The following is a 49,812-nucleotide window of genomic DNA, read 5'->3' as shown; positions in this document are numbered from 1 at the left end:
AGGCTTCCGGCTCGAGCAAACGGAACACGCGACTGAAAGTGTCGTGGCTGGGAATCCCATGTTCCAGGCGCAGAAACAGCCGAAGCAGGTCTGCCTTGGCCTGTCCGAACTCCGCCATGTCCGAGCAGGTCTCTGCTCCGCACAGGACCGCCGCCAAGGCGATAACCAGTACCTCCAGAAGGTCGTGTCGTGCATTCGCTGCACGTGGGTCCGACAACCGCCGAAAAGCCTTCTTGAACTTCCCCATACGACTCCCTCCGCCTTGTGGGAGCCGCTCTCAGAATCCATCCTGCAAAACAACGCAATAGAGGCCGCAAATCCATATGCGATTCCCCTGGTTCTTACGGGGAGAGGGTCGGGGTGAGGGGCTTTCTCCGCGATCACGGTGACAGTTGTACTCGTGGAGGCTCCCCCTCACCCGAAATTCAAGCGCTGCTTGAATTTCGACCTCTGCCCGCAAGCGGGGCGAGGTAAAGCCAATGCCAAGCGTCTACGATTTCACGGCCCGCTCGCTGGTCGGAGATGAAGTGCCCCTGAAGCGGTTCGAGGGGCAGGTGCTGCTCATCGTCAACACCGCCAGCGCGTGCGGCTTCACGCCGCAATACAAGGGCCTGCAGGAGCTCTATCTGGGGCTCTCGCCGCGCGGCTTTTCCGTGCTCGGCTTTCCCTGTAACCAGTTCGGCGCGCAGGAACCGGGCGATGAAAGACAGATCGCGGAGTTCTGCGAAACCAACTACGCGGTGACGTTCCCGATGTTTGCCAAGATCGAGGTGAATGGCGCGAATGCGCATCCGTTGTACAACTACTTGAAGAACGAGAAATCGGGCCTGCTCGGCCCGTCGATCAAATGGAATTTCACCAAATTCCTGGTCGACCGATCGGGCGGGGTGGTGGCGCGCCATGCGCCCACCGCGCGGCCCGAAGGACTGAAGACTGCAATCGAGGCCCTGCTATGAGCGAGAACAACGAAACCACCCACGACGAGCTGCCGGACCGCCTGTCGGTCGATCCGAACAGCCCATACTACAACGCGGATATCCTGGCGCGCGACGTCGGCATCCGCTTCAAGGGCGTCGAAAAGACCAATGTCGAGGAGTATTGCGTCAGCGAAGGCTGGGTGCGCGTCACCGCCGGCAACGCCAAGGACCGCTATGGAAATCCGCTGACCATCAAGGTCCACGGCCCGGTCGAGCCGTATTTCCGCGATAAGCCGAAGTCGTAACATCTGAAGCGCAAGTAGTTCACTCCGTCATGGCCGGGCTTGTCCCGGCCATCCACGTCTTTTCCGCCGCGAGCAAAAACGTGGATGCCCGGGACAAGCCCGGGCATGACGAGAAACCCAAAGGCCAAACACACATGTCCGTCCGCATCATCGACGTTCGCGAAGTGACAAAGCCGATCGCCTCGCCGATCCGCAACGCCTATATCGATTTCAGCAAGATGACGACGAGCCTGGTTGCCGTCGTCACCGACGTCGTGCGCGACGGCAAGCGCGTGGTTGGTTATGGCTTCAACTCGAACGGCCGCTACGGGCAGGGCGGCCTGATCCGCGAGCGCTTTGCGCCGCGGCTGCTCGAGGCCGATCCGAAGACGCTGCTTGATGCGAGCGGCGACAATCTCGATCCGGACAAGGTCTGGTCGACCATGATGTCGAACGAGAAGCCCGGCGGCCACGGCGAGCGCTCGGTGGCGGTCGGCACCATCGACATGGCGGTGTGGGACGCGGTTGCGAAGATAGCGAACGAGCCGCTGTTCCGCCTGCTCGCCGAGCGGCATGGCCTCAAGGCCAATCCGCGCGTCTTCGTCTATGCCGCCGGCGGCTACTATTATCCCGGCAAGGATCTCTCCGCGCTGCGTGCGGAGATGCGTGGCTATCTCGACCGCGGCTACAATGTCGTGAAGATGAAGATCGGCGGCGCGCCTTTAACCGAAGACAGCGAGCGGATCGAGGCCGTGCTGAAGGAGATCGGCAAGGACGCGCAGCTCGCGGTCGATGCCAACGGCCGTTTCGATCTGGAGACCGCGATCGCGTATGCAAAAATGCTGCGGGACTACCCGCTGTTCTGGTACGAGGAAGCCGGCGATCCCCTCGACTTCGCGCTGCAGGCCGCGCTCGCGGAATTCTATCCGGCGCCGATGGCGACCGGCGAGAACCTGTTCAGCCATCAGGATGCGCGCAATCTCGTCCGCTATGGCGGCATGCGGCCGGACCGTGACTGGCTGCAGTTCGACTGCGCGCTGTCCTACGGCCTCTGCGAATATCAGCGCACGCTGCAAGTGCTGAAGACCCACGGCTGGTCGCCAAGCCGCTGCATCCCGCATGGCGGCCACCAGATGTCGCTGAACATCGCCGCCGGCCTCGGCCTCGGCGGCAATGAGAGCTACCCCGATCTGTTCCAGCCCTATGGCGGCTTCCCCGACGGCGTGCGCGTCGAGAATGGCCACATCACCATGCCTGATCTTCCCGGCATCGGATTCGAGGGCAAGAGCGATCTCTACAAGGAGATGAAGGCGCTGGCGGAGTAAGCCACGCTCGCGCCATTGAATCTCCGCCGTCATTCCGGGGCGTCCGAAGGACGAACCCGGAATCCATTGGGCCGCATGCGCAAGCAGTGAAATGGATTCCGGGCTCGATGCTTCGCATCGCCCCGGAATGACAAGGGTAGTTGTCGCGACTTGAGTGCGACAAATCAACCCGACGGGCAAATCACCTAAAGTCTGTCCAGCCCTCGCGCAAAAAACATTCCGCTTCCGTCGTCGGGCAAATCAGTGATTTAACTCCGCGCGTCTCACCCGAATGAGGGGCGGCTCGCGATCGTCACGAACGTTGCGGTGAGATGCGGTGGACGCGGGTGCTGTGAACGACGAGCGCAGCTATCCGTGGACGGCGAAGTCGTGTGGTTCTGGCGCCCCGACGCTGGCGCTAAGCTCGCGAGCAGCAAGAGCTGCCGCGGACGACGGTGGCAAGAAAGCCCGGTCACCGGGAAGAGCACGAAGTAAGCCGTAACACCATCGCGCAGGGAAAGCCGGAATGCTTCGGTTGAACCTGTGGCCCTACCCCCGTGCTTTTTGTTGCACGGGACCCACGGGTGCAACCAGCCCCCGGCTTTCCCTGCGCCCTCTGTTCAATGAGAGGGTGGAACGAGACGCAAAGCTCGGGCGCAATGCGCCGCGAGAATGCGAGCGCATGTCCTCATCGCTGTTTGAAATTTGAATCAGGACTCTCCCCACGTCGTCCCGGGCTTGCGCGCCGCGGCGAAGCCCTTGGGCGTAGCCGGGACCCGGGACCCATAACCACAGGGAGATGTGATGTGCTCCGCTACCACCGCTTGCTCGCGCCACAACACCTCCCTGTGGTTATGGGTCCCCGCTCCCGGGCGCAATTGCGCCCTAGGCGGGGACGACAACGGTGCGAGGCGTGAGAGAATCGTAGGATGGGTAGAGCGAAGCGAAACCCATCATTCGCGCGGCTTGCTCGATCGCGATGGGTTTCGCTGCGCTCTACCCATCCTACGGCGCTAATGCTTCGCCCGTCACGACAGCCGCATCTCGAGCAGCCGGCGGCCTTCGCCCTTGAGCAGCTTCTTCACGGCGCTGGAAGCGATCACCTCGCCGTTGTTGGCGTAGGCTTCGTGGTTCTTCTCGATATCGTCGAGGCGATAGAGATAATTGACCATGATGCCGGCGGATTCGCGCAAGCCTTTCGGCGAGAGGTCGCCGAGCCAATTGATGCGCTCCAGCCGCGCGCCGTTGCCGAGGTGGAAGCGCGCCACCGAATCGATCAGGCGTCCCTTCGGCGTTCGCGCTTTCAGGAAATAATAGGCGGCGAGCGGCTCCAGCACGGTCCGGAGCTGCGCGGCCAGTTCGGCAATGTCGAACCAGTCGGGCTTGCCGAGCCCTTCGAGCAGCAGCCGATCCTCGTCGGAGAGCGGCGCGTCGCTCGCCTGCCTCAGCCATTGCATGAAGCCCGGCACCGGCGACAGCGTCACGAAGGTGTCGAGCTTCGGCAATTCGCGGCGCAATTCCTCGACCACCTGCTTGATCAGGAAACTGCCGAAGGAGATGCCGCCGAGCCCGCGCTGGGTGTTCGAGATCGAATAGAACACGGCGGTGCGGGCGCGCTCGATCGGCACCGGCTCGCGCTGCTCGGCGAGCAGAGGTGCGATCGCGCCGGGGATCGTCTCGGTCAGCGCGACCTCGACGAAGATCAGCGGCTCGTCGTTCAGCGCCGGATGGAAGAACGCGTAGCAACGGCGATCGATGGGATCGATGCGGCGGCGCAAGTCGTTCCAGTCGCGGATCTCATGCACCGCCTCGTAGCGAATGATCTTCTCCAGAATATTGGCCGGTGTCGACCAGTCTATCCTGCGCAGCACGAGAAATCCCCTGTTGAACCAAGAAGAGAGCAGATGGGTGACGTCGCGGTCGAGCGACTCCAGGTCCTTGTTGCCCTTCATCAAGTTGAGCAGATCGGCGCGCATCGACACCAGTTCGCTGGTGCCGCCCGGAGCGCGGTTGAGCCGGCGGATCAGTTCCTGCCGGCGCGGCTCGGAGGCGAAATGCAAATCGCTGGCTTCACCGTCGTCGGAACCCTTGCGCCAGGCCTCGATCGCCTGCATCAGCTTGGCGCGGTCAGGGCCGAAATCCCTGGACAGCGTCTGAAAGAACGCCAGCCGCCCCGCGGCGTCGAGATGGTGATAGCGGTCGAGCACCTCGCGCGCCATCGCAGTGCCGGAGGCTTCGCCGCGGCCCGAGAGCAGCGCCTCGCACAATTCAAGAAGCTCGGAGGCGTCCTGCTTCGTTTCCAACGAATTGCCTCGCCGGAGCAGCGTACGGCCGCGCTCGGAAATCGTTGCCAGCAGGTCGGAGAAAAAGGCATTGGCCATGGGAGGGATCGAATCCGATTACACCGAACCTTACATAGGATTTAGGTTCCTGCCGACTATACTCAAGAACACCATTTTGTCATGACTTGCCAATGAAGTCTCGCGTTCATTCCTTGCCCGCAAACTCCGTCGGCGTCTTGCCGGTCACCTGGCGGAACGCATGGGAGAACGCCGGAACGCTGGCGTAGCCGAGGTCTGAGGCGATCTGCTTGATCGACACATTAGATTCTGTCGACAGTCGTTCAATCGCGGCCGCGATGCGGGCGCGCTGGCACCAGCTCTTGAAACTGAGCTGCGTCTCCGACGAGAACAGGCGCGACAAGGTTCGCGCCGACGTGCCGACCTCGCGTGCCAGCGTCTCGATTTCATATTGGGCGGTTGGATTGGCGAGGACGATGCTGGCGGCGCGCCGGCAGCGCGGTTCCTGCGGCAGCGGAATGAAGGTCGCGGAATCCTCGGCCTGGTCCAGTTCCAGCATGACCAGTTGCAGCAGAAGCGCAGTCCGCTCGTGATCGTCCCGTCTGTCGAACAGCGCCAGGATGGTCTGATGCAAGAGCGGCGATATCCGCACCACGAATTCGGCACCGAGGCTGTTGCCGCGCGCGTTGCGCTTCAGCCACGGCAATTCGAAATACAGCGTCCGCATCTGGATGTCGGCGAGCACGTCGATCGAATGCTCCATCAAGGCCGGCACCCACACCGCGCGATCCGGCGGCACCAGCCAGCGACCCTTCGGCGTCGTCACCTGCATCGTGCCTTCGGCGGCGTAGACCAGTTGCGACTCGCGGTGGATGTGGGTGTCGAGCCGCACGCCGCGCCGGTAGTGACGCGCGACCAGATGCACGCCGTCGCCGGTGGCGCGTTGGCCCCGCAAGATCGCGGCAATTGGCGTTTCGGCGACAGTCATTGGCGACATCCCGTCAGGACAACTCCCTATAACCTAGTTCCGGAAGCAAGAGGATTCCCCAAAGGGACATCTAAGGGGACATCTCAAAAGGACTTCTAAAGGGATCGAAACAGGATCAACGCATGAACAGCCCCAGCCGGGTGATCACCTACGTCAACGCCGCCCATTTCATTGACCATTATTCGATGCTGATCTTCGCCGCCGCCGTCATCGTGATGGGTCCGGCGCTCGGCATGGCCTATTCGGAATTGCTGCCATACGCCACCCCGGGCTTCATCGCCTTCGGCGCCGGCTCGCTGCTGACAGGCTGGCTCGGCGACCGCTGGAGCCGCCGCCATATGATGGTGATCTTCTTCATCGGCATCGGGCTGTCCATGATTTCGGTCGGCTTCGTGCAGACCCCGCTGCAGCTTGGTGCGGCGCTGCTGGCGATCGGCGTGTTCGCCTCGATCTACCATCCGGTCGGCACTGCCATGATCGTGTCCTATGCCGACAAGCTCGGCCGCGAGATGGGGCTGAACGGGGTCTGGGGTAATCTCGGCGTCGCCTCCTCGGCGCTGGTCACCGGCGTGATCGGCCAGTATCTCGGTTGGCGCTTTGCCTTCATCATTCCCGGCATCGTCACCGTGCTGCTTGGCATCGCCTTCGCGCTGACCGTGGTGCATGAGGATCGCAAGGGCAGCAGGCAGGCCGCAGCCCAGGCGCGCGTCGCGAAGAAGGACATGTGGCGCGTGATCCTGTCGCTCCTGATCGTGGTGATCGCGATCTCCACCACCTTCAACGCGGTGACGGTGGCGCTGCCGAAACTGTTCGCCGAACGGCTCGCCGACCTGACCAGGAGCCCGGCGCTGCTCGGCGTGATCGCAGCCTGCGTCTATGTGTTCGGCGCGATGACGCAGTACACGATCGGCAAATTGCTCGACCACCATTCGCTCAAGACGGTGGCGCTGCCGCTGTCCTTCATGCTGGCGCCGTTCCTCTATCTGGCAGCGACGCTGTCGGACCTGCCGCTGATCCTGGTGTCGATCGGCATCGTGATGGGCGCGTTCGGCCAGGTCACGGTCAACGATGCCATGGTCGGCAAATACACCAGCGAGGAATGGCGGTCGCGCGCCTATGCGGTGCGCTATTTCGTCGGCTTTACCGCGGCCGGCGCCTCGGTCGGACTGGTCGCCTGGCTTTATGAGCAGGGCGGGTTCGTCACCATGTTGCGCGCGTTCGCCGCGCTCTGTCTATTGGCGATCGCAGCGGCTATTATCCTGCCCAATGAGATCAGGACGCCGGCGCCGCAGGCGAACTGAGGCCGGGGATATTTCGTCGCGGACACGCAAGGTTGATCGTTATGTGAACTGCATCACTTCATGCGTCGCACAATATCTGGCAAACTTGTTCGGGGTAAGGAGTGTGATAGGCTCTTTATGGGTAGACCTTTAGGTTTCGGGGGCTGAGGCTAATTGCGCCTCAACGCTGTATTTGCGGTTTTTGGAGCCCAACCGATCCATGGGTGAGATTCGCGACTTCAAGTCGGGCAGGCACGAGCGGCCGCCGGGTGATCCGACGCCGCGGCGCCTTGCCGCGATCGTCGCAGGCGACATCGCCGGCTACAGCCGTCTGATGCAGCTCGATGAGGAGGGCACGCACAACCGCGTCAAGCGGATCGAGCGCGACCTGATCGAGCCGACCATCGTCGAGCATCACGGCAAGCTGGTGAAGACGACCGGCGACGGCTTCATTGCGATGTTCGACAGTCCGGTCGAAGCCGTCAGGTGCAGCATCGTGATCCAGCAGAACCTGGTCGGCCGCAACGCGGCGGTACCGAGGGACTACTGGATCGAGTACCGGATCGGCGTCAATCTCGGCGACGTCATCATCGAGCCCGACGACATCTATGGCGACGGCGTCAACGTTGCCTCGCGCCTTGAAGGGATCGCCGAGCCGGGGCAGGTCTTCATTTCCGGCGGCATCTACGAGCAGATCAAGCACAAGCTGGTGTGCGGTTACGAGTCGCTCGGCGACCGCAAGGTCAAGAACATCACCGACCCGGTGCGGGTCTATCGCGTGCTGCCGGATGCCGCGGCCTTCCAGCGGACGCGCCGGCGGCGCGAGAACGTCCTGATCTTCCTGCTCAGCATCACGCTCGCGATCATCGCCGGCGGCATCCTCTGGTCCTTGCTGATACCGCGGAGCGAAAAGCTGGCGGTGCGAACCCCGGCGCCAGCGGCATCACCGTCGCCCGCGGCATCGCCGAAGGCGGCCGAGCCGGCGCCCGCCACGAAACAGGCGGCAGCTCCCGCTACCAGTCCCACGGCGCAACCGCAGCCGCCGCAGCCCTCCGCGAGCCCGGCGGTGACGGCGGTCGCGCCCCCGACGCCGCCCACGCCGTCCGTGCGGGAGCCCGAGATGGTCGCGCTTCAGGGCGGCAGCTTCTCGATGGGCAGCAATGACGACGCGTCGGAGCGGCCGATCCGAAGGGTGACGGTCAAGCCATTCGCCATCGCCAAATATCCGGTCACGGTCCGCGAATGGAACGCGTGCGCCGCCGCCAAGGTGTGCGGCTTCACGGCGACCGGAAAGGACGAGGCGCCGGTCACGAATGTGAGCTGGAGCGATGCCAAGCAATACGTCACCTGGCTCGCGGACGTCACGAAGAAGGCCTATCGGCTTCCGAGCGAAGCCGAATGGGAGTTTGCCGCCCGCGGCGGAACGCAGACCAGATATTGGTGGGGCGAGCAGATGCAGCCGGGCATGGCCAGTTGCAAGGATTGCGGCGACAGCGCCGCCGCCGAGCAGCCGACCAAGGTCGGCAACTTCAAGTCCAATCCGTTCGGCCTGCATGACATGGGCGGCGGGGTCGACCAGTGGGTCGAGGATTGCTGGCACAAGAATTATCAGGGTGCCCCGGCCGATGGTTCTCCCTGGCTTGGCGGAGACTGCACATCCCATGTGCTCCGCTCCGGCTCCTGGAAGAATGACACGCGTTATGTGCGACCGGCCAATCGGGATAACTACGACACCAACGTTCGATATCCGACCCATGGCTTCCGGGTCGCGCTGTCGCCTTAAAGTATTTGGATCGGGGAGGGGGGCAATGAGAGTTGCGCGTACACTTCTGATTTCTGCGGTCCTGTCGTCGCTTACGAACGTTGCGCACGCGCAGGATAAACCTGCACCGAAGGATGCGGTCCTGTATTTTGTCTGGCCGCAGAATGGCGCGACCATCAAGGGCGCATTCTGGGCCCGCTTCGGCCTCCGCAACATGGGCGTGACCCATGCCGGCGACGACTATGCGAACGCCGGTCATCACCATCTGCTGATCGACGTCAACGAGCCGCTCAATCCCAACGAACCGATCCCATCGGACAAGTCCCACCTGCATTTCGGTGCCGGCCAGACCGAGGCGCGTATCGAGTTGCCCCCCGGTAAACATACCTTGCAGCTCGTGCTCGGCGACGCCAAGCACTATCCGTTCAAGCCGCCGGTCGTGTCGGAGAAGATCACGATCCGCGTCAGATGAATTTGTAGTGTCGGCCGGCTTCCGAAAACTGGCGGTTGCCTGTTTCCCCATCATGCGGTTTGTTGCTGCAACAGCCGGGCAACAGCCTCGGCGTGGAGGAAGCCGATGGCCAGTCAATTGCCCCTTATCACAGGCCTTGTTGTCGCGGTTGCCATGATGGCCGTACCCGCCAGTGCCGACGCGCTGAAGGACGAGATCGCGCCGACCGGCAAGCTCCGCGTCGCGATTGCGATCAGTCCGGCGGGCGGTGCGTTCTGGTGCACCAAGGCCGAAACCGGCTATGCCGGCGTGCCGGTCGATCTCGGCAAGGCAATGGCCACGCAGCTCGGCGTACCCGTTGAATATGTCGTGCACCAGAATTCTGGACAGATCACCGATGCGGCATCGAAGGGCACCTGGGACGTCACCTTCCTGCCCAAGGATCCAGAGCGCGAAACCAAGATGATGTTCGGCCCGATTTATGAGGTCGCGGACGCCACCTACATCGTCAGGCCGGGCTCGGCGGTGACGAATTTCGCCAGCCTCGACCAGCCGGGCGTCAAGGTCGCCGCCGTCAACAACACCACCATGCGGGGTGCGATCGCGCACCTGAAGAACGCCAAGGTGACGGGCTATCAGACCTATGACGAGATCTTCAATCTCCTGAAGAGCGGCGAGGTCGACGCGTTCGCACTCTCGCGCGACCAGCTCAATGCGATGGCGAAGAAGATTCCGGGCACCCGGGTGCTGGACGAAACCTTCAAGCAGACGGTGACTGCGGTCGCGGTCCCGCTGAATCATCCGCTGTCGGCGACTTTTGCGACCAAGTTCATGACGGAAGCGACTGCCAACGGCACGCTCCGCAAAGCCTATGACAATAACGGGCTGAAGGACGCGCCGATCCGGGCGCAGGCCAAATAGGCGCCCAGTCCTCAGTGTGCGTGCCGTATAGGCAGCGTGCCCAAATCAGCGGCATGGCTTCACCAGGCGGCGCAGCGACAACTGCCTAAAGCCCCTGCAATTCCCGGCCATTCTCCACCGATCGGCGAGCACCACTGTTGGCACATCGATTGCTTTTCGATGTACCAGTCAATGACGACTGCCGTCCTTCGGATTGCCTAGGCCAGCGTTGGCTGAAGGTGCAGGGATCAAAGCGACCTTATTCGGACGCGCCGAGCAGTCGTTAAAGACGCCACCCCATATCCCTGTTCCAACCGGGCTCCGCCAACCGCAGCGTCGCAGCAGGAATTATCTCATTCCTGTCGCGCCGTAGATCCGGCGCGCGTCCAGGACGGCCACTCGTCCTTCATATCCGCGCTGCGGCCGAGCCGTGGTGTTGTTGGTTTTGCGAACAAGGGGAACTGGAATGGCCTATCTCGTGCCTTCGGAATTTGTCACCAAGATGGTGGACGCGGGTGAGTCGAAGATCTTCATGTCGACGCGCGACACGGTGATCCGTGCTTATATGGCAGGCGCGATCCTGGCGCTCGCCGCGGCCTTTGCGGTGAGCGTCAACGTATCGACCGGTGTGCCGATCGTCGGCGCGGCGCTGTTTCCGGTCGGTTTCTGCATGCTCTATCTGTTCGGCTTCGATCTTCTGACCGGCGTGTTCGTGCTGTCGCCGCTGGCCTGGATCGACAGGCGGCCGGGCGTGACGCTCGGCGGCGTGCTGCGCAACTGGGGCTTGGTGTTCATCGGGAATTTTGCCGGCGCCTTCACCGTGGCTGTGATGATGGCGATCGTCTCGACCTTCGGCTTCTCTTCGCCGCCCGACAAGGTCGGTCAGATCATCGGCACCATCGGCGAAAGCCGCACGGTCGGTTATGCCGCGCACGGCGCGGCGGGCATGCTGACGCTGTTCGTCCGCGGCATGCTCTGCAACTGGATGGTCTCTGCCGGCGTCGTCGGCGCAATGATCTCGACCACCGTCAGCGGCAAAGTGATCGCGATGTGGATGCCGATCATGCTGTTCTTCTTCATGACCTTCGAGCATTCGGTCGTGAACATGTTCCTGTTCCCTTCGGGGCTGCTGCTCGGCGGCAAGTTCACGATCATGGATTATCTGATCTGGAATGAGATTCCGACCGTGCTCGGCAACCTCGTCGGCGGTCTCGCCTTCACCGGGCTGACGCTCTACGCCACCCATGTGAAGACAGCGCCGAAGCGCGAGCGCCAGCGCCTCGCGGCTTGATCTGATCGCGCATATGGGTCTCTCCTTTGCGGAGAGACCCATTGCCTCTTCACCTCGCGATGTCGCGCCATTTGAAAATATCGGTCGGGCAATGTTCCGATAAAGGCCGCAAGGAAACCAATCAGGATTTCCATGGCATCCTGATTCCGAGCGAGCCGCTGCTCGGCCTGAAGGGCATCGCGATCGTGCTCGCCGATGGGATCAGCTCGAGCAGCGTCAGCCGTATTGCAAGCGAGTCGGCCGTCAAGGGGTTCCTGACCGACTATTACTGCACCTCGGAATCCTGGTCGGTGAAGACCTCGGCGCAGCGCGTGCTGGAAGCCACCAATTCGTGGCTGCATGCTCAGACCCGGCGCAGCCAAAACCCTTACGAAAAGGACAAGGGCTATGTCTGCACGCTGAGCGCCATGGTGATCAAGTCGACCACCGCGCATATCTTCCACGTCGGCGACTGCCGGATCTATCGTCTCGCCGGCAACAGCCTTGAGCAACTGACCACCGACCACCGCGTGGTCTTGTCCTCGGTGCAGAGCTATCTCGGCCGTGCCTTGGGCGTTAATCCACAGGTCGAGATCGACTACCAGTCGTTCACGGTCGAGCCGGGCGACATGTTCCTGTTGGCGACCGACGGCATCTATGAGCATGTCGCACCGCGCCAGTTGGCAAAGATGATCGTCGACGGCGCCGATGACCTCGACAAAGCGGCGAAGGCCATTGTCGAGCAGGCCTATGAGCGCGGTAGTCAGGACAATCTCACCGCCCAGATCGTGCGTATCGATGAACTGCCGGCGAGCAGCGCCAGCGAGGCCTTCGGCCAATCGAGCGAGTTGCCGTTGCCGCCGCTCCTGGAGGCCAGGATGGCGTTCGACGGTTACACCATCGTGCGCGAGCTGCATGGCAGCAGCCGTAGCCACATCTATCTCGCCGTCGATAACGACAGCGGCACCACGGTGACAATCAAGATTCCGTCGATCGATCTGCGCGACGATCCCGCCTATCTGAGGCGGTTCATGATGGAGGAATGGGTCGCCAAGCGCATCGACAGCCCGCATGTGCTGAAGCCCTGGACGCCACCGCGCAAGCGCAATTGTCTCTACGTCGTGACCGAATTCATCGACGGGCAGACGCTTCGGCAATGGATGATCGACAATCCGAGCCCGCAGCTTGAGACGGTCCGCGGCATTGTCGAGCAAATCGCCAAGGGCATCCGCGCCTTCCACCGCAAGGAGATGCTGCACCAAGACATCAGGCCCGACAACATCATGATCGAAAAGACCGGCACGGTGAAGATCATCGATTTCGGATCGACCAGGATCACCGGCGTAGTCGAGGCGGCGCCCTTGGACGGCCGCAACGAGATTCTCGGCACCCAGCAATACACTGCCCCGGAATATTTCCTGGGCGACCCTGGCACGCCGCGCTCGGATCTGTACTCGCTCGGGGTCATCACCTATCACATGCTGACGGGACGGCTGCCTTATGGCGCCCGGGTCGCCCGCGCGAGGACCCGATCGGACTTCAACAAGCTCATCTACGGCCCGGCCACGCACATCCGTCCGGACATCCCGATCTGGGTCGATCGAGCAATGGAGCGGGCCGTGCATCCCAATCCATATAAGCGATATGACAGTCTGTCGGAGTTCTTGTTCGACCTCCGCAATCCCAACGCAAAATATCTCACGACGTCATCAACCCCGCTGATTGAGCGCAACCCACTATTGTTCTGGAAATGTACGACGCTCGTGCTGGCGCTCGCCCTGGTTCTCCTCTTGGCCTACGGGGCGCATCGCTTTCATTAGTGTGTGGTGCCGGAGGGGATCGGGTCCAGTCCGCTCTTGATCAGCTCAGCGCGGGCGTCGGGCGATGCGAGGAAGTGGATCAACGCGCGTCCTGCGTCGGGCTCCTTGGAGGCGCTGGCGATCCCGGCGGAAAACACCGTGATCTTCTGCAGCTCATCCGGCAGCGGCCCGACGATATCGATGCCGGCAACGGGCTTCAGCTCGCTGATCTGCTGCAAGCCGATCTCGGCTTCGCCCTTGGCCACGATCTCGCCGACGGGCGTGGCCGGAATCTTTCTTGCTTTGTCCTTCATCGCTTCGGCAATGCCGAGCTTCTGGAACATGTCGGTCGATACGTAGACGCCGCTGGCGCTGTCGGAATAGGCGATCGACTTTGCCGCGAGCAGCGCGCGCTTCACGGCATCCGCCGAGCTGATGTCCGGCTTTGGCGCGCCTGATTTCACCGCGATTCCGATCGGCGATTTGACGAGTTCGACGCGGCTGTCGGCTATAACCTTGCCTTGCGCGGCGAGGTCATTGAGGGCGTAGCCGACCATGATGAGCACATCGGCGGGCTCGCCGCGCTCGAGCCGCACCGGAATTGCGTTGACGGTGGTTCCCATCGACGGTCCATAGGCGGTCGACACCTTGTGGCCGGTCCTGCGCTCGAATTCCGGCACCAAGGCTTTGTAGGCGGCAGTTAGCCCGCCCGAGATCATTACGTGGATTTCGGCGGCGGATGCGGAGGCGGTGAGGAAGAGGGCGGCGGCGAGGGCAAGTGCGAGCGCGCGAAAAGTCGCGAAGGGCCGCATGGTCGTTTTTCTCCCGGGACAATTTTCTAGGTGCTCGTCGCGTTGGGCAGACTATTGCGTGCGGGGGCGAGTGGCTAGGGCCTCCACCCGTCATTGCGAGCCGAGCGAAGCAATCCATGTCGCCGCTTGCGGAAGCATGGATTGCTTTGTCGCTATGCTCCTCGCAACGACGGAAAGAGAAGCGCTCGCCTTGTCACGAATTCACGTGCACGAAGTCGCGCAATAGCGGATAGATCTCGTTGTTCCAGCGCTTGCCGCTGAACACGCCGTAATGGCCGACGCCGGCCTGCATGTGATGCACCTTGCGATAGCCGCGCACGCCGGTGCAGAGGTCCTGCGCGGCGAGCGTCTGGCCGATCGAGCAGATGTCGTCGCGCTCGCCTTCGACCGTCATCAGGCCCATGCGCCTGATCGCAGCGGGATTCACCGGCCGGCCCCGGTGCATCAGCTTGCCCTGGGGTAGCAGATGCTCCTGGAACACGTCGCGCACGGTCTCGATGTAGAATTCCGCCGGCAGATCCATCACCGCGAAATATTCATCGTAGAAAGTCTTGATGACGTTTGCCTTGTCCTTCTCGCCCTTGGCAAGATGATTGGCGAGGTCCATGTGCTGCTTGATATGGCGCTCGAGGTTCATGGAGACGAAGGCGGTGAGCTGCACAAAGCCCGGATAGACCTTTCGGAACGCGCCCCGGCACTGGATCGGGACATAGTTGATGAGGTTGTCCTCGAACCACTTTATCGGCTTGCTCTTGGCAAATTCGTTGACCTTGGTCGGCTGGATGCGCGTGTCGATCGGCCCGGCCATCAAGGTCAGCGATGCAGGGCGCGCGGGGTGATTGTCCTCCGACATGATCGCCGCCGCCGCCAGCGCCGACACTGAAGGCTGGCAGATCGCGACCATGTGCGCGCGCGGGCCGAGCTTGTCGAGGAAGGTGATGAGATGGTCCGTGTAATCCTCGAGCCCGAAACGACCTTGGTCGAGCGGAATGTCGCGCGGATTGTGCCAGTCGGTGATGTAGACGTCGTGATCCTGCAGCAGCGTCATGACCGTGCTGCGCAATAGCGTCGCGAAGTGACCGGACATCGGCGCTACCAAGAGCAGGCGCGGGTGCTCGGGTCCATCGATCTTCTTGAAGTGCAGGAGCGATCCGAACGGCGTGGCGTAGGCAACTTCCTCCCGCACCTCCAATTCGCGATTGCCCACCCTCACGCTGCCGATGCCATAGTCGGGGCGGGTGTAGGTCAGGGTGGAGCGCGAGATCAGTTCGAGTGCGGCGGCAAGCCGGCCAAACAGCCGGTCCGAGGCCCCCTGCGGCACCAGATTAAGATATCTAAGTGCCGCCGCCGCCCCCGTGCGCCATGGTGCCGTCAGGTCCATGTGATTCTGGTAGGCTTGGTACATCATTGACATTGACATCATACGCGACCGCCCCTTGCCCCGCGTTGCTATGCAATATCGAAGCCAAAGCGGAGTCGAACCGCCCTCGAAATTGGCACGTGGCTTGCTGCTTGGGATATTCGGCGCCCAGGCGATGAGCAGGGGCGATATCCGCAAGATAGGCTGGAGGCTTTGGGTCCCTGCGGTCGAGGTTGAGGCGTGAAGGAAGGCTCTATGGCAACGACACTGACCATCAGCAGCAAGAACTATTCATCATGGTCGCTGCGTGGCTGGCTGCTGGCGAAATTCGCGAGGCTGGAATTCGAGGAGGTGATCACAGCTCCGGACGACGCCTCGGCCCGCGCGGAACTCCTGCTGCTCTCGTCGTCGATCCTGGTGCCCTGCCTGCGCCACGAGGGCGCGACCGTCTGGGACACGCTGGCGATCGCCGAGTATCTCAACGAGGTCATGCCGAATGCCGGTCTGTTGCCGGAAGACCGCATAAAGCGGGCACATTGCCGCTCGATCTGCGGTGAAATCCACTCCGGCTTCACGACGCTGCGGGCATCGCTGCCGGTCAATCTGAAAGGCCATTTCCCGGGCTTCAAGATCTGGTCGCGCGCGCAGGCCGATATCGACCGGATCTGCAGCATCTGGCGCGACTGCCTCGCGGAGTCAGGCGGACCGTTCCTGTTCGGTGAGCGCCGCACCATGGCGGACGCGATGTATGCGCCGGTCGTCACCCGCTTCATCACCTATGACGTCAAGCTCGAGCCGATGCTCGCAGCCTATGCCGCGACCATCATGTCGATGCCGGAGATGCGGGAGTGGGTCGAGGCAGCCAAGGCTGAGCCCGCCGACGTCGAGGAGCTGGAGGTCGAATATTAGGCAGTGCTGCCTGCCGGCTGCGCGTTCAGCGGGCTCAAGCACGGTGCAAGTACTGCCTAAAGCTCGTGCCACGGCAGCCGCGCGCGAGTAGCGGCAGGCGAGCGGTGGTTGCGCCGCGAAAAATCGCTCGACTTAAATTCAGGCTTGGTTCCAAGCGCTTCGTCCGCTTGGCGACAGCGATCTGCAGGAATCGCTGCGCCGCAGCGCAACTGGCGCGGATTTCGCATGGCACGAACCAAGCTGTGAACGCGACGATGCGACGCTGCCGAAAATTTGGACGCCTTGCGTAGCCGCGGGTCTCGCGATCGAGAACGTTGGAGGCTTCAAATGAACCAGCATGCCGTTGTCAGCAAGTTCTCTCATGTCAAGCCAGGCGATACCGAATTCAAGGGCGGCGGCCTGCGCGACTTCTTCCTCTACCGCGATCTCGGCATAGCCGATGCCACCGGCGGCCAGGTGATCTGCCATCTGGTCAAGGCGAATCCCGATTGCCCGCCCGAGGATGGCACCGGCTGGCATCGCCATGATTGCGATTTCCAGATCGTGATCATGATGAAGGGCTGGGCGCGCTTCATGTACGAGGACAAGCCGACGTTGGTGCAGGCCGGAGACGTCGTGCACCAGCGGCCCGGTATCGTGCACTACCTCTTCGACTACTCACCGGACATGGAATATCTGGAGATCGTGAGCCCGGCGGATTTCAAGACCGTCGACATGCCGCCGGCCACCGACAAGGTGCCGCCGGTGACGCCTTGGAAGTAACTGATTGGGAGTCACCGATCATGTCGTCTCCGGAGGAATTAACTCTTGTGATTGGCCGTTGGCTGCGGCCGCTGGTTGTTCTCCTGCATGTGGTGCGCCTGCTCGGACTGGCACCGACATCTAGCCGTGAACAACAGCGTACGGCACTCCATCACTGATTCGGACGCGCTTCGTTCCACGGGTGTTCCGAACCTTAAGGCGGCGAATTTTCCCGTCGCATTTTGATACAAGCAAATGCGAGAGGGATGATGCTGCATCCCACTCGCAGGTTTTGCTTCAGCGTGAGCTTCGCGTCGCTCGCGAAGCGGAAGCCGATAGCGACTCTTCTGTGATCTCCTAAGCCACACCTCTTTGCTTGACGCGAGGAAAGCGCCAGGCAATCACGGTCGCCTCGACCGTTCCGCCGGATTCGTCATTGAGCCAATGACCGTCGGTAAAGCGACAGGCGAACGGCAACTGATATGTGCCGCTCTGATCTTCGCAAAGCACTTCGACGATCTCGTTCGGCGGAGGTTCGCCGTTGCCATCGAATTGTGCCAGTCGCTTTTCGCGCGTTGCCATCTGATTATTCTCCACTTCCGATGCGTGGAAACGTTTGAGTTCCCAAAAGCCCCCCGCACCCCGCAATAAGTGGAGGACAGCGCCGGAATGCGGTTACAGTGTGGTATCTCTGACGATGTCGTCGTGCTTTGCGCACATTGCCGTGAGCGCGTGGAGGACTTAATGAACGTTAAGATGATGATCGCCTCGCTCATGATGCTCGTATCCAGCGCGTTGGCATTTAACAAAGTTAATGCTCAGGACGTTCCAGGCATCGAGATCTGTACCGTCGAGAAGACCTGGGAGCGGCGCACGAGCTGCCTGCAGAGCAATGTCGACTTCCTCCAGAAGACGATCACGAAGCTTGTGACCGATCACCAGCAGAAGCTCGATGCGGCCAATCGCCAGATTGAATACCTCAAGAGTGCATCCGCGACCTTGCAGAAGCGCGTGGATGATCTGCTGGCCGCGCAGAAGAAGATGGACGAGGACTTGAAGAAGAAGGCCGACGTGCCGCCGGCAAAGGACGCTGCGCCGGCGGCGAAAGAAGGCGGCAAGTGATGTGTGTCCGTCATTGCGCGCGCCAGCGAAGCAATCCATCTCACCGCTCGCGGAGACATGGATTGCTTCGTCGCTAGCGCTCCTCGCAATGACGCCTGGGGTGAGAAGCCCCCTACGACACGCGGTACTGCTCCATCACGTCTCTGTCGGGCTCATAGCCGAGACCGGGCCCTTGCGGCACCTCGACGCTGCCGCTTGCATCGACATCGGCGCGGCCGCGCCAGAGGCAGGCCGGCCGTTTCATGTAGAAGGCTTCGATGAAGCCGTCGTGGCGTATCGACATCAGGTGCAGCGTCGCCAGGAAGCCCGGTCCGAAATAGGGCGAGTGTGGAACGATCTTGATGCCGAGTTCGTCGGCGAGCGTCGCAACTCTCAGGAACTCGGTGATGCCGCCGACCTTGGTTACCGAGGGTTGCGCATGGCTGACGGCGCCCGCCGTCATCATCTGGCGGAACTGGTGCACGGTGCAGGCATTCTCTCCGGCCGCGATGTCGAGGCCGCCCTTGGCGCGCACGTCGGCGAGCGTGGCAAAATCCTCCGGCGGCCAGACCGGCTCCTCGAGGAACATCGGACTTGCCGCCTGGCAGTCTCGCGCGAAAGCAATCGCGCTCGGGCCGTCCAGCGGGCAATTCATGTCGACCATCAGCGGGACGTTGCTGCCGATCGCGTTGCGTGCCGCGAACACCGCGGGCGTCGTGGTCTCGTGCAGCTTGATCGCGCCGTAGCCGCGACGGAGCGCGGCCTCGCATTCGCCGGCGATATGTTCCGGCGTGCCGATACGCATCAGGCTCGCATAGGCCGGGATCCTCGCGCGTGTGGCCTCGCCGATCAGCCGATGCAGCGGCACGCCCTTGATCTTGCCGGCAAGGTCCCACAGCGCGATGTCGAACCCCGAGATCGCGAACATCGTGATGCCGTAGCGGCCGAACAGATGCAGGTTGCGCTGGATCTGCTCCATCACGGCGGGAATGCCGGATGCATCAGGCACGTCGAGGCCACGCGCCTGCGGCGCGATCATCTCCTCGATTGCGGTGCGGGTCGTCTGTGGACAGACATAGGCGAAGGCGTCGCCCCAGCCCGTGAGGCCGCTATCGGTCGAGACTTCGACCAGCACCATGTCAAGCGCTGCGATCGCCGACGCGCCCTGCCGGAAGCTCGCGGGGCCGGCGTCATAGGGGATGCGGATGTGGTGTGCGCGGATATCAGTGATTTTCATAAGGTGCCTCCAAAGGTGGATGCCGAGTGCTCCGTCATGGCCGGGCTCGTCCCGGCCATCCACGCCCTTCGCCGTTAAGTGCCCAACGTGGATGCCCGGGACAAGCCCGGGCATGACGGGTTCGATGGTGTCTTAGGTTGAGCGTTAAGAGCCCTTCTCGCCGCTCATGACGGGGCCGAACCGCTCCCAGCTCTCGCCCTTGAAGCGCGTCATCTGGAGTTGCTCGATTGGCGCGAAGTCGTTCGGTCCGGTCTTGATGCGGGTGCCCGGCAGGTAGATGCCGATCTGGAAATCGAGATTGGCCGCCTGCTTCATGACATTCTCGCGGGTGAGGTTGTCGCCGCATTGGCGCAGCACCTGCTCGAGCCCCTTGGCGACGCCATAGCCAAACACGGTCGCGGCATCGTCGAGATCGCCTTCAGGATACCATTTGCCCATGAACGCCCGCCACTCATTCATCGCGGGATCGTTCTTCCATTCGGCGTCCTTGGGATCCTTCAGATAGTTGGTGGACAGCACGCCCTGGCTGGCCTCATAGCCGGCCGGTTTCATGACGCCGCCGATCGAAACGGACACGTTGGTCAGGAACTGCACCGGGTGCCAGTCCAGCTCGGCGATCTTCTTGATCGCCTGCGCCGCGAATTTCGGCGTCGCGATGTTGACGAAGATGTCGGGATTGGCGCCCTTGAGCTGGACCACCTGGGAATCCACCGTGGGCGAACTGGTCTCATAGGAGGCCTCCACGATGATCAGCTTGCCAGCCTGATCGCCGAGGCCCTCGCGCAACCCGATCACGTAATCCTTTCCGAAATCGTCGTTCTGGTAGAGCACGCCGATCGTCTTGCCCGGATAGTTCTGCAGGATGTACTTGCCGTAGATCCGCGCTTCGACCTGGTAGCTGGGCTGCCAGCCCATGGTCCACGGAAAATTCTTCGGGTCGTTCCACTTGGCTGCGCCGGTGGAGACGAAGAGCTGCGGCACTTTCTTCGTGTTCATGTATTTCTGGATCGCGGTGTTGCCCGGCGTGCCCAGCGGGTTGAAGATCAGCAGCACCTCGTCGTTCTCGACGAGCTTGCGTGCCTGCTCCACCGTCTTTGGCGGGCTATAGGCGTCGTCATAACTGACGAAGTTGATCTTGCGGCCATTGATGCCGCCTTCCGCATTGAGCTTCTTGAAATAGGCCGCTTCGGTCTTGCCGATTGTGGCGTAAGCGGAGGCCGGGCCGGAGTAGGGCATGATGTTGCCGATCTTGATCTCGGTGTCGGTGGCACCGGGGTCGTATTTCTTTTGTGCGCTGGCGGTTCCCGCGAGCGCGACAGCCAGAAGTGTCGCAAGCAGCGTGGATTGGGCATAGTTCAAGAGCCGGTAGTGCATCTTTGTCCTCCCTGACAGTTCGCCGCGGCTCTTGCAGTCTTGATTATGGGCAGCTTGATGTGAGCCGTCGGATCGATGCGTCAGCGAGTATGCACGATTGGCTATGCCTTGCCAGCGACGGGGCCGGTTGCAATTTCCGTGGGACGGAACGACGCTTTGATTGCTGCGGGACAGCAAGGACTGTCAAACGGTGCACGGCGCGATCACGCATGATGGACGCGTTTCGAGGGAAGGCCCGACAGCCATGAATCCAGCCCAGAAGGCGCTCTGGTACATCGAGAGCCATCTTGGTCAGCCGCTGACGCTCGACGAGATCGCCGGCATCGCCGGTGTCTCGCGCTTCCATTTGGTGCGCGCGTTTGCGGCGGCGACGGGGTTTCCGGTGATGCGTTACGTGCGCGCCCGCCGTCTCAGCGAGGCGGCTCGCGCGCTTGCGGGCGGCGCGCCGGACATTCTCAGCCTTGCGCTGGATGCGGACTACGGCTCCCACGAAGCGTTCACTCGCGCGTTTCGCGACCATTTCGGCGTCACGCCTGAAACGGTTCGCGCCACGACGTGCCTCAGCAAGCTGAAGCTACAGGAGCCGATCATGATGGATTCAACCGCGCTCGATCATCTCAGCCCGCCACGCATTGCAACCGGAAAGGCGTTCCTCGTCGCCGGCGTCGCCGAGCGCTACAATCACGCCAATTGCGACGGCGCCGGCATTCCGAACCAGTGGCAGCGATTTCACCAGACGGTCGGCAATATTCCCGGCCGCATTGGCAACGTCGCCTATGGCATCTGCTGCAACGGCGATGACGCCGGCAATTTCGATTATATCGCCGGCGTCGAGGTCGCCGACTTCTCCGACTTGCCGCGCGAGTTCAGCCGGGTGCGCATCCCCGAGCAGAGATATGCGGTCTTCACCCATAGCGAGCACATCTCCACGATCCGGCGAACCGTGAACACGATCTGGAATCACTGGCTGCCGCAGTCCGGTATGAAGGCGGCCGATGCGCCGAACTTCGAGCGCTATGACGAGAACTTCGATCCTATGACCGGCAATGGCGGCCTCGAGATCTGGGTACCTGTGAAGGAGTGATGGACTTGTAGGATGGGTAGAGCGAAGCGAAACCCATCAATGCGCCAGATGCGATAGGGCAAGATGATGGGTTTCGCTTTCGCTCTACCCATCCTACGGCAGCTCGCAAGGCTGCCCTGCTCCGCGCTTGCTTGGCAAGCAGAAGCGTCTTTGTCATAACTTCACGCCAACAATACGTTGCGTGGGGCGGTCCAAAAATCCCCTTGCAGCCGCAAGAGCCGGGAGGATTTCATGGCCAATATCCGCGTTCTCGCCACCGATCTCGAATTTCCGGAAGGGCCGGTGGTGATGCCGGACGGATCGGTGGTGCTGGTCGAGATCCGCGGGAAGCGGTTGACGCGGGTCTATCCGGACGGACGCAAGGAAGTGGTGGCGCAGATTCCCGGCGGCCCCAACGGCGCGGCGCTGGGTCCCGACGGCAAGATGTACATCTGCAACAATGGCGGCTTCAGCTGGATCCCGACGCGCAACATGATCATGCCGGGGCCGCAGCCGGACGATTATATCGGCGGCTCGATCCAGCGCGTCGATCTGCAGTCGGGCAAGGTCGAGACCGTCGTCGACAAATGCGGCGAGCATGCCTTGAGGGGACCCAACGATCTTGTCTTCGATAGGCATGGCGGGCTCTGGTTCTCCGATCTCGGCAAGCGCCGCGCGCGCGAGATGGATGTCGGCGCGTTCTATTACATCAAGCCCGGCATGGAGGAGATCGTCGAGGGCGTGCATGGTCTGCTGCCGGCCAACGGCATCGGCCTGTCGCCGGACGAGAACACGGTCTACATCGCCGAGACCCCCACGGCACGGCTGTGGGCCTACGATCTCTCCGAGCCGGGCACCGTCAAGCCGCGCGACGTGATCTATCGCGGCGAACGCGGCAAGCCGATTGCGGGGCTCGGCGGCTACCAGATGTTCGACTCGCTTGCGGTGGAAGCCAGCGGCAATGTCTGCGTGGCGACGCTGGTCTCGGGCTGCATCTCCGTGATCGCGCCTGATGGTACCCTGGTCGAGCAGGTGCCGACCGGCGACCGCGTCACCACCAACATTGCCTTCGGCGGACCCGAGCTGAAGACCGCCTACATCACGCTGTCAGGCAAGGGCGAGCTGATCGCGATGGATTGGGCGCGGCCTGGCCTGCCGCTGAATTTTTTGAATAAATAGTGCTAAGGCGTCATTGCGAGCGAAGCGAAGCAATCCATGGCGCCGCGTACGGACAGATGGATTGCTTCGTCGCTGTCGCTCCTCGCAATGACGGAAAGGATACCGGATGCCCTGGCTTGAACCTATCACCCTTCGCGGCGCGCATGCGCGGCTGGAGCCACTGTCGCCGGATCACGCCGATGGTCTCGTTGAGGCCGTGAAGGACGGCGAGCTCTGGAAGCTCTGGTACACTTTCATCCCTCGGCCTGAAGACATGCGCAAAGAGATCGACCGCAGGCTTGGCCTGCAGGCGGCCGGATCGATGCTGCCGTTCACGGTGTTCGATGCCTCCGGCACCATCTCGGGCATGACCACCTACATGAATGTCGATGCGCTCAACCGGCGCGTCGAGATCGGTTCGACCTGGTACGCGAAGCGTGTGCAGCGCAGCGCGGTCAATACGCAGTGCAAATTGCTGTTACTGACGCATGCTTTTGAGGCGCTCGATTGCATTGCGGTAGAGTTCCGCACGCATTTCTTCAACCACCAGAGCCGCCGCGGCATCGAGCGGCTCGGCGCCAAGCTGGACGGCGTCCTGCGCAGCCACCAGATTGCACCAAACGGCACGTTGCGCGACACCGTGGTCTACAGCATTATCGCCAGTGAATGGCCGACGGTGAAGGCGCACCTCACCTATCAACTCAACGAAAAGCCGCGGTAGCCGCTCTGCCGCGCCAGAAACGAGACGATGGAAACGTTCGATTATGTGATCATCGGCGCGGGCTCCGCCGGTAGCGTTCTTACCAACCGCTTGAGCGAGGATGCCGGCACTACGGTGTGCGTGCTCGAAGCAGGCCCGAAGGATTGGCACCCCTATATCCATCTGCCGGCCGGCTTCATCAAGACGTTCCACATGAAGAGCGTCAACTGGGCCTACCAGCAGGAGCCGGGCCCTTGGACCGGCGGCCGCAGCATCTATGCGCCGCGCGGCAAGACGCTCGGCGGCTCGTCCTCGATCAACGGCCATATCTACAACCGCGGCCAGCGCCAGGACTTCGACACCTGGGCGCAGCTCGGCAACCGCGGCTGGGGCTATCCGGACGTGTTGCCCTATTTCAAGCGGATGGAACGTCGTGTCGGCGAGTGCGACGAGACCTATCGCGGCCGCGACGGCAGCCTCACGGTCACCACCATGGACTGGCAGGACCCGCTATGCGAGGCCTTCATGGAGGGGGCGGTCAGCCTCGGCATTCCGCGCAATCCTGACTACAACGGCGCGATCCAGGAAGGCGTGTCCTACTGTCAGCGCACCATCCAGAACGGCCTGCGCATGAGCGCGGCGAAAGCGTTCCTGCATCCGGCGCGGAAGCGGCCGAACGTCAACGTGCGCACGCATGCGCATGTCACCAACATCATCTTCGAGGGCAAGCGCGCGGTCGGCGTGCGTTACTTGCGGGGAGGGCGGGGCGGCGAGCCGGTCGAGGTGCGAGCCAGCAAGGAAGTGATCCTCTCCGGCGGCGCCTACAACTCGCCGCAGGTCCTGCAATTGTCCGGCGTCGGCTCGCCGGAGCTGTTGCAGTCGCACGGCATCGAGGTGCGCCACGCATTGCCCGGTGTCGGCGAGGGATTGCAGGACCATTACGCGCCGCGTTCCGTCGCGCGCGTGAAGAACATCCGGACCATCAACGAGCTTCGGCGGGGCCTCAGCCTGTGGGTCGAGGCGTTGAAATGGGCGACGACACGGCGCGGCCTGCTGTCGCTGTCGCCGACCATGGTCTATTGCTTCTGGCATTCGGGCGAGACTACGGAGAGTTCGGACCTCCAGCTCACCTTCACGCCGGCGAGCTACAAGGAAGGTGTGCAGGGCCAGCTCGAGGATCAGCCCGGCATGACGGTCGCCTCGTGGCAGCAGCGGCCGGAGAGCCGCGGCTTTGTCCGCATCCGCTCGTCTGATCCGTTCGCGCCGCCGATCATCCAGACCAACTATCTCGTCGAAGAGCTTGATCGCCGCGTCGTGGTCGCCGGCATGAAGCTGGCGCGCCGCCTGTTGAAGTCGGCGCCGCTTGCGCCTTACTACGACTACGAGGATTTCCCCGGACCGAACGTGCAGACCGACGACGAATTCCTCGCGGCTGCGACCGAGCGCGGCACGACGACCTTCCATCCCGGCTGCACTTGCCGGATGGGTCCGGCGGATGCCAGATGGGCCGTGGTCGACGACCAGCTCCGCGTCCACGGACTGCAGGGCCTGCGCGTGGTCGACGCCTCCATCATGCCGCGCATGATCTCCGCCAATCTCAACGCCTCGACGATGATGATTGCCGACAAGGCCTCCGACATGATCCGCGGCAAGCAGGCCCCAGAGGCCGTTAGGTTTGCGGAGATGGTTTAGCCGTCATTGCGAGGAGCGGCAGCGACGAAGCAATCCATCTCTCCGGGCGTGCGGACAGATGGATTGCTTCGCTTCGCTCGCAATGACGGTGAGAGCGAACCGAGATCAGGATCTAACTGTACACGAAGGCCTTGTCCGTCAGATCGATCGTCGGAAACTCGTCCTTCTCGGCCCAGTAGTCCTGGTTGTGCTGCCATTCCGGCTTTTCGCCGCGCTTGGGCAACAGGTGCATGCCGCGCAGCATGTAGCCGGGGTTGAAGTTTTTTTCGTCGATCCACGGCAGGATCGGCATGTTGTGGTCCTCCGGCCGCAGCGCCGGCGTGACCTTCTTCGCACCGGTTTCCTTCATGTGCGTGAGCAGGCGGCAGACGAAGTCGGCGACGAGGTCGACGCGAAGGGTCCAGCTCGCGCGGAAATAGCCGAACACCCAGACGAGGTTGGGTACGCCCGTGAACATCATGCCGCGATAGGTCACGGTATCGGCGAAATCGAGCGGCTTGCCGTCGACCTCGAATTCGATATCGCCGGTGGCGCACAGATTGAAGCCGGTCGCGGTGACGATGATGTCGGCCTCTAACTCCCTGCCGGATTTCAGCAGGATGCCCTTCTCGGTGAAGCGTTCGATCTCGTCGGTGACGACGGATGCCTTGCCCGCCTTGATGCCCTGGAAGAGGTCGCCGTCAGGGATGAAGGCGATGCGCTGCCGCCACGGGCGATAGCGCGGCGTGAAGTGGGTCGCGATGTCATAATCCTTGCCGAGATAGGCTTCGACCGCCGAGAGCAAATCCTTCTTGGCCTCTTCAGGCTTCTCGAAGGTCTTGCGGGTGAAGGCGTCCTGATCGAACAGGATCTTGCGGCGGGTGATCTCGTGAATCCACCTCTCGTCGACCTGCAACTGCCGCAGTTGCTCCGCGATCTCGATCGCGTTGCGGCCGGTGCGGAAATAGGTCGGCGAGCGCTGCAGCATGGTCACATGGCCGGCGTCCTTGGCCATCGCTGGGATCAGCGTCGCGGCGGTGGCGCCGGAGCCGATCACGACGACGCGCTTGCCCTTGTAGTCGAGATTCTCGGGCCATTTCTGCGGATGCACGATCGGGCCCTTGAACTTGGCCATGTCCTTCCACTCCGGCGTATAGCCCTCGGCATGGCGGTAGTAACCCTGGCACATCCAGAAGAAATTGGTGGTGAAGCGGAAGTGCTCGCCGGTGCCGGTCCGCGTGGCGTCGATGGTCCACAGATTGGTCTCGCTCGACCATTTCGCGGACGTGATGGTGTGGCGATAGCGGATGTGGCGGGCGAGGTCGTTCTCCTCGATCACCTCGCCCATATATTTCAGGATCTCTGCGGCGGTTGCGATCGGCGCGCTGGTCCAGGGCTTGAAGCGATAGCCGAAGGTGTGCAGGTCGCTGTCGGAGCGGATGCCCGGATAACGATGCGTGCTCCAGGTGCCGCCAAAAGTCTTCTGCGTCTCCAGCACGACGAAGCTGGTCCCGGGGCATTGCGTGGTCAGGTGGTAGGCGGCTCCGACTCCGGAAATTCCGGCGCCCACGATCAGGACGTCGAAATGCTCAGACGTGACGGGCTCGGCAGCGCGAATCTGCGTTTGGACGTTCATCTTCCCTGCTCGTTTGTTGTTTTGTTGGTATAGGCACGAAGCGCCGGGGTGCTCCCGGCGCTTCGGAAATCGTCACGTCAGACTTCGCGGCGGCTCAGGAACGCCAGCCGCTCGAACAGGTGCACGTCCTGTTCGTTCTTGAGCAGTGCGCCATGTAGCGGCGGGATCAGCTTGCGCGGATCGCGCTCCCGCAGCATTTCCGGCGTGATGTCCTCGTTCAGCAGCAGCTTCAGCCAGTCGAGCAATTCGGAGGTCGAAGGCTTCTTCTTCAGGCCCGGCACTTCCCGCACCTCGAAGAAGATGCGCAAGGCCTCTTCCACCAGGCGCCTCTTGATGCCGGGGAAATGCACGTCGACGATCTTTTCCATCGTGTCCGCATCGGGGAACTTGATGTAGTGGAAGAAGCAGCGGCGCAAGAAGGCGTCCGGCAACTCCTTCTCGTTGTTGGAAGTGATCATCACGATCGGGCGCAGCTTGGCCTTGATGCTCTCGCCGGTCTCGTAGACGAAAAACTCCATGCGATCGAGCTCGAGCAGCAGATCGTTGGGGAATTCGATATCGGCCTTATCGATCTCGTCGATCAAGAGCACCGGGCGCTTCTCGTTGGTGAAGGCTTCCCACAATTTGCCGCGCTTGATGTAGTTCTTGATATCCGAGACGCGCGCGTCGCCGAGTTGGCTGTCGCGCAATCGCGACACCGCATCATATTCGTAGAGGCCCTGCTGCGCCTTGGTGGTGGACTTGATATGCCAGGTCAGAAGCGGTGCATCGAGCGCCTTGGCGACTTCCTCGGCCAGCACCGTCTTGCCGGTGCCGGGCTCGCCCTTCACCAGAAGCGGGCGCTCCAGCACGATGGCGGCGTTGACAGCGACTTTGAGGTCATCGGTGGCGACATAATCCTTGGTACCGGTGAATTTCATACTACCCCGTCAGAATGAGTTTCAATTTGATACTAATGGAAAAACCAAGCAGGTCTAGCGTGGATTCCAGCGTCTGAACGCAACTGAGGTCATCGCTACCGCCTCGAATTTAGGCGGGCCGTTTCCGCCTTGCGGAATGACGCTCACACCTTCGTGGCGAACCCGTAATGCTGTCCTAAAGACCCCGGGTGCCCTTGACGGCGCGACCCCGGCGGGCAATCTATGGAACATGTTCCTGCAATTCTTCACATCGCTGCGCGATGCCCAGGTCCCTGTGACCTTGCGTGAATATCTGACGCTGATGGAGGCGCTCGACGCCGACCTCGCCGAGCAGAGCGTCGAGAATTTCTATTATTTGTCGCGCTCGGCGCTCGTGAAGGACGAGCGCAACCTCGACAAGTTCGACCGCGTCTTCGGTACCGTGTTCAAGGGCCTCGAGAGCCTGCTCGATGCCATGGACAAGGCTGAGATCCCCGAGGAATGGCTGAAGAAGCTCGCGGAAAAATACCTCACCGAGGAAGAGAAGAAGCAGATCGAAGCCATGGGCTGGGACAAGCTCATGGAGACGCTGCGCAAGCGGCTTGAGGAACAGAAGGGCCGGCACCAGGGCGGCAACAAATGGATCGGCACCGCCGGTACGTCGCCGTTCGGCGCTCATGGTTACAATCCCGAAGGCATCCGCATCGGCCAGGAGAAGAACCGCAACAACCGCGCCGTGAAGGTGTGGGACAAGCGCGAGTTCAAGGATCTCGACGGCAATGTCGAGCTCGGCATCCGCAACATCAAGGTCGCGCTGCGGCGCCTGCGCAAGTTCGCCCGCACCGGTGCGCCTGACGAACTCGACCTCGACACCACGATCAAGGAAACCGCCAACCACGGCTATCTCGACGTGCACATGCGCCCCGAGCGGCGCAATGCGGTGAAGGTGCTGGTGTTCTTCGATATCGGCGGCTCGATGGATTCGCATATCGAGCAGGTCGAGGAATTGTTCTCGGCCGCCAAGAGCGAATTCAAGCACATGGAATATTTCTACTTCCACAACTGCCTCTATGAGGGCGTCTGGAAGCAGAACAAGCGGCGCTTCACCGATCGCACCCCGACCTGGGACGTGCTGCACAAGTATCCGCACGACTACAAGGTGGTGTTCGTCGGCGACGCCTCGATGTCGCCTTACGAGATCATGGTCCCCGGCGGCTCGGTCGAGCATGTCAACGAGGAGGCCGGTTCGATCTGGCTCGATCGCATCATCCGCACCTATCCGCACGCGGTGTGGCTCAACCCGGTGGCGCAGAAGCACTGGGACTATTCGGAATCGACCACCATCATCCGCCGCATCTTCTCCGAGCGCATGTACCCGATCACGATCGAAGGTCTGGAGAATGCGATGAAGGAACTGGTACGATAGCTCTCGTCATTCCGGGGCGTCCGAAGGACGACCCCGGAATCCATTTAGCCACTTGCGCCGGCGGAGGAATAGATTCTCTGATGTGCAATTGCACATCATAGTTCGATGCTTACGCATCGCCCCGGAATGACAAACAACAACCAAGGGAGAGCCCCATGTCCCAGACCATTCACCGCGGCATCAAGCAGATGATGGACGAAGCCAATGCCGAGATCGAGACCATCAGCGCCGCCGATGCGATCAAGATCCTCCCGAACGACGATGTCGTGATCGTCGACATCCGCGATCCCCGCGAGATTGAGCGCGACGGCAAGATCCCGGGCGCCTTCTCGTGCACCCGCGGCATGCTCGAGTTCTGGATCGATCCGGCGAGCCCCTACGCCAAGCCGATCTTCCAAGAGGACAAGAAGTTCATCTTCCATTGCGCCGGCGGCATGCGCTCGGCCCTGGCTGCGAAGACCGCGCAGGACATGGGGCTGAAGCCGGTCGCCCATATGGGCGGCGGTTTCGCCGCCTGGCGCGACGCCGGCGGCCCGATCGAGAAGTGGGAGCCGAAGAAGAAAGACTAGGTGGTCGCCACCGCCAGCGCCGTCATGCCCGGGCTTGTCCCGGGCATCCACGCCCTTGGGCGACGCAGGCGAAGACGTGGATGGCCGGGACAAGCCCGGCCATGACGCAAGCTGAAGGATATCGCTAGATGACCACCACCGAAGACCCGCTCGTCTCCACCGACTGGCTTGCCGCCCACCTCGGCGATCCCAAGGTCAAGGTGATCGACGCCTCCTACAAGATGCCGGGTGTGCTGCCGTTGCCGGCCGACGATTTCATCGCCGCCCACATTCCCGGTGCAGTGTTCTTCGACGTCAATGCGATCGCGGACAAGAGCGATCCGCGCCCGCACATGTATCCGACCGCCGAGCAGTTCGCGCAGGACGTCTCCGCGCTCGGCATCTCCTCAGGCGACACGGTGGTTGCCTATGATGCCGGCGGCTGGGTCGCCGCGCCGCGAGCGTGGTGGATGTTCCTGTCGTTCGGTCATCCAAACGTGAAGGTGCTCGACGGCGGCTTGCAGAAGTGGAAGGCCGAGGGGCGGCCGACGGAAACCGGGCCCGTCGCGCCGAAGCCTGGAAAATTCCAGGCCAGGTTCGATCCGAGCTTCGTCCGCAGCAAGGAGCAATTGCTCGGTAATATCGAGACCAGGAAGGAGCAGGTGATCGACGCGAGGCCGCGCCCGCGGTTCGAGGGCACCGTCGTCGAGCCCTGGCCCGGGCGCCGTTCCGGGCACATCCCAGGCAGCCGCAACGTTCCCTATGCCGACCTGTTCGACCCCAAGACCGGCGCGATGAAGCCGCTCGATGAATTGCGCAAGGCATTTGCGTCGGCCGGCGTCGATACGGCGAAGCCGATCGTCACCAGTTGCGGCTCCGGCGTGTCGGCGCTGGTGCTGACGCTCGCGCTCTATCGCCTCGGCGTGCGCGGCAGTGCGCTCTATGACGGTTCCTGGGCCGAATGGGGATTGCAGGACGGGCCGCCGATCGCGACGGGACCTGCGTGATTGCAGACGATCAGCGCGTGGGGCGGACGAACACCGGCTGGCCGAACGGATCGAAAGTCTGCTGCTGCGGGATGACCTGCGGCGCCAGGCGTTGCTGCTGCGCCGCGAGGCGCCGGCGCTCCCTGGCACGCTCCGCCCGTGCACGCTTCTTGGCCGCGGTTTGATCCGGCTTCGCATCCGCGCTCTTTGCTGATGTCGTTTGCTCGACGCTGACCGCGGGGCCGCCCAGCGTGGCGATCTTGGCCGCCGCCGGACTCGCTTCCGCTGAGGTCGGCGCCTCGGGTGCGGCCGGCGTGGCGTCGTTCGCGGGCGGGACCTCTGCGACCGCCACAGGCTTGGCCTCTTCGGCGGGCGCAGGAGTTTCCGTCTGGGCTGCCGCCGTCGGCGCCTGGGGTTCCGGAGCATCTGCTAGAGGCGGTTCGGCCGGCGGCGTCTCGGTTGAGGCAGCCTCCTCGGGCTTCACGGCGGCCATCTGCTCAGGCTCGGCCGGCGCGGGAGCATCGGCGGTTGGTACGGTCGGAGAAGGGGACGTCTCGGCGCTGTCCGGCGCCTTTTCTGTTGTCTCTGCTGCGGGCGGGTCGACGCGCAGCATGGCGAGCGTCGGCGGCTTCGCTTGAACTTGTGTTTGGGCTTGCGCGAAGACGGGCTCCGGCGGGCTGCGTCGCGCCGGGATGCTCGCGACTTCCTCATGGGCGGCCCGGAGCAGCGCGGCAGCGCCAAGTCCGAAGATCAGGACCGACGTCGACAGCACGATTGCCGCGAACAGGAAACGAAGGCCGGGAAGCATGGCGCGGTTCCGTCTTTGCCGAAGTGTTCTGTTGAGCCAGAGGAAACGCGGTGATCACAGGGAAGCCGCTCGCGGGCAGCGAATCAGGCCGATTCGAGGATATCGCAACCAATGTCAAAGCAATGACGCCCGTAGTCCCCCGGAATAACTTTTCCCTGACGGTGAGGCATCTTTGCCGCAGCGATCACTGCCAATCACAAAATGACCGATTCGGCCCGGATTTCGCGGAATTGTCTTGAATGCGCCGCTATCTTCCTTCAAGTGCCGTTAACGGTCCGGTGTGGCTTGGGGACTATACAAGAGCGATGATGATCAACCGCATTCTGACGATTTGTGCTGCCGCAGCGCTCGGCGCGGCAGGAACTTCGGTTGCGCAGGCGCAGCAGGGCTACCCCGCAGGGCCAGGTCCAGTCTATTCCGCTCCTCAGGGCTCGTATCCGCCGCCACCCCCCGGCTACGTGCGCGACGACCGCCGGCCGTCGGATTTCGATGTCTTTGAGGAGGACGACGAGGCGCCGAACGGCCAGAGTTCGGCGTCGCTGTCGCCGCCCGGACCAGTGCTTTCGCCCAACGATCCCCGCTATGGCCGCCCGATGGGCGCGCCCCCGCCGGTCTATTCGGATCGGACCATGCCGACCGGCCCGGTCATGTCGCCGGATGATCCGCGCTATGGCCGGCCGGCAGGCCCGCCGGCGGTGATCTATGCCGATCGTCCCCAAGGGCCGGCGCAGAGTTACAACTATCCCGATGATCGCGCCATGCGTCCGCCGGAGTCGGTGGGCGCCGCGGGTGGTGCGCCCACCGTCACCGGCGCCGTGTCGCAGCAGCCCCAGGTCGGCAGCGACGGCAGGCCGATGACGGTCGCGGCGCTGCCGCCGGAGGAGCAGCCGGAGGCCGCTCCCGTGCAATTGCCGCCGAACCTGCGCCGCCAGGAGGTCTCGTTCGCGACCAAGGAGCCGCCAGGCACCATCGTGGTCGATACGTCGAACACCTACCTCTATTACATCCTGGGCGGCGGCCGCGCGATGCGCTACGGCGTTCGCGTCGGCCGCGATGGCTTCACCTGGACCGGCGTGCAGAAGATCAGCCGCAAGGCGGAGTGGCCGGACTGGTATCCGCCCACCGAGATGATCGAGCGTCAACCCTATCTGCCGCGCTTCATGGCCGGCGGCCCCGGCAATCCGCTCGGCGCGCGCGCGATGTATCTCGGCTCGACCGTGTACCGCATCCACGGCACCAACCAGCCCTCGACGATCGGCAAGTTCGTCTCTTCCGGCTGCATCGGCATGCTGAATGAGGACGTCTCCGACCTCTTCGAGCGCGTGAAGGTCGGCACCCGCGTCGTGGTGCTGCCGGGTGGTCCGCCGCCTGGAACCGCCACCGCCTCCGCTGCGCCGCCGCCCGGCGGGCCCGTTGCGGCCGCCCCAGCGCCGACCCAGGCGCAGGCCGCCGCACCGCTGCCGGGCACCCAGCCGACCACGGTGCCGCCGCTGCCGGCCCCGGTCACGATCCGCTAGGGCGATTACAGTCCAACATCAAAACGCGCGCGAACAGCGCGCCTTTTTTGTTTTGCGCTTCTGTCAAATTCCCGCGCTTGAATTCGTGTTCGGCTGGATTACCTGCCAGAGGGCTGCAACCGACGTGGGACAATGCCATGCGCATCCTTGTTGCAGGCGCCACCGGCGCTATTGGCCGACAACTCGTTCCCGCCCTGATCCGGGCCGGCCATTCGGTGATCGGCACGACGCGAACAGCAGCGAAAGCCGAGGCGATCGGGCAGATGGGCGTCGAGCCCGTCATCGTCGATGGCCTCGATGCAGAGGCTGTCCGCGCGGCGGTCATTGCGAAGCAGCCCGAGGTGATCGTCCACGAGATGACCGACCTCGCCGATGTTACCGATCTCCGCCATTTCGATCGCGCCTTCGCTGTCACCAACCGGCTGCGCACGCTCGGCACCGATTGCCTGCTGGCGGCCGCGCGCGAAGCCGGTGTCAGGCGTTTCGTCGCGCAAAGCTTCTGTGGCTGGACCTATGGCCGAACCGGTGCACCTGTCAAAACCGAGGCCGATCCGCTCGATCCCGATCCGCCGCAGGAACTTCGACGCACGCTGGAAGCGATCCAGCATCTGGAGCGCGCCGTCACCGGCTCGGATCAGCCGGAAGGAATCGTGCTCCGATACGGATCGTTCTACGGTCCCGACACCGGCATACTGTCGCGGGCGATGATCGATCAATTGCGGCGCCGCCGCGTGCCGATGATCGGCGATGGTGGCGGCTGGTGGTCTTTCATTCATGTCGCCGACGCTGCATCCGCCACCGTTGCCGCCATCGAGCGCGGCGAGGCCGGCAATATCTACAACATCGTTGACGATGAGCCCGCGGAAGTCAGCGAATGGCTGCCGGCGCTTGCGGCGATCGTCGGCGCTAAGCCGCCATTCCATGTGCCCATCTGGCTCGGCCGATTGCTCGCCGGCGAACATGTGGTGGCGATGATGACCGAGGTGCGGGCGGGCTCGAACGTCAAAGCCAGGCGCGAACTCGGCTGGCACCCGGCGCATCCGTCCTGGCGCACCGGCTGTGCCGAAATCGTCGGGCACTCCAGTGGCCACAGCGCTGCCGCTTGAGCTGTTGATGCGACGCTCAGACGTCCGCCTCATCAGCGCTTTCGCGGGTTGCATTCTCGAGCCAACCGGCGATGCGCAACAAGTCACGATCGCGCCCGCGAGCGCCGATGAGCTGGACGCCGATTGGAAGTCCCTGATGGCCTCTGAGCAGTGGCAGCGAAACGGTCGGCAGACCGCAGAGGCTCCATGGCATCGACATGACACCGGAGCCCGGCCCATCTTCCAGCCGGGTCGCCTCGCCCGGCGCCGACAGGGTGATCAACAGATCATGTTGGATGAACATACGCGAGGCCAGTTCAACGAGACGGTCGGCCTGCGCATCGAACGTAAGGTAGCTTGCCGCGCTGATGGTGTGGCCGGCTTCGATGCCCCGCTGCAGCGGCGCGCAATAGCGGCGGATGGTCTCAGTCGGCTCCGAGCCGAAACGATAGGCGAGATGCGCGTTGAGCAGCCCGAAGGTGACATCGAGTGCCTGATCGAATTCAAGTGGGAGTTCCACCTCGACGGTCGCGGTCGGCAGTGACTGGATGAATGTCTCGAATGCTTTCCCCGCGTTGTCGTCGATCAGCTTCCAGCCTGGCCCCTTGACCACGCCAAGACGGGGCGCGGAGGCCGCAGGCTGGACAGCCGCTAACGCGGGATCGAACGCGCCGGCGAAAAGGCACAAGTCTCCGATCGAGCGGGCCAACAGGCCGAGATGCGCCATGCGCGGCACCAGCACGTTCGATCCCGCCATTGAGGTGAAACCCAAAGAGGGTTTGAACGCGAACGCGCCGCAAAACGAGGCGGGGAGGGTGGTCGAAGCGGTGTGTTGCGTGCCAAGCGCCAGCGGCACCATGTGGTCGACGACGGCGGCGGCAGAACCCGCCGACGACACGCCCGGCGAGCGCGACAGGTCCTGAGGATTGCGGGTCGGGCTCGGATGGTACATCCCGAATTCGGATGTCGCGGTCTTGCCGACAATGATTGCACCGGCGCGGCGCAGCGCCGCCACCGCATCCGCATCGGCGTTTGGCCGCCGGCCGCGAAGCGTCTCGCTGCCATATTCGGACGGCATGTCGGCGGTGTCGAATACGTCTTTCACCCCGATCGGCAGGCCGTGCAGTGCGCCGAGCGGCCCACCTGATGCGCGGTGCTCGTCGGCACGCCGCGCCTCTTCGCGCGCCCGCTCCGCATCGAGGAAAGCCCACGCCCTGACGTCGGGCTCACGCGCGGCGATCCGGTCCAGGCAGGCATTCATCAAATCGAGCGCGCTTGTCTCGCCCCGCTTGATCCTGTCGGCCAGCATGCTGGCCGACAGGTGGTTTGGAAGCACAGAGCTGGTCATCATCGAACCGAGGCTGTGATGCTGCAGCCCGATTCGGCGGCCGGGCGGAACGCGGTCGCGGCGGGAACGGTGGCGATCCGCTCGTAATAGTCCCAGGGCTGCCGGCTCGCCGCCGGCGATTTCACGCGATAGACGCCGAGATCATAGGCGAGGCGGCCGTTCTGCTGCACGACAGCCTGCCGCCCGAACCGATCGACCGGAAGCTGGCGCATCTCGGCATTGACGATCGCGGCATCGTCGCTTTTGGCGCTTCTCGCGGCCTTCAGGAAATGCAGCACGCCGGAATAGACGCCGGCTTGTTCGCGGGTCGGCATTCGGCCGTGTTCCTTGAAGAAGCGCTGCGCGAAGTCGCGGGTGCCGTCGCTGTCATCCCAATAGAATCCCGTGGTGATGATCAGCCCCTGCGCCGCTTCGAGGCCGAGGCTGTGGACATCGGTGACGAAAGCGTGGAGCGCTGCGATCTTCTGCGTGCGCATGATGTTGAACTGGCCGGCCTGCTTGATCGCATTGACGGTGTCGGCGCCGGCGCTCGCGAGCGCGACGACCTGCGCGTTCGAGCTTTGGGCACGTAGCAACAGCGAGGCGAAATCGGCTGTGTTGAGCGGATGGCGCGCGCTGCCGAGCACCTTGCCGCCGCGCTCCTGCACCACGGCACTGGCGTCTTTCTCCAGGTCGTGGCCGAACGCGTAGTCGGCGGTGAGGAAGAACCAGGACTTCTGCCCCTGCTCGGTCAGCGCCGCAGCCGTGCCGCGCGCCAGTGCGTAAGTATCGTCGGTCCAATGGGTCACGTAGGGCGAGCAGCGTCCGCCGGTGATCTCGACGCTAGCGGCACCCGATACCAGGAGCGACCGCTTCTTCTCGGTCGCGATCGTCATCAGCGCGAACACCGCGCCCGAATGGGGCAGGTCGACAACGGCGTCGACGCCTTGCCGGTCAAACCACTCGCGTGCGATGGCTGAGGCGACATCCGGCTTGTTCTGATGATCCGCGGTGATGATCTCGATCGGGACCCCGTTGATCGAGCCGCCAAAATCGGCAACGGCCATCCGCGCGGCCTTGATCGAGCCCGGCCCGCCGACATCGGAGACTACGCCGCTTTGATCGCCCATGACCCCGATGACGACCTTATTGTCCGAGAACTGAGAGAAGGCCGGCGACGTGAGTATTGAGCTAAGTGCAATTGAAATCAGGATTTTCCGGTACATTTCGCTGCTCCGCGTGAGGTGCGGCGGAGCCTAACAACCCGCTGCTACGCAGATGTGACAGTGTTGGTACATATGTGATTATTGGCTAGTGACGAAGATTCGATGAGGAACAGCGTGACCAGACAGGCGACGGAAATCGAAACGTTCGGGCCGGAAGTGGAGAACGGGGACGCGTTGGTCGCCCGCATCTGCTGGCACTACTACAAGGAGGGGCAGACCCAGGACGTCATCGCGCAGCACCTGAAAATCACGCGGAAGCGGGTCAACCAGATCCTCGGAGAGGCGCGGGAGCGCGGCGTCGTCCAGATCTCAATTGCCAGTCCCTTCGGTCCTTGCAGCGAACTTGAGGCCCGCCTCGCTGCACGTTTCAAGCTGCGAGGCGCCATCGTCGTGCCCGCGCCGATTGGCGACACTGACGTCCGCAACCTCGTCGGCGCCGCCGCCGGTCACTATATCTCCGAGCACCTGCCGCCGGCCGGGACTCTCGGCATCACCTGGGGTGGCACCATCAACATGGCCGCGCAAAATCTGCGGCGCCGTTCCGGCGACGGCTGCCGTGTCGTCCTGTTGTGCGGCGGGCTTGCCGAAAGTACGGCGATCAATCCTTACGACAACGCGGCGATGATGGCGCGCGCGTTGGGCGCGACATGCTACTACGTGACCGCGCCGATGTTCGCGGCAACGGCACAGCTTCGCGATGCGCTGGTTTCCAGTGAGCCCGTGCGCTCGGTGCTCGCAATGGTAGCAGGGCTGGATATCGCCTTGTTCAGCGCCATTGATCTGTCCGAACAATCGAAAGCGCTGGAATATGGCGTGATATCGCGCGAGACGTGGCAATCGCTGCGCGACGCCGGCGCGGTCGGAGATATCTGCGGCCACTATCTCGACAAGGACGGCAACGCGGTGACGCATCCCCTGACCCGGCGCGTGATCCATCCGCCGATGAGCGATCTGAAGGCGGTACGCGAGCGCATCCTTGCCGCCGGTGGCATTCAAAAGCTTCCGATCATCAGCGCGGCGATCCGCGCCGGGCTGGCCGACATTCTGATCACGGATGAACGGGTTGCGACCGCCCTTTGCGAAGAACGGTGATCACGCCAGTCGCCGCGGCGGTTCGCTCCCCTTGGTCCAGGCATCGATGCACTCGACCATCTGGCCGTAGTGGATCCCGAGGCTCTCCTGGGTCGCGTAGCCGAGATGCGGGGTGAGCACGAGGTTGTCGAGCCTGCGGAAGGGATGGTCGGCCGGCAGCGGCTCCACCGAGAACACGTCGATGCCGGCGCCCGCAATCTTCTTTTGCGTGAGAACCTCCTGCAGCGCGTTCTCGTCAACGATCGGCCCGCGCGCGGTGTTGACGAGATAGGCCGTCGGCTTCATCCGCGCGAGATCGACGGCACCCACCAGGCCGCGCGAGCGCTCGCTCAGCACCACATGGATGGTGACGATGTCGGCGGTCGCAAACAATTCCTCCTTGCTGGCATAGCCGACGCCGGCCTCCTTGCATTTCTCGGCCGTCAGGTTGGGGCTCCAGGCGATGACATTCATGCCGAACGCCTGCGCGAGCTTCGCCACCCGACTGCCGAGCTTGCCGAGCCCCACCACGCCAAGCGTGCGGCCCTCGATCTCGACGCCGGCAAAGGTCTGCCAGGGCTCGCCTGCATGCATCCGCGCGTTTTCCCGGCCGATGCCGCGGGTGAGTTCCAGGATCAGGCCGAGCGTCAGCGCCGCGGTCGGATCGCGGCTGTATTGCGTGCCGCACAGCACCACTTTGTAGTCCTTGGCGGCGTCCACATCGATCGCGGCATTGCGCATGCCTGATGTCAGCAGGAGTTTCAGCTTGGGCAGCGCCGCGAACAGCGTGCGCGCAAATGCGGTGCGCTCGCGCATCGCGCAGATGATCTCGAAATCGGCAAGCGCGCTCGCGGCAGCCGCCTCGCTCGCAAACGGCTCCCTGAACACGGTGACGTCGACGCGGTCCTTGATCTCTGACCAGTCGGCGATCGAAAGTGACAGGTCGAAATAGTCGTCGAGGATTGCACAGCGCAGCCGCGTCATCGATGAATCCGTCTGTGGCGAGGACGACAGCGAAAACTGCCGTCAAGGGATATCGCTATGGTTGCGCGCAATCGTCGGGTCGCGCAAGCGGACTTCGGGAAACCCCGCTTCAAATATCCGGCAGGTTCAACTCAACCGGCTTCTGTGCTTGGCGCGCCAGGCCGGCCCGGGCCCGCGCATATAGTGCAGTTCCGGCCGGTAGGGGTTGAATGCCCTGGCGAAGAACTGGCGCCAGAAGATGCGGAGTTCGGCGAGGATCTTCGCAAGGCCAGTGCGGCTGGCCGCCGGGGCGGGCAGGGACGTGCTTGTTGCCATGACACAGCCCTCCTGTTGGTGATGCGCGGCTCAGCCTGCGCAAAATGCCGTTTTCGACGCTGAAAATGAGATTTCGCCCGATTTATTAAAAGAAGGTTTCAATTGTCGTCATCTTGCGCACACATGGTTTCGATCCCGTATTCATCGGGGTGAACGGATGGAAAACGCACAGTGTGCGGTTGCGCTTTGAGGGCACGGCGGCTACATCGGCGGCAGCAAAATTTCCATAAATCCTGCCGATTCCAGGGGACTCAATGGCCCGCCAGTTCGTCTATTTCATGCAAGGTCTGACCAAGAGCTACCCGACCCGCAAGGTGCTCGATAACGTCCACCTGAGCTTCTATCCGGACGCCAAGATCGGCGTGCTCGGCGTCAACGGCGCCGGTAAATCGACGCTGCTCAAGATCATGGCCGGCATCGACAAGGACTATACCGGCGAGGCCTGGGTCGCCGAGGGCGCCCGCGTCGGATACCTCGAGCAGGAACCGCAGCTCGATCCCAAGCTGAGCGTCCGCGAGAACGTGATGCAGGGTGTCGCCAAGCAGAAGGCGATCCTCGACCGCTACAACGAACTGGCGGTGAACTACTCGGACGAGACCGCCGACGAGATGACCAAGCTGCAGGACGAGATCGAGGCACAGGGCCTCTGGGATCTCGACAGCAAGGTCGACCAGGCGATGGACGCGCTGCGCTGCCCGCCCGACGACGCCGACGTCACAAAGCTCTCCGGCGGCGAGCGCCGCCGCGTCGCGCTGTGCCGGCTCTTGCTCGACCAGCCCGAACTGCTGCTGCTGGACGAACCGACCAACCATCTCGACGCCGAGTCCGTATCCTGGCTCGAAGGCCATCTGCGGCAATATCCCGGCGCGATCCTGATCGTCACCCACGACCGCTACTTCCTCGACAACGTCACGGGCTGGATTCTCGAGCTCGATCGCGGCCGCGGCATTCCCTATGAGGGCAACTATTCCTCTTGGCTGGTGCAAAAGCAGAAGCGGCTCGAGCAGGAGGGCCGCGAGGACGCGGCGCATCAGAAGACACTGGCGCGCGAGCAGGAGTGGATCGCGTCCTCGCCGAAGGCGCGCCAGGCCAAGTCCAAGGCGCGCTACCAGCGCTACGAGGAACTGCTCAAGAAGGCGAGCGAGAAGCAGACCCAGACCGCGCAGATCGTCATCCCCGTGGCCGAGCGGCTCGGCCAGAACGTCGTCGACTTCGAGGGCCTGACGAAATCGTTCGGCGACCGCATGCTGATCGACAATCTCACCTTCAAGCTGCCGCCCGGCGGCATCGTCGGCGTGATCGGTCCGAACGGCGCCGGCAAGACCACGCTGTTCCGCATGATCACCGGGCAGGAGAAGCCGGATCAGGGTACGATCACGGTCGGGGAGTCCGTCCATCTCGGCTATGTCGACCAGTCGCGCGACGCGCTCGACGGCAGCAAGACCGTGTGGGAGGAGATTTCCGGCAACAACGAACTGATCCTGCTCGGCAAGCGCGAGGTGAATTCGCGCGGCTATTGCTCGGCCTTCAACTTCAAGGGCGCTGACCAGCAGAAGAAGGTCGGTGCGCTCTCAGGCGGTGAACGCAATCGCGTGCATCTCGCCAAGATGCTGAAGTCGGGCGCGAATGTGCTGCTGCTCGACGAGCCCACCAACGACCTTGACGTCGACACGCTGCGCGCGCTCGAAGAGGCGCTGGAGGATTTCGCCGGCTGCGCCGTGATCATCAGCCACGACCGCTGGTTCCTCGACCGCATCGCCACCCACATCCTCGCCTTCGAAGGCGACAGCCATGTCGAATGGTTCGAAGGCAATTTCCAGGATTACGAAAAGGACAAGATGCGGCGCCTTGGCCAGGATTCGATCATCCCGCATCGCGTGAAGTACAAGAAGCTGACGCGGTGACGGCACTTTAGCGACGATCTGCTGCGGCCAGTTGTCGCTTTCCACCACGACGAGATTGCGTAGATATAGCGCTCCGCAATCCCCGATACTGCTGCGAGCAATTCATAATGTCTGCCACCTCCGACGCCCCCGCGCCGCCGAAGATCGCTTCGCTGCGCCCGGTTCCCATGTTGATCTTCGGATCGCGCTGGCTGCAATTGCCGCTTTATGTCGGGCTGATCATCGCCCAGGGCGTCTATGTGGTGCTGTTCATCAAGGAACTGTGGCACCTGTTCGCCCACGCCTTCGATTTCAGCGAGCAGCAGATCATGCTGGCGGTGCTCGGCCTGATCGACGTCGTCATGATCTCGAACCTTTTGGTGATGGTGATCGTCGGCGGTTACGAGACCTTCGTCTCGCGCCTCAACCTGCGGGGACATCCCGACGAGCCGGAATGGCTGAGCCACGTCAACGCCAGCGTGCTCAAGATCAAGCTGGCGATGGCGATCATCGGCATCTCCTCGATCCACCTGCTGCGGACCTTCATCGAAGCCGGCGCACTCTCCTCGGGCAAGACCAACTACACCGAGACTGGCGTGATGTGGCAGACCATCATCCACACCGTCTTCATCCTGTCCGCGATCGGCATAGCCCTCGTCGACAAGCTGTCGAATGCGTCGATCGAAGGCGCCAAGCAGTCGGCCGGACATCATTAAGGGTGCGGCGCTTGCGAGGTCGTGCTAGGTTCATGGACGGGGCGCGGCTGATGTCCGCCTCGAAAACGGGACAGCACTTCGATTGGACCGCTGAGTGAACAAGCCGCTCGACTTGCCATTCCTCCGCACGCTCGCCTTCGGCTTTCTGTTCTTGGTGTTACCAACGGCCTCGCCGGCCCACGCCGCCGATGCCGCCTTCAGCCAATTCATCGCCTCACTCTGGCCGGAGGCGCAGGCCGCCGGCGTGTCGCGCGCGACGTTCGATCGTGAGACGCGCGGGCTCGAGCCTGACTACAAGCTGCCGGATCTGATCTTGCCGGGCCGCCCCGCGACCGGCGCGCCGGCGCAGGCTGAGTTCGTCCAGGTGCCGGCGGATTACGTCAAGGAAGCTTCCATCGCGCGGCTTGCGGCCGAAGGGCAGCGGCTGATGCAGAAATATCGTGCTGACCTCAACGAGATCGAAAATCGCTTCGGCGTGCCGGCGACCGTGGTGCTCGCGATCTGGGGGCGAGAGACCGATTACGGCCGCTACAAGCTGCCCTATGACACGCTGCGCGTGGTGGCGACACAGGCCTATGTCGGCCGCCGCAAGGACCAGTACCGCACCGAGTTCATTCTTGCGCTGAAGATCCTCGGCGAGGGTGCGGTGACACGCCAGGAAATGCGCTCATCCTGGGCTGGTGCCACCGGGTTCACGCAGTTCCTGCCGTCCGAATATTACAAGCACGGCGTCGATCTCGACGGCGACGGCCGCATCGACATCTGGCACTCGGTGCCTGATGCGCTCGCGTCCGCCGCCCAGCAACTCGTCAACAAGGGCTGGCAGAAGGGCGTGCGCTGGGCCTACGAGGTGAAGCCGCCGGCCAATGTCGATTGCACGATGGGCGTGCCGGAAGTGACGAAGCCGATCGGTGATTGGCTGCGCGCGGGCTTTGAGCCGGTGCGCGGACAGAAGCTCAATGCGACCGAGCAGGCGCAGCCCGCCTCGCTGTTGCAGCCCGAGGGCATCTATGGCCCCGCATTCCTGACCACGAAGAACTACTTCGTCATCAAGGAATACAATTTCTCCGATCTCTACGTGCTGTTCGTCGGCCATCTCGCTGACCGCATGACGAGCCCGCAGCCGTTCGCCACGCCCTGGTCGGCGACGACGCAATTGCGCACCGCCGATGTCGAGGCGATGCAGCGCCATCTCACGCGGATCGGTCTCTACAAGGACAAGCTCGACGGCAAGGCCGGGATGCAGACCCGTGCCGCGCTCGGCGCCTACCAGAAATCGGCAGGCCTGAAGGTCGATTGCTGGCCGAGCGAAGCGGTGCTGCGCGCGATGACGGCGGCGAGATAGGCCCTACGCTCGACAAACAAAAACCCGGCCGCAAAGGGCCGGGTTTTGAATTTGGTGGGTCTTTACCCGCCGGGTCAGCTTAGTCGCAAACCTGAACGCGACGGAAACGCCAGCCGTAGCCGTCCCAGAAGCGCTCGCGAATCATGCGGCACGGAGCTTCTTCAACGTAGACCGGCGCCGGTGCGACATAGACCGGAGCCGGACGGCTCGCAGCAATCGCGCCACCGAGTAGGGCGCCGCCAATCAGGCCACCGGCCACGCCGGCTGCGATCTGGCCGTCTCCGGCCTTGGCGGCCGGCGCGACAGCCAGCGAACCGGCAATCGTTGCGACCGCGACGAAGGCAGCTAATGTCTTCTTCATGTCTAGGGCTCTCCTGGATGGCGCCTTCAGCCGACGCCGGGTTTAACGATGACTCGCACGCTGGTTTCGAAATCCCGTCTCGCAAAAAGAGCGCACAACAGTCAATCGAAAGTAAACGTCAGCGCGCTAATGGCCTGAAAAAAACGGTTTTTTCTGGCCATTCGCCGTTCAGCTTCCGGAAAAGCGGTGGTTTTCCGGCATCCTGTGCGAGATTTAATGAAGGTGAATGCGCGTTAATAGCAGACGCGCACGTTGCGCACCCGCCAGCCATAGCCATCCCAGAAGCGCTGGCGTTGCCAGGCGCAGGGCGGTCCGTACTCGTAGGGGTCGGCGACGTAATAGCCGGGGCCGGGACCGTACGAGTAACCTGGACCGTAGGAGTACCCCGGACCGTAGTACCCGTTTTGCGAAGCAATCGCACCGCCGATCAGGGCTCCACCGATCAGTCCGGCCGCAACCCCCGCGGCAACGCCGCGCTGCGCATGCGCGGGAGGAGGTGCCGCCACGAGCGCGCCTGCCAATGCAATGGCGGCAAATCCGAGCAATGTCTTCCTCATGGCCTCACCTTTCTTCAAGTCATCCACTTTGGGGCATTGGTCCTGACCAGAGTTCCACATTTCCCCGTAACGATCAATGAACGCCGCAGCGGATCGCCCGAGAAGTGATGGCCAGCGTGCCGTGCGGATGACGCGGATCACACTTAGATTCATTCCAATTTACCTCCGTCATCAGTTTGGAATTGCTTCAAATTCCCGTTTTTCTTTTTGCGTCGCTTGCTCGCCTTCAATATCTCTTAGGTCAGCATCACCGACCGGACCCGCCTTTTCGATGATCGTTTGTTCCTGCAACGTCCTCAGCGACCACGACGTCCGCAATGCGGTGAGCGTCAGCGGGTCGTTGCCGCGGAATGCCAAGCAGCTTTATGGCTGCCTCGGCTGCAGTGCCGAATGCGGTCGCTGCGCCCGGACCATCAAGACCATCATCGACGAGGCGCTTGGCCCATGTGCCAAGGCCTGCTGTGCCGGCTGCCCGCACAGCCATGACGCCGTCGACGACGTCGCCAATACAGAGTTCGCGTTGGCCGCCTGCTGAGCCGTCGGGATTTCCCCAGATCTCTTCGCAGATGCCCTCCCAGAGGAGGGTTGCTCTCGTTCATGATCTGATTTAGAAGCGTTCTAAAGTTGAAATCGGGCCCGCTTTGGGCCTTTAAACATTTGGAGTGGACTATGCAGGGCGACCCTAAGGTCATCGAATATCTCAACAAGGGCCTGCGCAGCGAACTCACCGCGATCAACCAGTACTGGCTGCACTATCGCATCCTGAACAACTGGGGCCTCCTGGAGATGGCCAAGGTCTGGCGCAAGGAATCGATCGAGGAGATGCACCACGCCGACCGCTTCACGGACCGCATTTTGTTCCTCGACGGCTTCCCCAACATGCAGGTGCTCGATCCCTTGCGGATCGGTCAGAACGTCCAGGAGATCATCGAGTGCGATCTCGCCGCCGAGGTCGGTGCCCGCTTGCTCTACCAGGAGGCCGCCACCTATTGCCACGGCGTCAAGGACTATGTGAGCCGCGACCTGTTCGAGGACCTGATGAAGGACGAGGAGCACCACATCGATTTCCTCGAGACCCAGCTCGATCTGATCAAGCGTATCGGCCTTGAGCTCTACACCCAGAAGCACGTCGGCCACCTCGAGAGCGAGCACTGAGCCGGGCGAGAGAGCATCGATTTCTCTCGTCATGGCCGGGCTCGACCCGGCCATCCACGCCCTTTCTTACGGTCTCCAACGCGTGGATGCCCGGGACAAGCCCGGGCATGACGGTTGAGAATGCAGCCCATCGAATTCGCTAGAGCTGCGTCTTGTAGCGTTCTTCCACCATCGCCTGGCTTTCCGGCTCGCCGAGCGTCGTCTGGTCGTGGATCACTTCGCTGATGCTCGGAAATACCTTGCGCTCGACGCGCGTGTCCGCCGACCACAGTTTCGAGCGCATCAAGGCCTTGCCGCAGTGGAAATAGGCTTCCGTCACGTCGATGCGCAGCACCGCGCGTGGCGGCTTGCCGAATTCCACCATGGAGGCCAATAGCTCCGGATCGGCCGAGAGGCGTCCCTTGCCGCCGACACGCAGCGTCTCGTCGATCCCCGGCACGAAGAAGATAAGCTGCACGAAGCCTGAGCCCGCGACGATGTTCCGGAAGCTGTCGATGCGGTTGTTGCCGGAGCGGTCCGGCATCAACAACAGGTTTGGCGAGGCGACGCTGACGAAGCCCGGATTGCCGCCGCGCGGCGAGGCATCGACGCTGCCGTCGGAGCCGGAGGTCGCCAGCACGCAGAACGGCGACATGCCGATGAACTTCCTCGCATGCACATCGATCTCCGGCCGCGCCTTCGCGATCACGCGCGCAGTCGGTTTTTGATAGATCGAGGCGAGGTCGGCAGCGGCAAGGTCGGTCACGGGCGATCTCCAGATGTCGTATTTGTGACAAGCGTATCATCGCCAAATTCCGCCGTCATCCCTCGCTGAAAGAGGCATGCTCAGTCTCAGCCGCGGTCCTCGACATCAGTCTCGGGGCGGTCGCTGCCGGCGGCGGTCTCGGTGTGCCATTGCCCGTCGGGGGTTTCATACTCGATCGCCTCGGTGCGGCCGGGCACGCGCTGCTCTGCCGCCACACGCCGGGCGGCGGCCAGCGCAGCGGCATGGGTCGCGAACGGTTCGGAAAACACACCGTCTACGGTGTAGGCCCAGCCGCCGTCATGCTCGACGATCTTGTAGATCACATGGCTCATCGGGAACTCGCTTCATGGTTGACACTGGAAGGGTGAAGCCACCGGCGTTTTCATGACAGAATAGGCGATGATGTCGGAATTTCCATGGACCAATCGTCCTTAGGGCAGGCAACGGGCCCGGGCCGCCGGTGACAGGAGCAAAGCATGTGCCGTAATATCAAGACGCTGTTCAATTTCGAGCCGCCGGCGACCGAGGACGAGATCCACGCTTCCGCACTGCAATTCGTGCGCAAACTGTCCGGCTTCAACAAGCCGTCGCAGGCCAATGAAGCCGCCTTCGATCGCGCGGTCGCCGAGGTCTCAGACGCCGCACGCCGGCTTCTCGTCTCGCTACACACCACGGCACCGGCGCGCGACCGCGAGATCGAGGCGGAGAAGGCCAAGGAGCGCTCGCGCCTGCGGTTCGGGTGAGCTGCGGCGGCCGTGACCTGCGCGATCGGTGCGCGGCCTATTTCTTGTCCTTGTGCTTCTTCTTTTTCTTGTCCTTGCGATCCTCGTCATCATCATCGGGATCCTCGAGGCCGTCGGGCTGTTCGGCAACGGCCGCAGCCAATGCTTCGCGCTCGGCCGCCTCCTGCTCGCGCTGGCGGCGGTAGTCCTCCCAGGCGTCGAAGATCATGTGAAGCCACGGCATCACCTGTTCGATCGACGGCAGTTGCCCGGGCGGGCCCGGCTCGCCGCGCGGACCGGCAGGTCCCTGCGGTCCGGCGGGACCTTGCAGGCCGGGCGCTCCCTGCGGACCCGGTTCACCGCGCTTGCCTTGCGCACCAGGTTTCCCTTGCGCACCAGGTTTGCCCTGCGCTCCCGGCTTGCCTTGCGGGCCGGGCTTGCCGCGCGCGCCATCGGGGCCGCGCCGGCCGGGATGTCCCTGCGGTCCCGGCCGCCCTTGTTCGCCGGGCCGGCCGCGTGGGCCCGGCGCGCCCGCTGCTCCGCGCCGGCTGGAAGCTTCATCGGCCACTGCTGCACTCCGAAATAAAATTGCGCCCGCGCGTTTTTTAGCGGCGTTTGACGACCGCTTCAATTCCGCGAGCCGCCCTTGCCGCATTGATCAACATCAATGATGCGATCGCGCGGCATGGCATCCTCGGGAGTGTGGCTGGCGGGACGGGAGCGAAGCCATGAACGCAGGCTGGAAGATCTTCTTGCTCTCGCTGGTCCTGTTCGCGATTGCCTTGGGCGCCGAACAGCTCCTTGTGCCCGACATCGTGCCGATAGCCTATGCCGAGGAGCCGCAGCCGCTGTTGCTGGTGGAGACCGCTTTCGTGCTGCGAGCGATCGTGCTGATCGCGGGAAGCGTAGCGGTGATCTCGTTCGTCATCACGCTCGGCGCCTGGGTGAGAAGCACGCGATCGCTTGAGGCAATTCCGACTAATCGTTCGGCGCGGGCACCTCGATGCCGTCGGCCGAATAGCTCCTGATCTTGTTGCGCAACGTGCGCACGGAAACGCCGAGCACGCGCGCGGCGCGCGTGCGGTTGCCATTGCAGCGGATCAGGGTTTGCAGCACCAGCTCGCGCTCGACCTCGCCGACGGTGGCTCCGATCAGGAGCGGCACGATTTCGTTGGGGGCCAGTGAGGACGCCGGAATCTCCGGCAGGGGCTGCGTGGACACATAGGACATGACACCTCCCGAGCAACGCCCGTTCGCAACATCGCGAATCGGAAACATCGAGAACGAACAAACCCCGCGCCCGCGCGAGACGGTGGCCGCAGATGGTTAACAAACGATTAACGCGATCGCTACCATCCACATTTGCGCATGGGTTCCCGCACGCGCCATGCTCACACCGCCCGGTAGCCGCCATCCACCATCACGATCGATCCCGTGACATAGGCCGACAGGTCGGAGGCGAGGAAGATCGCAGGCCCCACGATGTCGTCGGCCTTGCCGGCGCGGCCGAGCGGCGTGTGCGCGATGAAGCTCTTCACAAGCTCTGGATTGCTCGCGCGCGTCTGGGCGTTCAGTGGCGTCTCGATGAAGCCGGGGCCGATCGCGTTGACGCGCACGCCTTCCTTGCCGAGCTCGGCGGCGAGCGCGCGGGTGAAGCCGAGCACGCCGTGCTTGGAAGCCGTGTAGGCGGGCGAGCTCGGCGTGCGCACATGCACGAAAGACTGGATCGATGCGATGTTGACGATGCGTCCCTGCGCGGAGCGGATCTGCGGCAGGAACGCATGCGTCACGTTGAAGACACCGGTGAGGTTGATCGCGATGATGTCTTCCCAATCCTTGATCACAGCCTCGTCCGCGCCGAGCATGCCGTTGCGTCGCGCAATTCCGGCATTGTTGACGAGGATCGTGACCTGTCCGATCTTGCCGGAAATCTTCTTTGCAAGCGCGATGCAATCCTCGCGCCTGGTGACGTCGAGCGCAAAGCTGTCGGCCTTCCCGCCGGCGTCGCGGATCTCCCTCGCCACTTCCGCCGCCGCGCTCGCGTTGACATCGAGCAGCACGACGCGAGCGCCTTCGCGCGCATAGCCGGCTGCGATCGCGCGGCCGATGCCGGAGCCTGCGCCGGTGACGACGGCGATATGATTTTCGAGAAGGGCCATGGATGTTTCCTCTTGCTTGTTGTTGGACGCCGCGGAGAGGCTAATCCATTTTGTAGGGAGGGCAAAGCCAACGGGTTGCGCGAACGCGCGCCCCGTTGGCTTTGTCCACCCTACAGATTCTCGCTCCATCCTGCATCCGCGCTACACTTCGCAACGTGCGAATCGATCTGTCGCCATTGATGCTTTCCAAGAAAATCCCGGAGACTTTCCTATGAAACTGCCATCCGCCTTTCGCGCCGCGCTCCTCGCGCTGTCCGCTTTCGCCGGCGCCATTCTCTCCTCGGCTGCCCATGCCGACAGCGGCACTGTCTCGCTCACGATCTACAAGGCGGGCTGGATCATCGGCGGCTCCGGCGGTGGCGGCGTGTTGAATTTTCACGGGCGCAGATATCCGCTGTCGGTCGGCGGCCTCGACTACGGCCTGGTATTCGGCGGCTCGAAGACGGTGCTGCGCGGCCGCGTCAGCAACATCAATCGTCCCTCCGATGTCGCCGGTGTCTACGGCGCAGCCGGCGCCGGCCTTGCAATCGGCGGTGGCGCCCGCGCCATCGTGCTCACCAACCAGAAGGGCGCCGTGCTCGAACTCGTCGGCCACCAGGTCGGATTGATGGCGAATGCCGATTTGAGCGGGCTCGCGATCACGATGAAGTAGGGTGGCCGTTCTCTGTCGTCCCTGCGAAAGCCGGAATGACGCGTCATTGCGAGCGGAGCGAAGCAATCCATCTTGCCGCTTGCGGGAGCATGGATTGCTTCGTCACTTCGCTCCTCGCAATGACGAGGAGAATGCTGATTTGAATTTCAAACAGCGGAGGGGACGTAGGTTCGCATTCTCGCGGCGCTATGCGCCCGAGGTTTGCTTCACTTTCCACCCTCTCATTGAAGTGAGGGCGCAGGGAAAGCCGGGTGCCGGTTGCACCCATGGGTCCCGTGCAACAAAAAGCACGGGGGTAGGACCACAGG

General features: G+C 63.0%; 52 protein-coding genes. 30 read left to right on the top strand and 22 right to left on the bottom strand.

Features of this window, described 5'->3' with window-relative positions:
- On the bottom strand, positions 1-247 hold a 247-nt coding region (locus tag AC5ZG5_RS39725; RefSeq protein ID WP_496165514.1), incomplete at its 3' end, for a transposase family protein.
- A 232-nt stretch (positions 248-479) separates the two neighbouring features.
- On the opposite strand from AC5ZG5_RS39725, the gene AC5ZG5_RS39720 reads away from it, so the two are divergent.
- From AC5ZG5_RS39720 to AC5ZG5_RS39710, 3 genes are all read left to right on the top strand, one after another.
- Positions 480-956, top strand: a complete 477-nt coding sequence (locus AC5ZG5_RS39720) for a glutathione peroxidase (protein WP_456644751.1) — start codon at positions 480-482, stop codon at positions 954-956.
- Positions 953-1,222 carry a DUF3297 family protein gene (locus AC5ZG5_RS39715; protein WP_028166086.1) on the top strand — a complete coding sequence of 90 codons (270 nt, stop codon included), beginning with the start codon at positions 953-955 and terminating at the stop codon, positions 1,220-1,222. Before AC5ZG5_RS39720 ends, AC5ZG5_RS39715 begins: the two co-directional genes overlap by 4 nt.
- 134 nt (positions 1,223-1,356) lie before the next feature.
- Positions 1,357-2,526 (top strand): mandelate racemase/muconate lactonizing enzyme family protein, encoded by a 1,170-nt coding sequence (locus tag AC5ZG5_RS39710; RefSeq protein ID WP_130231382.1) that lies wholly within the window; start codon positions 1,357-1,359, stop codon positions 2,524-2,526.
- Positions 2,527-3,533: 1,007 nt separating this feature from the next.
- Here AC5ZG5_RS39710 and AC5ZG5_RS39705 read toward each other — a convergent pair.
- Entirely contained in the window at positions 3,534-4,886 is a 1,353-nt protein-coding gene (locus AC5ZG5_RS39705) for a malonyl-CoA decarboxylase (RefSeq protein WP_028166088.1), read from the bottom strand.
- A 106-nt stretch (positions 4,887-4,992) separates the two neighbouring features.
- Positions 4,993-5,793: an AraC family transcriptional regulator gene (locus AC5ZG5_RS39700; protein WP_456644752.1), complete on the bottom strand. Its 801-nt coding sequence runs from the start codon at positions 5,791-5,793 to the stop codon at positions 4,993-4,995.
- Positions 5,794-5,915: 122 nt separating this feature from the next.
- On the opposite strand from AC5ZG5_RS39700, the gene AC5ZG5_RS39695 reads away from it, so the two are divergent.
- The 6 genes from AC5ZG5_RS39695 (at position 5,916) to AC5ZG5_RS39670 (ending at position 13,276) form a co-directional block, all read left to right on the top strand.
- Positions 5,916-7,094: an MFS transporter gene (locus AC5ZG5_RS39695; RefSeq protein ID WP_456644753.1), complete on the top strand. Its 1,179-nt coding sequence runs from the start codon at positions 5,916-5,918 to the stop codon at positions 7,092-7,094.
- A gap of 199 nt (positions 7,095-7,293) precedes the next feature.
- On the top strand, positions 7,294-8,856 hold the full coding sequence (locus tag AC5ZG5_RS39690) for an SUMF1/EgtB/PvdO family nonheme iron enzyme (protein WP_456644754.1): 1,563 nt from the start codon (positions 7,294-7,296) through the stop codon (positions 8,854-8,856).
- A 25-nt stretch (positions 8,857-8,881) separates the two neighbouring features.
- A complete protein-coding gene (locus AC5ZG5_RS39685; protein WP_130228171.1) occupies positions 8,882-9,307 on the top strand; it encodes a DUF4399 domain-containing protein in 426 nt (141 codons plus the stop codon).
- Positions 9,308-9,412: 105 nt separating this feature from the next.
- Complete coding sequence (locus tag AC5ZG5_RS39680; RefSeq protein WP_456644755.1) at positions 9,413-10,207, top strand: transporter substrate-binding domain-containing protein; 795 nt, start codon at positions 9,413-9,415, stop codon at positions 10,205-10,207.
- A gap of 445 nt (positions 10,208-10,652) precedes the next feature.
- A complete protein-coding gene (locus tag AC5ZG5_RS39675) occupies positions 10,653-11,477 on the top strand; it encodes a formate/nitrite transporter family protein (protein WP_130228170.1) in 825 nt (274 codons plus the stop codon).
- 59 nt (positions 11,478-11,536) lie between these two features.
- Positions 11,537-13,276 (top strand): bifunctional protein-serine/threonine kinase/phosphatase, encoded by a 1,740-nt coding sequence (locus tag AC5ZG5_RS39670; protein WP_456644810.1) that lies wholly within the window; start codon positions 11,537-11,539, stop codon positions 13,274-13,276.
- Here the strand turns inward: AC5ZG5_RS39670 and AC5ZG5_RS39665 are convergent.
- A complete protein-coding gene (locus AC5ZG5_RS39665) occupies positions 13,273-14,067 on the bottom strand; it encodes a substrate-binding domain-containing protein (protein WP_456644756.1) in 795 nt (264 codons plus the stop codon). The genes AC5ZG5_RS39670 and AC5ZG5_RS39665 overlap by 4 nt on opposite strands.
- Before the next feature lie 193 nt (positions 14,068-14,260).
- Entirely contained in the window at positions 14,261-15,481 is a 1,221-nt protein-coding gene (locus AC5ZG5_RS39660) for a polyhydroxyalkanoate depolymerase (RefSeq protein WP_456644811.1), read from the bottom strand.
- A 201-nt stretch (positions 15,482-15,682) separates the two neighbouring features.
- Here AC5ZG5_RS39660 and AC5ZG5_RS39655 point away from each other — a divergent pair, with 201 nt between their 5' ends.
- Positions 15,683-16,336 (top strand): glutathione S-transferase, encoded by a 654-nt coding sequence (locus AC5ZG5_RS39655; RefSeq protein WP_130228168.1) that lies wholly within the window; start codon positions 15,683-15,685, stop codon positions 16,334-16,336.
- Between the two features lie 327 nt (positions 16,337-16,663).
- On the top strand, positions 16,664-17,098 hold the full coding sequence (locus tag AC5ZG5_RS39650) for a cupin domain-containing protein (protein WP_456644757.1): 435 nt from the start codon (positions 16,664-16,666) through the stop codon (positions 17,096-17,098).
- A gap of 336 nt (positions 17,099-17,434) precedes the next feature.
- Here AC5ZG5_RS39650 and AC5ZG5_RS39645 read toward each other — a convergent pair whose 3' ends face one another.
- Positions 17,435-17,659, bottom strand: a complete 225-nt coding sequence (locus tag AC5ZG5_RS39645) for a hypothetical protein (RefSeq protein ID WP_130228166.1) — start codon at positions 17,657-17,659, stop codon at positions 17,435-17,437.
- Between the two features lie 174 nt (positions 17,660-17,833).
- Between AC5ZG5_RS39645 and AC5ZG5_RS39640 the strand changes: the two genes are divergently transcribed.
- Positions 17,834-18,199 (top strand): hypothetical protein, encoded by a 366-nt coding sequence (locus tag AC5ZG5_RS39640; RefSeq protein WP_155255357.1) that lies wholly within the window; start codon positions 17,834-17,836, stop codon positions 18,197-18,199.
- 112 nt (positions 18,200-18,311) lie between these two features.
- Here the strand turns inward: AC5ZG5_RS39640 and AC5ZG5_RS39635 are convergent, their stop codons facing one another.
- Together AC5ZG5_RS39635 and AC5ZG5_RS39630 are read right to left on the bottom strand one after the other, a co-directional pair.
- Complete coding sequence (locus AC5ZG5_RS39635) at positions 18,312-19,415, bottom strand: mandelate racemase/muconate lactonizing enzyme family protein (RefSeq protein WP_456644758.1); 1,104 nt, start codon at positions 19,413-19,415, stop codon at positions 18,312-18,314.
- Positions 19,416-19,559: 144 nt separating this feature from the next.
- Positions 19,560-20,789 carry an ABC transporter substrate-binding protein gene (locus AC5ZG5_RS39630; RefSeq protein ID WP_456644759.1) on the bottom strand — a complete coding sequence of 410 codons (1,230 nt, stop codon included), beginning with the start codon at positions 20,787-20,789 and terminating at the stop codon, positions 19,560-19,562.
- Positions 20,790-21,033: 244 nt separating this feature from the next.
- Between AC5ZG5_RS39630 and AC5ZG5_RS39625 the strand changes: the two genes are divergently transcribed.
- The 4 genes from AC5ZG5_RS39625 to AC5ZG5_RS39610 all read left to right on the top strand — a co-directional run bounded on the left by AC5ZG5_RS39625 (position 21,034) and on the right by AC5ZG5_RS39610 (position 25,402).
- A complete protein-coding gene (locus tag AC5ZG5_RS39625) occupies positions 21,034-21,873 on the top strand; it encodes a GyrI-like domain-containing protein (RefSeq protein ID WP_456644760.1) in 840 nt (279 codons plus the stop codon).
- A 231-nt stretch (positions 21,874-22,104) separates the two neighbouring features.
- Positions 22,105-23,031, top strand: a complete 927-nt coding sequence (locus AC5ZG5_RS39620; protein WP_456644761.1) for an SMP-30/gluconolactonase/LRE family protein — start codon at positions 22,105-22,107, stop codon at positions 23,029-23,031.
- 106 nt (positions 23,032-23,137) lie between these two features.
- Positions 23,138-23,731, top strand: a complete 594-nt coding sequence (locus tag AC5ZG5_RS39615) for a GNAT family N-acetyltransferase (RefSeq protein ID WP_130228161.1) — start codon at positions 23,138-23,140, stop codon at positions 23,729-23,731.
- Positions 23,732-23,758: 27 nt separating this feature from the next.
- Positions 23,759-25,402 carry a GMC family oxidoreductase gene (locus AC5ZG5_RS39610; RefSeq protein ID WP_456644762.1) on the top strand — a complete coding sequence of 548 codons (1,644 nt, stop codon included), beginning with the start codon at positions 23,759-23,761 and terminating at the stop codon, positions 25,400-25,402.
- A 112-nt stretch (positions 25,403-25,514) separates the two neighbouring features.
- On the opposite strand, the gene AC5ZG5_RS39605 is transcribed toward AC5ZG5_RS39610, so the two are convergent.
- Positions 25,515-27,017, bottom strand: a complete 1,503-nt coding sequence (locus AC5ZG5_RS39605) for a flavin-containing monooxygenase (RefSeq protein ID WP_456644763.1) — start codon at positions 27,015-27,017, stop codon at positions 25,515-25,517.
- 77 nt (positions 27,018-27,094) lie between these two features.
- Positions 27,095-27,937, bottom strand: coding sequence for an AAA family ATPase (locus tag AC5ZG5_RS39600; RefSeq protein ID WP_028166112.1), 843 nt, complete (start codon positions 27,935-27,937; stop codon positions 27,095-27,097).
- 229 nt (positions 27,938-28,166) lie between these two features.
- Between AC5ZG5_RS39600 and AC5ZG5_RS39595 the strand changes: the two genes are divergently transcribed.
- From AC5ZG5_RS39595 to sseA, 3 genes are all read left to right on the top strand, one after another.
- Positions 28,167-29,342 carry a vWA domain-containing protein gene (locus tag AC5ZG5_RS39595; RefSeq protein ID WP_028166113.1) on the top strand — a complete coding sequence of 392 codons (1,176 nt, stop codon included), beginning with the start codon at positions 28,167-28,169 and terminating at the stop codon, positions 29,340-29,342.
- Between the two features lie 155 nt (positions 29,343-29,497).
- Positions 29,498-29,911: a rhodanese-like domain-containing protein gene (locus AC5ZG5_RS39590; RefSeq protein WP_028166114.1), complete on the top strand. Its 414-nt coding sequence runs from the start codon at positions 29,498-29,500 to the stop codon at positions 29,909-29,911.
- Positions 29,912-30,039: 128 nt separating this feature from the next.
- Entirely contained in the window at positions 30,040-30,897 is an 858-nt protein-coding gene (sseA, locus tag AC5ZG5_RS39585) for a 3-mercaptopyruvate sulfurtransferase (protein WP_456644764.1), read from the top strand.
- A gap of 10 nt (positions 30,898-30,907) precedes the next feature.
- On the opposite strand, the gene AC5ZG5_RS39580 is transcribed toward sseA, so the two are convergent.
- The gene (locus AC5ZG5_RS39580; protein WP_456644765.1) at positions 30,908-31,684 is read right to left on the bottom strand and encodes a hypothetical protein; all 777 of its coding nucleotides are present in this window, start codon (positions 31,682-31,684) and stop codon (positions 30,908-30,910) included.
- 305 nt (positions 31,685-31,989) lie between these two features.
- Here AC5ZG5_RS39580 and AC5ZG5_RS39575 point away from each other — a divergent pair, with 305 nt between their 5' ends.
- Together AC5ZG5_RS39575 and AC5ZG5_RS39570 are read left to right on the top strand one after the other, a co-directional pair.
- Positions 31,990-33,201 carry a L,D-transpeptidase gene (locus AC5ZG5_RS39575; protein ID WP_456644812.1) on the top strand — a complete coding sequence of 404 codons (1,212 nt, stop codon included), beginning with the start codon at positions 31,990-31,992 and terminating at the stop codon, positions 33,199-33,201.
- A 137-nt stretch (positions 33,202-33,338) separates the two neighbouring features.
- Positions 33,339-34,307 carry an NAD-dependent epimerase/dehydratase family protein gene (locus AC5ZG5_RS39570; protein WP_130229903.1) on the top strand — a complete coding sequence of 323 codons (969 nt, stop codon included), beginning with the start codon at positions 33,339-33,341 and terminating at the stop codon, positions 34,305-34,307.
- Between the two features lie 16 nt (positions 34,308-34,323).
- Here AC5ZG5_RS39570 and AC5ZG5_RS39565 read toward each other — a convergent pair whose 3' ends face one another.
- Complete coding sequence (locus AC5ZG5_RS39565; RefSeq protein WP_456644766.1) at positions 34,324-35,634, bottom strand: amidase; 1,311 nt, start codon at positions 35,632-35,634, stop codon at positions 34,324-34,326.
- Complete coding sequence (locus AC5ZG5_RS39560; RefSeq protein WP_456644767.1) at positions 35,634-36,839, bottom strand: ABC transporter substrate-binding protein; 1,206 nt, start codon at positions 36,837-36,839, stop codon at positions 35,634-35,636. Before AC5ZG5_RS39560 ends, AC5ZG5_RS39565 begins: the two co-directional genes overlap by 1 nt.
- 114 nt (positions 36,840-36,953) lie before the next feature.
- Between AC5ZG5_RS39560 and AC5ZG5_RS39555 the strand changes: the two genes are divergently transcribed.
- On the top strand, positions 36,954-37,931 hold the full coding sequence (locus AC5ZG5_RS39555) for a sugar-binding transcriptional regulator (RefSeq protein WP_456644768.1): 978 nt from the start codon (positions 36,954-36,956) through the stop codon (positions 37,929-37,931).
- On the opposite strand, the gene AC5ZG5_RS39550 is transcribed toward AC5ZG5_RS39555, so the two are convergent.
- Together AC5ZG5_RS39550 and AC5ZG5_RS39545 are read right to left on the bottom strand one after the other, a co-directional pair.
- Positions 37,932-38,894, bottom strand: a complete 963-nt coding sequence (locus AC5ZG5_RS39550; protein ID WP_456644769.1) for a D-2-hydroxyacid dehydrogenase family protein — start codon at positions 38,892-38,894, stop codon at positions 37,932-37,934.
- A gap of 126 nt (positions 38,895-39,020) precedes the next feature.
- Positions 39,021-39,209 (bottom strand): hypothetical protein, encoded by a 189-nt coding sequence (locus AC5ZG5_RS39545; RefSeq protein ID WP_456644770.1) that lies wholly within the window; start codon positions 39,207-39,209, stop codon positions 39,021-39,023.
- Between the two features lie 254 nt (positions 39,210-39,463).
- On the opposite strand from AC5ZG5_RS39545, the gene ettA reads away from it, so the two are divergent.
- The 3 genes from ettA to AC5ZG5_RS39530 all read left to right on the top strand — a co-directional run bounded on the left by ettA (position 39,464) and on the right by AC5ZG5_RS39530 (position 43,153).
- Entirely contained in the window at positions 39,464-41,113 is a 1,650-nt protein-coding gene (gene ettA / locus AC5ZG5_RS39540; protein ID WP_130229899.1) for an energy-dependent translational throttle protein EttA, read from the top strand.
- Between the two features lie 107 nt (positions 41,114-41,220).
- Positions 41,221-41,808, top strand: a complete 588-nt coding sequence (locus AC5ZG5_RS39535; RefSeq protein WP_456644771.1) for a TIGR00645 family protein — start codon at positions 41,221-41,223, stop codon at positions 41,806-41,808.
- A 145-nt stretch (positions 41,809-41,953) separates the two neighbouring features.
- A complete protein-coding gene (locus AC5ZG5_RS39530) occupies positions 41,954-43,153 on the top strand; it encodes a lytic murein transglycosylase (protein ID WP_456644813.1) in 1,200 nt (399 codons plus the stop codon).
- Between the two features lie 79 nt (positions 43,154-43,232).
- Here the strand turns inward: AC5ZG5_RS39530 and AC5ZG5_RS39525 are convergent, their stop codons facing one another.
- Both AC5ZG5_RS39525 and AC5ZG5_RS39520 read right to left on the bottom strand, forming a co-directional pair.
- A complete protein-coding gene (locus AC5ZG5_RS39525) occupies positions 43,233-43,514 on the bottom strand; it encodes a hypothetical protein (protein ID WP_130229897.1) in 282 nt (93 codons plus the stop codon).
- A 233-nt stretch (positions 43,515-43,747) separates the two neighbouring features.
- Positions 43,748-44,071 (bottom strand): hypothetical protein, encoded by a 324-nt coding sequence (locus tag AC5ZG5_RS39520; RefSeq protein WP_456644772.1) that lies wholly within the window; start codon positions 44,069-44,071, stop codon positions 43,748-43,750.
- A gap of 271 nt (positions 44,072-44,342) precedes the next feature.
- On the opposite strand from AC5ZG5_RS39520, the gene AC5ZG5_RS39515 reads away from it, so the two are divergent.
- Both AC5ZG5_RS39515 and bfr read left to right on the top strand, forming a co-directional pair.
- Positions 44,343-44,606, top strand: a complete 264-nt coding sequence (locus AC5ZG5_RS39515) for a (2Fe-2S)-binding protein (RefSeq protein WP_456644773.1) — start codon at positions 44,343-44,345, stop codon at positions 44,604-44,606.
- 134 nt (positions 44,607-44,740) lie between these two features.
- The gene (bfr, locus tag AC5ZG5_RS39510; RefSeq protein WP_130229895.1) at positions 44,741-45,226 is read left to right on the top strand and encodes a bacterioferritin; all 486 of its coding nucleotides are present in this window, start codon (positions 44,741-44,743) and stop codon (positions 45,224-45,226) included.
- A gap of 139 nt (positions 45,227-45,365) precedes the next feature.
- On the opposite strand, the gene AC5ZG5_RS39505 is transcribed toward bfr, so the two are convergent.
- Positions 45,366-45,971, bottom strand: a complete 606-nt coding sequence (locus tag AC5ZG5_RS39505) for a pyridoxamine 5'-phosphate oxidase family protein (protein WP_456644774.1) — start codon at positions 45,969-45,971, stop codon at positions 45,366-45,368.
- An 86-nt stretch (positions 45,972-46,057) separates the two neighbouring features.
- The gene (locus AC5ZG5_RS39500; protein ID WP_130582521.1) at positions 46,058-46,303 is read right to left on the bottom strand and encodes a DUF2188 domain-containing protein; all 246 of its coding nucleotides are present in this window, start codon (positions 46,301-46,303) and stop codon (positions 46,058-46,060) included.
- A gap of 144 nt (positions 46,304-46,447) precedes the next feature.
- On the opposite strand from AC5ZG5_RS39500, the gene AC5ZG5_RS39495 reads away from it, so the two are divergent.
- Positions 46,448-46,714: a DUF2277 domain-containing protein gene (locus tag AC5ZG5_RS39495; protein WP_028166130.1), complete on the top strand. Its 267-nt coding sequence runs from the start codon at positions 46,448-46,450 to the stop codon at positions 46,712-46,714.
- A gap of 37 nt (positions 46,715-46,751) precedes the next feature.
- Here AC5ZG5_RS39495 and AC5ZG5_RS39490 read toward each other — a convergent pair whose 3' ends face one another.
- Positions 46,752-47,261, bottom strand: coding sequence for a collagen-like domain-containing protein (locus tag AC5ZG5_RS39490; RefSeq protein WP_456644775.1), 510 nt, complete (start codon positions 47,259-47,261; stop codon positions 46,752-46,754).
- A 160-nt stretch (positions 47,262-47,421) separates the two neighbouring features.
- Here AC5ZG5_RS39490 and AC5ZG5_RS39485 point away from each other — a divergent pair, with 160 nt between their 5' ends.
- On the top strand, positions 47,422-47,721 hold the full coding sequence (locus AC5ZG5_RS39485) for a hypothetical protein (RefSeq protein ID WP_456644776.1): 300 nt from the start codon (positions 47,422-47,424) through the stop codon (positions 47,719-47,721).
- Here the strand turns inward: AC5ZG5_RS39485 and AC5ZG5_RS39480 are convergent.
- Positions 47,672-47,923 (bottom strand): helix-turn-helix domain-containing protein, encoded by a 252-nt coding sequence (locus AC5ZG5_RS39480; RefSeq protein ID WP_028166132.1) that lies wholly within the window; start codon positions 47,921-47,923, stop codon positions 47,672-47,674. The two genes, AC5ZG5_RS39485 and AC5ZG5_RS39480, sit on opposite strands and share 50 nt — an antisense overlap.
- A gap of 161 nt (positions 47,924-48,084) precedes the next feature.
- Entirely contained in the window at positions 48,085-48,852 is a 768-nt protein-coding gene (locus AC5ZG5_RS39475) for an SDR family NAD(P)-dependent oxidoreductase (protein ID WP_456644777.1), read from the bottom strand.
- A gap of 211 nt (positions 48,853-49,063) precedes the next feature.
- Between AC5ZG5_RS39475 and AC5ZG5_RS39470 the strand changes: the two genes are divergently transcribed.
- Positions 49,064-49,504: a hypothetical protein gene (locus AC5ZG5_RS39470; protein WP_456644778.1), complete on the top strand. Its 441-nt coding sequence runs from the start codon at positions 49,064-49,066 to the stop codon at positions 49,502-49,504.
- Positions 49,505-49,812: the final 308 nt, after the last annotated feature.

This window comes from Bradyrhizobium sp. Ses1 (assembly GCF_059512365.1).
This window is presented reverse-complemented; position numbering and strand designations above follow the sequence as displayed.

What these genes read in the sequence shown, in the direction of transcription:
- AC5ZG5_RS39720 (WP_456644751.1), top strand. Translation starts at nt 480, where the DNA reads ATGCCAAGCGTCTACGATTTCACGGCCCGCTCGCTGGTCGGAGATGAA.
- AC5ZG5_RS39715 (WP_028166086.1), top strand. Translation starts at nt 953, where the DNA reads ATGAGCGAGAACAACGAAACCACCCACGACGAGCTGCCGGACCGCCTG.
- AC5ZG5_RS39710 (WP_130231382.1), top strand. Translation starts at nt 1,357, where the DNA reads ATGTCCGTCCGCATCATCGACGTTCGCGAAGTGACAAAGCCGATCGCC.
- AC5ZG5_RS39705 (WP_028166088.1), bottom strand. Translation starts at nt 4,886, where the DNA reads ATGGCCAATGCCTTTTTCTCCGACCTGCTGGCAACGATTTCCGAGCGC.
- AC5ZG5_RS39700 (WP_456644752.1), bottom strand. Translation starts at nt 5,793, where the DNA reads ATGACTGTCGCCGAAACGCCAATTGCCGCGATCTTGCGGGGCCAACGC.
- AC5ZG5_RS39695 (WP_456644753.1), top strand. Translation starts at nt 5,916, where the DNA reads ATGAACAGCCCCAGCCGGGTGATCACCTACGTCAACGCCGCCCATTTC.
- AC5ZG5_RS39690 (WP_456644754.1), top strand. Translation starts at nt 7,294, where the DNA reads ATGGGTGAGATTCGCGACTTCAAGTCGGGCAGGCACGAGCGGCCGCCG.
- AC5ZG5_RS39685 (WP_130228171.1), top strand. Translation starts at nt 8,882, where the DNA reads ATGAGAGTTGCGCGTACACTTCTGATTTCTGCGGTCCTGTCGTCGCTT.
- AC5ZG5_RS39680 (WP_456644755.1), top strand. Translation starts at nt 9,413, where the DNA reads ATGGCCAGTCAATTGCCCCTTATCACAGGCCTTGTTGTCGCGGTTGCC.
- AC5ZG5_RS39675 (WP_130228170.1), top strand. Translation starts at nt 10,653, where the DNA reads ATGGCCTATCTCGTGCCTTCGGAATTTGTCACCAAGATGGTGGACGCG.
- AC5ZG5_RS39670 (WP_456644810.1), top strand. Translation starts at nt 11,537, where the DNA reads ATGTCGCGCCATTTGAAAATATCGGTCGGGCAATGTTCCGATAAAGGC.
- AC5ZG5_RS39665 (WP_456644756.1), bottom strand. Translation starts at nt 14,067, where the DNA reads ATGCGGCCCTTCGCGACTTTTCGCGCGCTCGCACTTGCCCTCGCCGCC.
- AC5ZG5_RS39660 (WP_456644811.1), bottom strand. Translation starts at nt 15,481, where the DNA reads ATGTCAATGATGTACCAAGCCTACCAGAATCACATGGACCTGACGGCA.
- AC5ZG5_RS39655 (WP_130228168.1), top strand. Translation starts at nt 15,683, where the DNA reads ATGGCAACGACACTGACCATCAGCAGCAAGAACTATTCATCATGGTCG.
- AC5ZG5_RS39650 (WP_456644757.1), top strand. Translation starts at nt 16,664, where the DNA reads ATGAACCAGCATGCCGTTGTCAGCAAGTTCTCTCATGTCAAGCCAGGC.
- AC5ZG5_RS39645 (WP_130228166.1), bottom strand. Translation starts at nt 17,659, where the DNA reads ATGGCAACGCGCGAAAAGCGACTGGCACAATTCGATGGCAACGGCGAA.
- AC5ZG5_RS39640 (WP_155255357.1), top strand. Translation starts at nt 17,834, where the DNA reads ATGATGATCGCCTCGCTCATGATGCTCGTATCCAGCGCGTTGGCATTT.
- AC5ZG5_RS39635 (WP_456644758.1), bottom strand. Translation starts at nt 19,415, where the DNA reads ATGAAAATCACTGATATCCGCGCACACCACATCCGCATCCCCTATGAC.
- AC5ZG5_RS39630 (WP_456644759.1), bottom strand. Translation starts at nt 20,789, where the DNA reads ATGCACTACCGGCTCTTGAACTATGCCCAATCCACGCTGCTTGCGACA.
- AC5ZG5_RS39625 (WP_456644760.1), top strand. Translation starts at nt 21,034, where the DNA reads ATGAATCCAGCCCAGAAGGCGCTCTGGTACATCGAGAGCCATCTTGGT.
- AC5ZG5_RS39620 (WP_456644761.1), top strand. Translation starts at nt 22,105, where the DNA reads ATGGCCAATATCCGCGTTCTCGCCACCGATCTCGAATTTCCGGAAGGG.
- AC5ZG5_RS39615 (WP_130228161.1), top strand. Translation starts at nt 23,138, where the DNA reads ATGCCCTGGCTTGAACCTATCACCCTTCGCGGCGCGCATGCGCGGCTG.
- AC5ZG5_RS39610 (WP_456644762.1), top strand. Translation starts at nt 23,759, where the DNA reads ATGGAAACGTTCGATTATGTGATCATCGGCGCGGGCTCCGCCGGTAGC.
- AC5ZG5_RS39605 (WP_456644763.1), bottom strand. Translation starts at nt 27,017, where the DNA reads ATGAACGTCCAAACGCAGATTCGCGCTGCCGAGCCCGTCACGTCTGAG.
- AC5ZG5_RS39600 (WP_028166112.1), bottom strand. Translation starts at nt 27,937, where the DNA reads ATGAAATTCACCGGTACCAAGGATTATGTCGCCACCGATGACCTCAAA.
- AC5ZG5_RS39595 (WP_028166113.1), top strand. Translation starts at nt 28,167, where the DNA reads ATGTTCCTGCAATTCTTCACATCGCTGCGCGATGCCCAGGTCCCTGTG.
- AC5ZG5_RS39590 (WP_028166114.1), top strand. Translation starts at nt 29,498, where the DNA reads ATGTCCCAGACCATTCACCGCGGCATCAAGCAGATGATGGACGAAGCC.
- sseA (WP_456644764.1), top strand. Translation starts at nt 30,040, where the DNA reads ATGACCACCACCGAAGACCCGCTCGTCTCCACCGACTGGCTTGCCGCC.
- AC5ZG5_RS39580 (WP_456644765.1), bottom strand. Translation starts at nt 31,684, where the DNA reads ATGCTTCCCGGCCTTCGTTTCCTGTTCGCGGCAATCGTGCTGTCGACG.
- AC5ZG5_RS39575 (WP_456644812.1), top strand. Translation starts at nt 31,990, where the DNA reads ATGATGATCAACCGCATTCTGACGATTTGTGCTGCCGCAGCGCTCGGC.
- AC5ZG5_RS39570 (WP_130229903.1), top strand. Translation starts at nt 33,339, where the DNA reads ATGCGCATCCTTGTTGCAGGCGCCACCGGCGCTATTGGCCGACAACTC.
- AC5ZG5_RS39565 (WP_456644766.1), bottom strand. Translation starts at nt 35,634, where the DNA reads ATGACCAGCTCTGTGCTTCCAAACCACCTGTCGGCCAGCATGCTGGCC.
- AC5ZG5_RS39560 (WP_456644767.1), bottom strand. Translation starts at nt 36,839, where the DNA reads ATGTACCGGAAAATCCTGATTTCAATTGCACTTAGCTCAATACTCACG.
- AC5ZG5_RS39550 (WP_456644769.1), bottom strand. Translation starts at nt 38,894, where the DNA reads ATGACGCGGCTGCGCTGTGCAATCCTCGACGACTATTTCGACCTGTCA.
- AC5ZG5_RS39545 (WP_456644770.1), bottom strand. Translation starts at nt 39,209, where the DNA reads ATGGCAACAAGCACGTCCCTGCCCGCCCCGGCGGCCAGCCGCACTGGC.
- ettA (WP_130229899.1), top strand. Translation starts at nt 39,464, where the DNA reads ATGGCCCGCCAGTTCGTCTATTTCATGCAAGGTCTGACCAAGAGCTAC.
- AC5ZG5_RS39535 (WP_456644771.1), top strand. Translation starts at nt 41,221, where the DNA reads ATGTCTGCCACCTCCGACGCCCCCGCGCCGCCGAAGATCGCTTCGCTG.
- AC5ZG5_RS39525 (WP_130229897.1), bottom strand. Translation starts at nt 43,514, where the DNA reads ATGAAGAAGACATTAGCTGCCTTCGTCGCGGTCGCAACGATTGCCGGT.
- AC5ZG5_RS39520 (WP_456644772.1), bottom strand. Translation starts at nt 44,071, where the DNA reads ATGAGGAAGACATTGCTCGGATTTGCCGCCATTGCATTGGCAGGCGCG.
- AC5ZG5_RS39515 (WP_456644773.1), top strand. Translation starts at nt 44,343, where the DNA reads ATGATCGTTTGTTCCTGCAACGTCCTCAGCGACCACGACGTCCGCAAT.
- bfr (WP_130229895.1), top strand. Translation starts at nt 44,741, where the DNA reads ATGCAGGGCGACCCTAAGGTCATCGAATATCTCAACAAGGGCCTGCGC.
- AC5ZG5_RS39500 (WP_130582521.1), bottom strand. Translation starts at nt 46,303, where the DNA reads ATGAGCCATGTGATCTACAAGATCGTCGAGCATGACGGCGGCTGGGCC.
- AC5ZG5_RS39495 (WP_028166130.1), top strand. Translation starts at nt 46,448, where the DNA reads ATGTGCCGTAATATCAAGACGCTGTTCAATTTCGAGCCGCCGGCGACC.
- AC5ZG5_RS39485 (WP_456644776.1), top strand. Translation starts at nt 47,422, where the DNA reads ATGAACGCAGGCTGGAAGATCTTCTTGCTCTCGCTGGTCCTGTTCGCG.
- AC5ZG5_RS39480 (WP_028166132.1), bottom strand. Translation starts at nt 47,923, where the DNA reads ATGTCCTATGTGTCCACGCAGCCCCTGCCGGAGATTCCGGCGTCCTCA.
- AC5ZG5_RS39475 (WP_456644777.1), bottom strand. Translation starts at nt 48,852, where the DNA reads ATGGCCCTTCTCGAAAATCATATCGCCGTCGTCACCGGCGCAGGCTCC.
- AC5ZG5_RS39470 (WP_456644778.1), top strand. Translation starts at nt 49,064, where the DNA reads ATGAAACTGCCATCCGCCTTTCGCGCCGCGCTCCTCGCGCTGTCCGCT.